Below are 56,805 nucleotides of genomic sequence, written 5' to 3' on the forward strand. Positions count from 1 at the left end.
ACATTCATGGCCGCGATTTTGCCCATCGCCTCTGACAAAGGCCCTCGTGGCCGCCTCACGAAGAGTTCCGGCACGGGCGCCGGCCGGGAGAGCCCCACCGCCGGCCCGTTGCCGGCAGATGGCCCGCGAGCAGGTCCACGAACGCCGCGTGGATGTCCGCCCACGCGTTCGGTTCGTCGCCACGACCACCTGGACAGGGACGACCTTGACGCGTTCATTCCGTCCGGACCGCTTTCCCTCCAGTTGCGTATGGATGAACGGCCCCAACTGTCAGGCCGCAGCGTTCTTTTGCTCGATGGCCTTGAGGCGGTTCGTGAGCCGGTAGCCGGGGCCGTTGAAGGGGAGCACTTCGCAGTGGCGGAGGAGCCGGGCGAGGATGGCGGTGGCGAGAACCTGGGCGTCGAAGACCTGGTTCCATTCGCTTGTGTGGTCGCCCGAGCGGTGGGCGTGGGCGTGGGTGTGGAGGTGGGGGCGGGGTTACGGCCTGCCGTAGAGGCCGGCGGCCTTGCCGAGGACCTGGATGGCGACCTGAAGTTCTTCGGCCGGGACGTCGGCCATCGCCTGACGCCACCGCTGACGCCATCGCTCTCGGGCTTCTTCGGTACGCTCGCGTCCGCGGTCGGTCAGGACGACCTGGATCGCCCGGCAGTCGACGGCACTGCGTTCGCACCGGATAATCCCTCTTGCTTCCAGAGGGTTCAGGAGGCCGGCCATGGTGGCCGGGGTCGCGTCCGCGTACTCGGAGAGTTGGCGGGCGGCGACCTGCCCCTCTTCGGCCGGCCGGTCCTGGGCCCGCAGCTGGGTGCCGGACAGGCTGTCGCCTGCTCGCCTGCTCGCCTGCTCGCCTGCTCATGGCCGCGCTTGCGCCGGAAGACGGCGAAGAGATCGGCACCGCCCGCTCCGGCTGTTCCACCTCGCGCGTCATATCGGCCGCACGTTCCCGCGCGGCCGCCACGGCGATGGGCGAGGAAGGGGCCGCGGACCCGGCCCCGCCCGGACACCTGTCCCAGTACGTCCTTCTGTCCCGGGAGGGGGCCGGCCTGCTCTTCTACGCTCAGCGGACCGGGAACGAAGCCCATCAGGCCTGAGCGCGGCCCACCGCGACGACTCGGTCAGCCGTGTGGACACCCTCGTCCCCGGCATCGAACGCCCCGGACCCCACCGCACCCGCCTCGAAAGCGGCCTCGTCCATGATCCGGACCACCCCCCGAAGTGTGCACCGTGACCCCAACGGCTACACAGGCCACGGGCGCCGCGCTCGCTCCGCCCCGGGCTCCTCCCCGCCCACGTCCAGCTGACGCCCGACCGGCAGCACGCGCATCTCGTCCACGAATGGACCGACGCCACTTCCGCCGGCCACCGCACCGGACGTCTCCGGCCTCCGGCCCGCGCACCGGGCCGAGAACATCGCCCTCACCGTCGTCGCCGAGCACTTCGGTGACTGGCCGGAGGCGATCTCCTGCACCGAACGCGGCACACGCCGCGACGACTACCTCTCAGACGCCAACCGGAACCGGCTCACCGGGGCCCGACCGTTCCGGGTCACGGCCTTCGACCTCGGTGCGGGAAACCGGTGACGAGTTCAGCGAGTTCAGCAAGCTGGAGACGGCCCTGGGGCAGCGGTGCGGACCGCCCTTCTTGAAGGCCCGCGGCTGGTAACGACCGTGAGGGCGCGGTGGCCTGCGGTGACGGACATGGACCGCCAGGTGCGTGACGACGGCGGCCGGGAAAAGGAAACCGGCGATCCATGACGTGCGCAGTGTGATGTCGGCCAAGGACGTGGCCGTCTTCCGGACGTGACACCCAGAACCTCACGGCAGGAGGTCTGTGGGGGATGTCCCGGTTCCTGGTCGCTTGGGCCACTGGGTCGCTGGATCGCTGGATCGCTGTTTCGTCAGGCGTCGAGGGGCGGCACCGACACTCTTGCTCCGCCTTGCTCCGCCTTGCTCCGCGGCACATCTGCGCGGTTCCCGGCTCGTCGTCGTCTTCCCGGTTTCGGTCGCCGCTTCCGCATCCTGAACCATCAGTTCCGGAGTGGGCCGGCCACTTTGGAGATCATGCCGTGGGAGTTCTTGGAGACCATTTCCTTCGGCAGGTCCGGGGGAGCGGATGAGGGCGAGGCGGCGGCGGGGACGGTCGCGCTCGTGCGGCCGGTGGGAGCGTTCCGGATCGCCTCACCTGCCTGGGCGAGGGCTTGCTGTCTGATGTCGCCGAACAGTTGCATCGTGGTGGCGGCCAGGACGTCGTCCCTGCCGATGGTCCGCCTGTCCCCACCGCGGACGGACAGGGCGCGGAGGGAATCGTCGAGGGGCGGGGGCGTGACCGGTTCGCCCGGCATCACCAGGGTGACCGAGCCGAAGCGTTTCACCCCGCCCTCGCGGACGACCATGGCCGCGTCCCGGGCGAGGTCCGTCATGAACGCGCTCGCGATGCCGTCCAGGTCACGGACCATCGCGGGGACGGCCGTCACCCCCTGGCTCACCAGCAGCTTCTTGATTCCGGCCTCGAACCTGTGGGCGCCGACCACGGCACTCGGTCTGCGCGACCTGCTGCGCCGAGGAGGAACCACCACGGCGCCGTCGGCGTCGCGTACGACACCGGTCAGGCCCTTGAACGTCGGGCTGTGCTGGTACCACGTGGCGCCCACCTCCACCTCGACGTTCCGGTCGATCGCCGAGATGAGGTCCCCGGGTATCAGCTTCTTACGGGCCTCCTCCGCCGCCGCTCTCCTCGCGCCGTCGATGATCTCCGCCAGCACTGTCCGCGTCACCGACGCGGCGGCCCACGCGGCCGACCGCGAGACGTGCATCGGGGTCACGTCCCTGAACACCGCTTTGACGAGAGAAGGCTTGAACGGCGATGCATCCCCGCGCGAAACGGTCTCGGGACTGCTGCGCTCAGGGCGTGCGGGCTGTGCGGTCATCAGAAGGAACGCTCCCTGCTGTCGGAGTATCAGACACCTCCACTTCACCACGCGGATCCGCCCTCCTCCCACCCTCCGCCGAAGTTTCGACTTCACCGGATGGCTGTGCCGGGGGAGGGGGCGGGCGTTTTGTCTGTTGTGGTGAAAGTGGTTCAGGCGAGGGCCGGCGCACGGATGCGGAATGCCCCGGCCCGTGGCACCGGCAGCGCCCGCCGACCGGCAATGTCCGCCGACCGGCAGCGCCCGCCGACCGGCAGCTGTTCCGCGTGCTGGGGAGCACGAGGCCCGGGGGGTACCGCGGACATATCGATAAACGCGTACGCCGCCGCAACAGCCGTCCGTCTTGGATAGAGGCACGGTCGGTTCGTCGATCAGGAAAGGACCGTGATCGTGGATTCGGATTCCGTAGGTGGTATCGACCGGCGGAGGCTGCTGGGGTGGGGCGGGCTGACGGCCGCGGGGATGGCGGCGGCGGGCGCGTCGCCGGCGGGCGCGCAGCCCGCCCGCGCCGGTGCGGCTCCGGCCGGCTCCGGCATCCCGCCGGACACCCGGCCCGGCGGAGCTTACGACCGGTACGTGGCGAAGCTGGCCGCCCAGGGCAGGTTCTCCGGCGTGGTGTTGCTGTCGCACCGGGGCCGGACGGTGCTGTCGCGCAGCTACGGCATGGCCGACAAGGAGAACGGCATCCCCAACGGCGAGCACACCGCGTTCAGCCTCAGCTCGGCGGGCAAGCCGTTCCACGCGGTGGCCATCCTGCAGCTGGCGCAGCGGGGCCGGCTGCGGCTGTCGGACACGGTGGGCACCCACCTGACGGGTTACGCCGAGGAGATCGCCGAGCAGGTCACCATCCACCATCTGCTCACCGGCACCTCCGGGATGAGAACCCCGGACGAGGACGTGCAGCGCGTCTTCCAGAGCCGTGACGAGGTGCACGAGTTCTACGAGCGGTGGGCCCGGCAGGCGACGTCGGAGACCCCTCCCGGCACACCCAGCGGCCATTCCGGTGCCGAGGTCGCCATTCCCGCGCAGATCATCGAGGCCGTGACCGGCCAGACCTACTGGGACTACGTCCAGGAGAACATCTTCGATCTCTGCGGCATGACCGGTTCGGGGTTCTACACCAGGCCGCAGTGGCTCACCGACCAGCACATCGCGCACCCGTACATGGCGCTGGCCGATGGCAGCCACGTGGACGCGGTCCGCCACCTGGACGTGGGCAGCCCGGACCCGTATGTACGGGGCAAGAACCCGGGCCGCGCCTACATCGACGCCCCTGGGGACGGCGGCTTCGTCACCGCGCCGGATCTGGTCCGGTTCGCGCGTGCGCTGGGCGACGGCACGGTGCTGGACCGGCACTACGCCGAACTGTTCACCGGACCCAAGATCCCCCTCGTCCCAGAGGGGGGCGGCCTGACCCGCCGGGCAGTCCCCGCCGACGCGTCGTTCGGGGCCTACCAGATGCCGGTCAGCCTCGTCAGCGGCCAGTGGGTGTGGAGCCGCGCCGGTGCCAACCCCGGCGTCGGCGCCAGCTGGACCGTCTATCCCGACACCGGCTGGGCAGGCGTCATCCTCACCAACCGCGACGGCGCGCCGCTGTGGGAGATCATCGAGCAGGAGACCCGGGCCGTCACCGGCTCGGGCTGATGCGGGGCCACCGCACCGCAAGGCCTTCGCTAGCATGACGGCCCCAGCCGACGAGGCCGGCTGCGGCCGGTGCTGCGAGGAGGACGCGGGCGAGGGGACGAGTCCGACGGCCTTCCGTAGCGACTCTGCCGCACGCACCGGCCCGCCTCGATGTGGTCGGACAAGCCGCTCGGCGGCAGTGATGCGAGGACGGCCAGGGTTTCGTCGACGTAGCGCCAGGCCGTCGTGGGCGAGACGCCGTACGCGACCGCGAGCCCGCCGCGCGGCTCCTTTCGGAGGCCCGCCTTTCTTCTTCACCGTCCCAGCACAGCGCGGCGCGCTGGTGGACCAGGCAGACCGTGGAGTCGACGTTCACGTCCCCGGTGAACAGGCCTTTGGCGTTCGCTTCGGCCTGGAGCTGAGTGAGGGGGCGGCGGGGGCCCAGGCCACGGCCCGCTGCCGACGCCGGAGAAGGCCGTACGCCCGGCCCCAAGGCCCATGGAGTTCCGGCACGTCCCGCCAGGGAGCACCGGTCCGGGCCCGCCACCGTATGCCGTCTATGAACTGCCGCCGCAGCCAAACCCGCGGACCGCCCGGCTTGGGGCCCTGCGGCGGCAACGGCGCCAGCCTGGCTCGCTGGCCGTTCGACAGATCCTCACGTGCCACACCCACAGGACGTGATCACCGACGGACGAGATCCACTTTCACGACAGACCCTGGGCGGCGGCGGAAGGCCCGGTGCGGGGGGGCCTTCACCGACCCGAGTCCGCCGGCTGCCGCGATGTCGGGCAGGGTGAGAGCGGACTCCTCCGACAGCCGGCGGGCCGCCTCCGCAAGGTGTTCACCATGGCGCTTACCAAGGGTTGCCCCCCCCCGGGCCGGATCCAGCCTCATGAGAGGGATTCGACGTAGCCCCAGCCGCCGCTGCCCACCTGGACGGGAGCAGCCCAGCCGGAGGTGGTGGCGGCGCGGAAGAAGAGGTCGCCGCCCTGCTGGGTCTGGGGGTCGTACGAGGTGGTGACCCACAGGTCGGCGAGGCCGTCCCTGTTGCCGTCGCCGAGCGAGACGGCCAGTGGGCGCTGCGCCGCGGGCCAGGTGTCGCCGGCGAGTTCGGTGCCCGTGGCCGACAGCGCCGAGGCGCCGTTGCTGCGGTACTGCAGCACCTTGCCCGTGGTCCGTTCCCGGGCCCATAGGTCGGCACGGTTCAGTCCGTCCAGCTCGCCGCCTGCCTTGCCCGTGTCGCCGGGAACGAGGACGTCGAGGTCACCGCCGTACGCCCATTCCGCGCCCCCGATCGCCAGCGCCGCGTGCGGCAGGGACGGGCCGGTGGCCGGGTCCGCTCCGCGGTGCAGCCACAGGCCGGTGCCGCCCTGGACGACGAGGTCGGGGCGGCCGTCCCCGCTGACGTCACCCACGGCACGGGGCGCGGTGCCGGTCCAGCGGCCCTCACGGTTGGGGAAGGTGACCGGGGCGCCGAGGCTGCCGCCTCCGAGGTTCGGGTACACGTACAGCTCGGGACCGATCCGGGCCAGGACGTCCTCGCGGCCGTCACCGGTCCAGTCACCGCGATGGCTGACCACCGCTCCCGCGAAGCCCGTGGTGGCGAGCACCTGGGCGGAGCCGAACCCGCCGTCGTCCCTGCCCGGGTAGAGCCGGAGCGCACCGTCCTTGCGGACGGCCAGCAGGTCGGGGCGGCCGTCACCCGTGAGGTCACCGGGAACGGGCTTGCGGGGGAAGGCCAGAGCACGCAGCAGCGCGTGGTCCTTCACCCTGGCGAGCTGGGGGTCCTCCACGGTCGCGGACAGCGTGTGGAAGTCCTCGGTGCTGAAGAAGGCGTGGTCGAGTTTGGCCGTGTAGCCGTCCGGCGCCACCCACGCGGCGGTCGGCTCGTCGTCGATCGCGTCCGCCTCGGCCAGCGGGCCGGTGACGGGTGTGCCGGCCGGGAGCGCCGGGCTGAGGTCGGTCGGCTCGCGGTTGAAGTCCCCGGCCACGATCACCGACGCCCCGCCGGCGTTCGCCGAGATGTGGTCGCGCAGCTCGTGCATGTCGCCCGCGGCCGTGCTCTTGGACAGGTGCACGCTGCAGGCGAACGTATGACGGCCGCGAACCGGCCCCTTCGCGCAGACCGCGAGCCGCTCATCGTCGACCGTCACCTTGACGGAGCTGCCCTGGATCTGCTCCGGGGTGGCCGAGCGGAAGAAGACCGCCTGGCCGATGGCGGTATCCGTGCCCCAGGCGCCACACCCACCGTATGTCTGGCGGCTGGCGAAGTACCCCGCGTAGCCCGCGAGCTTCGGCAGCAACGCGTCGTACTGGCCCTTGCACAGTTCCTGAAGCATGATCACATCGGTGCCGGTCAGCCCGGCCCTGCCGACGGCGTCCGCCGCCCATTCGGCGGCCCGCAGGTCCGGGGCCTGGGGCGTGTCGGCCAGTGGACTCCGGCAAGGGTTCTCCGTCCCGTTCCATCCCCCGCACACGTTGTACGAGACCAGGCTGACGGGCGTATCCGCACCATCAGCCGCAGCCGCCGGACCGGCCGTCCCACCGAACAACGACAGTGCCAGGCCCGCCCCAGCCGCCAAAGCGGCCCATCGTGGTCGTCTCATGCGTCCCCACCCTTCGAAAGGAAGATCGAATGCTCGGTCACCTTAGTCAACTCGTGCATGACGGAGAGTGGAACGTCGGACTCCGGGTGGCTCATCGCGAGCGGACGGCGGGAAGGGCGACTCCCGCAACGATCACCAGCGATCATCGGTGACCATCGGCAATCACCGAATCACGGACCTGCCGACCGGCGTGATCAACGAACTCATCGCCGGGGAGGACCCGTTCCTCGCCTGGGTCATCGGCCAGGCACGGATGAACTGCTTCGAACACCGGGGTGCCGTGACCGGACGATTTCGCTGGGGGCGGGCTCCGGAAAGGCGGTCCGCCGAACGTGCCGCCGCCGTCCTCGTGTCTCCGGTGTCTCCAGTGTCGGCGATGGCGATGAGGGTGGCGATGGCCGTGGCTCCGTCAGACCAGCCCGTACACACGGGGGCCTGGAGGACTACGTCTTAGGTGTGGGGCCGGACGGGACCATGGCCTGATCCGGCGGGGACGCGGGCGGGGATAGCTTCGCCGTATGCGTATCGGACTGCTTGGTACTGGAAACGTCGCCCGTGCACTGGCCCACGGCTGGAAGGAGGCGGGGCACGACGTCCTTCTCGGGTCGCGGCGGCCGAAGGAGCGGACGGACCTCGGTCTTCCCGTGGCCGGCTTGGAGGAGACGGTCGCTCACGCGGAGGTGCTCGTCAACGCGACCCCTGGCAACGTCTCCGTGGAGCTGCTGCGTTCCATCGGCGCGGAGGCCCTGGCCGACACTCTTCTCGTCGACGTCGGGGTCGGTCTCTCCGAGGACTACACCCAGCTCTCCCATCCCAACAGCAGCCTGGGCGAAAAGATCCAGGCGGCCTTCCCCCGGACCCCCGTCGTCAAGACGCTGTGCACCATGGACGCCACCGCGATGATCGCGCCGGACGAACTCGACGGCCCGAGCACCGTCTTCCTCTCCGGCGACGACCCCGAAGCCAAGCGGACCACCGGGCGGCTGCTCGCCGACCTCGGCTGGCCGGCCTCGTCCCAGCTGGACATCGGCGACATCACCACCGCCCGGGGCCAGGAACACTTCGCCTTCCTCTTCATGGGCATCGCGGGCGGCCTGGGCGCCCACACCTTCAACATCAAGGTGGTGCCCCGGAAGACCTCGGCGGATTGATCGACGGGATCAGGCAGATATCTGCCCCCCCCGCACCCGCAGGACGGCCCCTTGACCGGCTGACCCGGCACTTCCCGGGTCGGCCGCTTCCCGCGCTTGGGGGACTACGCCGAGGAGACCTCGTCGACCGACTACCATCCCGCTCTCTCCACCCACCGCACGGTGCCCCCGCCCCCCACCAGGAGGGTCCGGCCCTTGCTCCCGCCACTTCCGCCTTACGCCAGCCGGCTAAGCGCTCGCCGGTGCGTACGGCGGCGGCGGGAGCCACGCGCGCCGTCAAGGTTGGGCGGGAGCCTTCAGGGGAGCCTGCGTCCTGCGGACCGTCGACTGATGCGGGTCCCCTGTGGTGCAAGCGGCCGTTGTCCGCGAGCCGGAGAAACTTCAGGGACGGAGTCGATGCACGGTCGAACGACGAGTGACGAGTGACAAGTGCCGGTGGCGACGCACTGGGGCCGCTCCGTCGCCGTGGTCGATTCGGGTCGGCTGGTGGGCATTGAGCCCCGAGGCGATGACCACACGCCGTCGCCTATCGGCCCCGGCATGGTGACGGCCGTTGAAGACAGCACGTGCGTGTTGCGTCCCGTGCTGCGCAAGGGGTGGCTGAACGGTTTGCCGCACGCCGATGACACGGCCAGGGGCATGGACGCTTGCGTGGAGGTGAGTCGGGACGACGTGCTCACGCTGGTGAGCGGGGACCTGCGCCGGGCGCGTTCACAGCACGGGGACCGTGCGGTGTTCGGTGGCTCCTGCGGTCGGGCGAGTGCGGGTGGATTCCACAACGCGCAGGGCCGGCTCCAGCGGTTCCTGGTGCTGGGAGGGGGCCACACCGACTCTCGCGGCACGTACAGCACTGCGGCGTTGGAGGTCATTCTTCCGCATGTGATCGGCGGGGCTCCGTGGAGCTACCAGTCCGGATGCCGATGTGGGACGAGATCGCCGAGAGCTGGTGGCGGCGTTTGGAGGGCCGCCCCCGAAGAACAGCCGGGTCAACCCTGGCGGACGGGCCAGGCATCAGACGCGGGACCTGCAGCGAAAGTGCCGGGAGGCCGGGGTGCGGTTCGTGAACGTCAGCCCTCTCCGCAGTGACACCGCCGGCTTCCCCGACGCCGAATGGCTGCCCGTCGTCCCCAACACCGACACCGCCGCGATGCTCGACACCACCGCGATGCTCGGCATCGCACACACGATGCTGGTCAACGGTTGGCACGACGAGGATTTCCTCACCCGCCGCTGCGTGGAGTTCGACCGTTTCGCCCCTACCCGACCCCCTCCCCGACCGTCTATCTGACCGGAGACCTGGGCGGCCCCGTCATCGGAACGCGCTCGGCGGGAGCCGGCTGGCTCGCCGTTGGAGAGGTCAGCTACCAGCCGCTGGAACGAGCCGCGGAGAACTTCATGTTCCAGACGCTCCAGATGTTCCAGATGATCTCGAAGCGCCGCGGAAAAGGGTTCGATCACCCTGGCCTCGAACGAGACCTTCAGTGAAGGGGGGCGGGCGCGTTCGGCGGCGATGTCCTCGCCACGGCAGCCCTCGACAGCCTCCCGCACCACTGTGACGTCGTCTCGGTCGACGGTCCGGTCTGCCGGCTGGAGAACCGGCTCGCCTCGCCGCCGTCGAACGAGGCACGAGCGCCGCTTGATCGGCCACGACGCGGACGTCAGACCGCTGCCCACGGCTCGGCACGCCAGCCGGTCAGTTCCTTGTCCAGCCATTCCTCGACGGTCCGCCGCCAGGGATCGGCGGGATCGCTCTCGTTGGCGTCGGCCCAGGTGTCGGCCGCCAGGTCCGGGTCGACGACGAGCATGTCGAGGTAGCCGTCGAAGTCGTCAGCGACTGGGGTGAAGACCCCCGTCGACAAGTATCCGGGGTGGGGGATGCCATGGACGAAGGCGTGGAGTTGTCCATGGGTGGCCGGGTTCAGGTCCAGGAACAGAGTGTCGCTGCCGCCGTTGCGGGCGATCGGGAGGAGGCCGGCCGGCGAGACGCCGTCGGCGAGCTGCCCGTCACGGCTTCGGCGGTATTCGCCGAGCAAGGTGCCCCAGCCGTATTCGCCGTCGTCGTCAGGGCCGAGCCGATAGAGGTCGTCGAAACTCTGGAACGGCTCCGGTTCACAAGCCGGCAGGCGGACGGAGTACGGGAAGCCCGCCCCGCCCGCCGCCTCCAGGAACGAACGGTAGGAGGCCGGCAGGGGCAGTCCGGCCTCCCGTTCGAGACGTTCGAGCTCACTGGTCTCGAACGGGCTGAACGGCCCCACGACCAGGCGGCCTCGGTACCAGCGCGACAACTCCTCGGACACGACCGGATCGTCGCACCCCGCGGCGACCCGGGACCCTCCAGGCCCTCCATGCTGCTGAACGTCGGGCCGAGCACGCTCATCCGTGCGGGTCGTGGACTCCCTCGCCCGTGGCAATCCGCTCACCCTCTTGCTCCTCGCCCTGGGCGGCTACCCGCTCGGGTCACCGCTGATGACACCGTCGGCACCCTCTGAGCGGGTGGCCGTCACCCTTTGTAGGAGTTGATGAGCCGGGCCAGGTGTTCGCCCGCGACCGTCAGCGGCGTCTCGCTCTTGGAAACCTGCGCGGTGAGCTCGGCGCCTTCGAGGGTGCTGATGACGGTGATGGCCAGGTCGTGCGCGTCGTTCTGCGGGAAGCTGGCTTCGCGAAGCGTGGTCGCCACCAGGTCCCGCCAGTGCTGGAAGGCTTGGGCGACGGCCTGCTCGATATCGGGGACCCGGCCGGTGGTTTCCAGCGCGGTCGCGCTGATCGGGCAGCCGTCCGTCCAGCCGGATTCGCGCAGGTGGCGGGCGAGCTCGCGGGCGCAGGCGGCGATGGCCTTCGCGGGGTCGGCCTCTGTGGACAGGGACGCCGACAGCAGGTCGGCGAACTCCTGGTCGGCGTGCTGGACCGCGGCCACGCCCACCGCCTGCTTGCCGCCGGGGAAGAAGTGGTAGACCGAGCCGAGTGTGGCCTTGGCCTCCTGGGCGACCTGCTTGATGCCGGTCCCCTCGTACCCCTGCCGCTGCATCAGCAGCGAGGCCGCGCGGACGATGCGCTCCCGGGTGCCCGCCTGTGGTGTGTTCGCCATACGGCAGACCTTACTGGATAGACCGTTCGTTCTAGCTTGTCGACCAGGCGGGCACCGTGCTAGCTTCCGACTAGTTAGAACGTTCTTTTTAGAGCCTCCCCAGTGGCAAGGAGTGGAAAATGGAACACAAGCGGATCACCGTCAACGGCCTGGACCTGGCCTACGTCGAAGCGGGAGAAGGGCCGCTCGCGCTGATGCTGCACGGCTTCGACACGCCTCACCTGTACCGGTACCTCCTGCCCGCGCTGGCCGAGGCGGGGTACCACGCCGTGGTCCCCACCATGCGGGGGTTCGCCCCGTCCCAGGTGCCGCCGGACGGCAGCATGCGCCTCCCCGACCTGATCGCCGACGCCAACGGCCTGCACGAGGCGCTCGGCGGCGGCTCCGACGCGGTCCTGATCGGACACGACTGGGGCGGCTTCACTGCCTGGGGCGCCGCCGCGGCCGCACCCGAGCGGTGGGCCAAGGTGGTCGTCAACGACGTCCCGCCGCTGCAGTTCTACGACCGCAACGGCGAGGATCCCGACAGGATCGAGCGTTACGTCCACTTCTACTTCTTCCAGATGGCCATGGCCGACCGCATCGTCGCGGCCAATGACCTCGCCTACCTCGACTGGCTCTGGAACCACTGGACGGGGGTCGTCCCCGGCTACGACTCCACCGAGGACCGCAAGGCGATGAAGGAGGGACTCAACACGCCGGAGAGGCTCCACCTCGGCCTGGAGCTCTACCGGCAGAACTTCCCGGCCGCGACCTTCGGCACCCCGCAGTGGGAGATGGCCCGGGTGCTGGACAAGCTGCCTTCCCAGCCCACCCTGTACCTCCACGGAACCGAGGACCCCGTGGTCGACGAAGCGACGCTCGCCGACGTCATCGCCATGCTGCCGCCGGGATCGGACGGCGCGATGATCGAAGGCGCCGGCCACTTCCTCCTCTCCGAGAAGCCGGAAGAGGTCAACCGGCGCGTCCTCGCCTTCCTCGCCCGCTGATCGCCCCCGCGCGTCGCAGGCCGACCCTCAACCGATGGCCGGCCTGCGACGCACCCCCGGTCGAGTCCCGCACAGAACGCGGGCCTTCACCCCGGCGTGAGACCAAGCGCCGGCTCCCTCCCCGGTGGATGCGGGGGCCACAGCGCACGCGGTACGCGATCTGCTGGAGCGGGGGAGCGGGGGAGCGGGGGAGCGGGGGAGCGGGCAGGCGGGCCGGTCATGACGATCGTGCCGAAGGCGTACGACTGCCTGGGCGTGCCGGTCGCCGGCCTCAACCGCCGAAACCGAGCCCAGCGCAACACACAAGGGACGCGACCCGCTGACAACGGTGCCACCGCCAGGCACGTCTGCTGCTGCCCCCGCACGCGGGGAAGCGCCCAGTACTCACCAGGCGGCGGCGGAGGCCGACACTCCTGCTCCTCGCTTGCACGGGCACGGACCCGCCGAACCGTCCGGCATGGCTGCTCCTTGCCTGCCAGGCGATCCTGTAGGCCCTTCGGCGTGGCGTCGGACTGCGCGCCACCCGGCGCCCCGGCCCTCGCAGGGGGTGGTGATCGTGGGGGAGGCGCTGTCATGCGGTTCGAGCGGGAAGGGCGCAATCTGATGGCATGAGTGGAAACGGGCCGGCGGGTCCGCCTCCGGGGCCGCAGCGGCAGTCCTTTCCCGCGCAGGTGGCCCCGGGGCCGCGCAGGAAGGTTCTCACCCACGGTGCGGCGGCACTGGGCGGACTGCTGGTCGGCGTACTCATCGGCATCGTGGGATCGGGCGGAGGCTCCGCGGATCCTCCTGCCGCGGCCCAGCCCACGACCACCATGCCCCAGGCCCCTGAGAACACCGCCACGCCTCAGGCTTCTGAGAGTGCCGAGGTTTCACAGCCCGCCGCCAGCAGCCCGCCGAAGGCGAGCACCGGACCCGCCACGGAGGTCCCCGGAGACGGTGTCTTCCTCGTGGGTGAGGACGTCCAGCCCGGCACGTACCGCAGCGACGGCAAGGACACCGCCCTCTGCTACTGGGCGCGGCTGAGCGACACCACCGGCGAGTTCGAGGACATCATCGCCAGCGGGAACGCCGAAGGGCAGGCCATCATCAAGATCGACAAGGGCGACAAGGCGTTTCAGACCTCCGACTGCAAGCCCTGGAGGAAGATCGGGTGACCGGCGGGGGAGGGCTCGCGGAGAAGCTCAGGCCGGTTTCCGCGTGGACAGCGAGCCGGCGCCGAAGGCTCCGGCGCAGCCAGGGCGTCCCGTGAAGCTGTACGCCCCACACGCAGGGCGGTGAGGGGCTTGTGCCCGGATTCGGGAGCCTAGATTCCCCGCATACGGTCCGCCTTCATGGAGGCGGGGGCGGCGATCGTCCGCGTCACCTGGCCCGGCCCGTTGCTCCGGGGGCCATCTTCAGCCGGTACAGCGCCTCGCGGAGCCTCGCGGGCAGGGTCAGGCCGTGGCTGAAGGAGCGCACGGCCTCCAGGAGCTCGACGACGGTCCTGCGGTTCGGTGACCGGGGCCGGTGGTCGGGGCCGGTGGCCGGCGGCCGTGACTCAATCAAGTCCCCTGCTCAGGGATTTGTTGTTCCCGTCGATGCCGGCAGCTGAGGTCATCCGTGCCGAGAGGCCGCGCTCGGCGGTCGCCGCACCGGGATCGGCACTCGCGGGCCGCTCCGGCGAAGGGATGGCCCGGTCGCCGGGCATCCGCGAAAGCTGCAGCACGCTGCTGCGAAGCGTGATGGAACTGTCCGGCGATCCCATCCGCGTCCCGCCGGCGATCGGCGGCGACGACTTCGCCCTGCGCAAGGGCCACGTCTACGGCACTGTGATCACCGAACAGTCATCCACCGGGACCTCGACCTGCTCCCGGACCGCGACGCCGCCACCCGCACCCCCTGGCTGGCCGCCGACCCCGCAGACCGAGATGATCCGAGGGGACCGCGCCGACGCCTGCGCGGAGGCCGCCGATACCGCAGCCCCCGGGCCCGGCAAGCGACTGATGGTTCTCACCTGGGGCAGAACCACAGCCGCGCCGTCGAGCGCACCGTCATGGACCACCGCCCGTGCCCGAACAGCCTCCTCAAGATCGAGCCGGAACCCGAACCACGGTGGGAGACGCCGCTGACCACCGACAGCGGTACTGGAACGGAGGTGGCGGACGGAGAGCCGACCGGCCCCAGCGCTGGGGGAGGCCGGCTGCAGGACCACCGGGCGCGCCCTCCTCTCAGAGATCACCGAACGCGGCTACCGGGGCGGCCACACGAGGGTCGCCCAGTGGAAGCGCCAGAGCCTCCCGGCAGCGGACAGCGTGCCGCCACCGCCACCGCCACCTCCGCCCGCCGTCCGGAAGTCACCGGCCGACTGCCCCGCCCCCCGCCACCCCACCGGGCTCACCGAGGCATGCCCTCGGGCCCGCCCGGGACCACACCTTCACCGTGGTCCTGAACAACGATTACGACGCTGTCCAAGCCGAACCGGCCACCCATCAGAGGTCCGGCTCGGGGACGGGGCGTGTCAGCCGGGCTTCGTATCTTGCTCCCATGACTCGAAACGAGATCGGACAGAGGGTCTTCGAAGCGGCGATGGCAGACGCGAGATCGGCAGTTGTGGAGCTCGACGGGGCCTCCCGATGGCTGGCAACTGCCGGGGCCGAGCTGACGGGTCCGCTCGCGGCCGAGGTATGGGTGTTCGACGAGGCATTCTCCCGGGTCTTGCTGGTGGAGCACCGTTGGCGGGGCCTGGTCCCGCCCGGTGGGCGGGTGGAACCGGGCGAGACTCCCCGGGACGCCGCCGACCGCGAGCTTTTCGAAGAAACCGGCCTTCGCACGGAACTGCTCCAGGAGCCTGCTCTGGCGACCGTCCGTTCCTACCGGCCGGGCGCTCCGGTGACCTTCGGGCTGTCGTACGCCGCGATCGTCGATGCGGGAGTGCCGCTCGTGGCAGAGGAGGGGCAGCCGTTGACGTGGATGAGCCTGGACGAGGAGTGGGACAGCTGCTTCCCCGGCGACCCGGCCCGGATGCGCCGGCATGCGGCATGGATCGCATCGCACCCCTCCGGGCCGTACGGAGCATGACCGGGTCACGGAACCGGACCGGACCCGTGAGGTAGGGCCAGGGCTTCGGCGTGAACGGGAACCGGGAGTCTTCGGTGAGTTCGGAAGCCGGTGGATGCGACGGCGTGGAACCTGTCGCTTTCGGGGCGATCGCGATGGATGGCCCTGGTCGGCCGTCACGCTGTGCCTGTTGATCGCGGTCCAGGTCAGGAAGCCGCTGGTGCACAGGCCACGGTCTGGGAGCACGTGTCCAAGCGGCGGCCACAGATCCGCCCAGAAGCTCTGGAGGGACGCCGGCACCCGACGGGATTCCGCTACGACACCCTGAAGCCGACGGTCAAGCAGGTGCTGCTCGGTAACTCCCGGCTGGAATCGGCCAGGGGGCGTCGTTCAAGTCCTGTTAGTAGTCTCGGCGTTCTGCTGCGCTCCGGGTGAAGGCGGCGCCCATGGGAAGGGCGGGGCGGAGCACGAGGGCGGTCGGTTCTGCCGCCAGCACTTGGTTCCGCCGCTTGAGGTGGACTCCTTGACGGAGCTGTACGAACGCCTTGCCGCGATCGACGTCGCCGGGGACGCCCGGCACATCCACGGCCGGCCCACCTCGATCGGGTTCGGCTTCGAGGCCGAGCGGGACCGGTTGCGGTCGCTGCCGGCAGACGGCTACGGCTGCGGGATCGACCTGACGCCGACGGTCGCGCGGAACTCCCGGGCCGGGGTGAGGCACTGGCCACGGCGATGGAAGGCACCACCGCGGACGACGCCGAGCCGCTGGCCGACACCGACAAGGAGCCCGAAGGCTTCGTGCCGTCGCCTGGCGCGCACAAGCCACCTACAAGTAATTCCTGCTGGACGTGCTCCAGACCGAGCAGGCCGAGCAGACAGACCAGGGCCTTCGCCCCCGCCGGCAGCGGCTGGCCCGTTTCCTCAGGCCCGAGCGGCTGGAGGACTTCGACTTCCCGAAGAACCCGAACGCCCCACCTGAGGCCGTTGCCGGCCTGGGTCCGTGGGAGCCGACCGCTGGTGCTGATCGGCGATCCGGAACCGGCAACTCCCACCCGCTGATTGGCACCGGCACCGGCACCGCGATCGCCGAGACCGGTCTGTCGGTCTGCTCCACCACGACCGCGCCTCTGGTGAACGAACTCGCCAGAGCCGTCGTCGAGCGGCTGCCGGCGGGCGAGGAGTCCGAGGCGCATGGCAGGTACGGCGCTGACGCGAAGGGTGTGCCCGGTGCCGCGTACGAGGCGGAACATCTCGGAGATGTCCGTGGTGTCACCCGGCCGCGCGTAGTCGGGGAGCGCACGGAACTTCGGCCGCTGGAGCGGGTGGGGGCGATGGGAGGTTCCCGGGTTCTCCCCGAAGACGACCGGGTCCCCGATCCCGGCCTCGTGAAGGACGAGGCTCTGGCGGATGGTCGACTGCTGGTCAACGGAGACCCGTTTGTCGACCAGGTTCGCCACGTGAGACCCCTTCCGTGCGGAGGACCGGGCCTATCTGTCGCCGAACCCTGCCGGCACTCGCCATCTGGTCTGATCTGGCTGGATTCGCTTCGTTCGGTGAACTCCCGGACTGCTCGGGTTCGTTGGACGACGTGTCCGGGTGATGCAGGCGGAGTAGGTTGCTGTCTGCCATCGGTGAACACCGCCCCGAGCGGACGCAACGGTCATTACCCTCCGGTCACATGACGACGGTCACCACTCGCACGGTCGAATACCCCGCCGACAACCTGACGATGATCGGACACCTCGCGCTCCCGGCCGGTGCCGAGCCTCGGCCCGCGGTACTGATCGGACCCGAGGGGGTGGGGCTCAGTGACGTCGAGCGCCGCCGGGCCGAGGCCCTGGCCGAGCTGGGGTACGTGGCGCTGGCTTTCGACCTCCACGGTGGACGCTATTTGGGAGACCCGGAGGAAATGCTGGCCCGCTGCATGCCGTTGCTCGCCGACCCCGACCGGATGCGAGGAATCGGTCACGCCGCGCTCGACGTGTTGCGTGCCGAACCGCGGGCAGATCCCGACCGGATCGCCGCCGTCGGCTACGGCACCGGGGGCGCAGTCGCACTGGAACTCGGTCGTGATGGCGTCGATCTGCGCGCGATCGGGACGGTCAACGCACTGACCACGGGCCGGCCGGGCGAGGCGGCACGCATTCGCTGCCCGGTGTGGGCCGGGGTCGGGTCGGAAGACCCGATCATGCCGCCCGCCCAACGGGACGCGTTCACCGCGGAGATGGAGGCCGCGGGCGTCGACTGGCGCCTCGTGGTCTACGGCGGGGCCCTGCACGCCTTCCACCACCCACCGGTCGACCACACCGTGCGTCCTGGTGTCGGCTACCACCCACGGCACGCGCAGCGAGCCTGGCGTGACATCGTCGCTCTGCTCGCCGAGTGCCTGCCCGTCACGGATTGATCCGTTCGGCTCCTGATACCTGCTCCTGCCCGCCGCCGTCGCCGCCGTCGTCTTCGTCCAGCTCCGGTGAGGCCACTTCGGGTCCTCGTACTCGTGGCACTCGTAGCCGGCCCTGCCACCCGCCCGGCGATCCTTCCGCGAACCCGCCGCCCATTGGGGACCGTCGTACGCGGCACCCCCGGGCAGGCACACCGGCAGGACGGGAACCGGATCGGTCTTCATCGAGTCATGAAGAGCACGGCGCGAGGAAGGGAACACGATGACCGATGAGCCGACGTGGGGGGAGCTCCTCCTGGGCTGCGTTCTCATGATGGGCGTCCCCCTGGTCATCATCGGAGGGATGATCTACTTCCTCGTGGGCCTGACGCTGTGGGCGACAGCACCCGAGCGTCGGTGGAGACGCTGATACGACGGCGCCGACCACGGGCGGGCCCCGCCTCCCGTCACGCGGAATCGTCCACGAGAACGCACTCTCAGTTCATGGACAGCCAGGACGAACCGCCTCCCGCGGCGCCTGTCCCGAGGAAACCGGTGCGCGGACGCTGGTCACCAGCACCGCCTCCTCCTATGGGTCTTCCTCGCGGTCCAGGTGCTCTTCCTGCGCAGGGTGATCGTCGGGGTCGGCTCCGGGTCCGGTACTTCCGATGGAAGCCGCTGGAAGCGCTCTGTTGCTCTGATGCAGGGCGGGACCCATGGTCAGGAAGGCTGCTCCTTGTACGCGCTGGGATGGCCCTCCGGCCGTCTGCGTGCCGGCCGCCGCTGGCTGCTTCCCGCCTCCGCGGTGGCGGGTGGAGACGGCCGTCAGCGGTTGGCCCTGGCGCGGGTACGGGCGTCGTGCTGCGCGGTCTGGAACTCGCGTTCGGCCTGACGCGGTAGTGATGACCTTCAGCGGCATGCCGCGTCCGTCGCGGATCACGTGGTGCTTGCTGCCGGTCTTCCGCAGGTCTACCGGCGGCGGCCCGGTCTCGGCTCCCCTCCTTCGCGCGGACGCGCGAGCCGCCGACGCAGGTTCTGGACGGACCAGTCCTGATCGTCCACGATGCCGCCTTCCGCCGGCCGAGGCGGGCGAGCGCTCACGCCGCGGACGGTGACGCGCCACGGAGTTCAGGAGGTGCCGGACCGCCTGGTGCGGGCTGCCTCGACGAAGTACGCCACCACGTCGTCCCGATACTGCGGGTCGGCCCGGTCGGTCTCCGTGAGGTGCTGCGGGGCGTCCTCGACCTGTTCCCGCGAGAGGGCCAGGCGGATCGTCCGCTCCTCAGGCTCGCAGCGGACGACCGCGCTCGCGGGGATCAGCAGTTTTCCGAAGATCCACGCCCCCGCGTCCAGGACCAGGTGGGCGTCCCCCGTCTCTTCGGAGTGCTCGGCCACCCGGCCCACGAATCCGTCGGTGGCCATCACGCTCCAGCCGGCCAGGTCCATGCCCGACCGGTGTCCGCAGGTCGGGCTGTAGTTCCACAGGTCGTCCGTCATGGGACGCTCCTTCGTTCTCGGGCCCGGAAGGCGGGCGCGCGGTCCGTTCCCGCCCGGGCGGTCGACTGTCCGCGTGCCCGCTTCCCCGGAGCCGACACCCTTGGCCGCCGGTCAGTCCGGCAGGTGCGGAAGGAGGCGGTCCGGGGTGAGGGGGAGGTCCCGCAGGCGGACGCCGGCCGCGTGGTGCACGGCGTTGGCGAGGGCGGCGGCGGTGCCGACGATGCCGATCTCCCCGATGCCCTTGCTGCCCATGGGGTTGAGGTGGGGGTCCTCCTCGTCCAGCCAGTGCGCTTCCAGGGACGGTACGTCGGCGCTGACCGGCACGTGGTAGGAAGCGAGGTCCCGCTCCACGAAGCCGCCGAACTCCCGGTCGAGCGTGCTGCCTTCGGTGAGCGCCATGCCGATGCCCATGGTCATGCCGCCGATGAACTGGGAGCGGGCGGTGCGGGGGTTGAGGATCCGGCCGGCCGCGAAGACGCCGAGCAGCCTGCTCACCCGTACCTCCCCGGTCACCGTGTCCACCTCGACCTCGGCGAAGTGCGCGCCGAACGCGTGCCGGGCGTAGGGAGACTCCTTCTTCGCCTCCTCCGAAGTGTCGCCCCGCGCGGTGACGCCCTCGGGCGGCGGCGGGCCGGTGAGGGCGCCCAGTCGTTCGACGAGGGCGGTGCAGGCGCGGTGCACGGCCCAGCCCCACGAGGAGGTGCCCGAGGAGCCGCCGGCGAGCGGCGCGTCGGGCAGGGCGCTGCTGCCGAGCTCCACGCGGACCGCGTCCAGGGGTGCGTGGAGGGCGTCGGCGGCGATCTGCGCGAGGACGGTGCGCGCCCCGGTGCCGATGTCGGTGGCGTTGAGGCGGATGACGTAGGTGCCGTCCGGTGCGGCGTGCGCGGTGGCCGTCGAGGGGCTGAGGAGGTAGGGGTAGGTGGCGGCGGCCACTCCGGTGCCGGTGAGCCGGCCGCCGGAGCGCCGCACGCCCGGTCGCGGGTCGCGGTCCTCCCAGCCGAAGCGCCGGGCCCCCTCCCGGAGGCAGGCGGCGAGGTTCCTGCTGCTGAACGGCCGGCCGCTGTCGGGTTCGGTCTCGGGTTCGTTGCGCAGGCGGAGTTCGACGGGGTCGAGACCGGTGGCGACGGCGAGTTCGTCCATGGCGGATTCGAGGGCGTACATGCCGGAGGCCTCGCCCGGGGCGCGCATCCACGAGGGGGTGGGGACGTCCAGGGCGACCACCCGGTGGCTGGTGCGGCTGTGCGGCGAGGTGTACATGGTCCGGGCGGGCACGGCGGCCTGCTCGACGAACTCCTTGACCGTGGAGGTCTGGGTGGTGACCTCGTGGGCGAGGGCCTGGATGACGCCGTGCGCGTCGGCGCCGATGCGGACGCGCTGGACGGTGGGGGCGCGGTGGCCGACGACGGCGGCGAGGTGCGGGCGGGGCAGGGCGAGCTTGACGGGCCGGCCGGTGTGCAGGGCGGCCATGGCGGCGAGGACGACCTGGGGACGGGGGGTGCCCTTGGATCCGAAGCCGCCGCCGACGTGGACGGAGTCGACGGTGATCCGCCGCTCGGACAGGTCGAACAGCCGGGCGAGGACGCCGCGTACGGTCGTGGAGCCCTGGCTGGAGTCGTGGACGGTCAGGTCGCCGTCGGTCCACCAGGCCGTGGAGGCGTGCGGTTCCATGGGGTGGTTGTGCAGGGCGGTCATGGTGTACGTCGCGTCGACGCGGACCGCGGAGGTGGCGAAGGCGGCGTCGAAGTCGCCCCGTTCGCGTACGGCGGGGTGGCCGCCGTTGGCCTCTTCCGGCGTGTAGAGGCGGGGATGGTCCTCGGCAGGTCCGGCGTCGTGCTCCTCGGGCGCGTAGTCGACGCGGAGGTCGTCGGCGGCGGCGCGGGCGTCCTCCGGGGTGTCGGCGACGACGAGGGCGACGTACCAGCCCCGGTGCGGGACGAGGCCGTCCTGGAGCAGGGACAGCGTCGGGTCGTCGGCGTCTTTGAGGCGGGGCGCGTTCTCGTGGCTGAGGACGGCGTGGACGCCGGGCCTGGCCAGGATCTCACCGGCGTGGACGGCGGTGACCCGGCCCCGGGCGACGGTCGCGGGCACGGGCGCGGCGTGGAGGCAGCCCGGCGGGGTGTGCTCGGCGGCGTAGCGGGCCTGTCCGGTCACCTTCTGCCGGGCTTCGCGGCGTACGGCGTCGGTGCCGGCGGCCGGTCCGGGGGGTGTCGACGGAGGACACATGGGGTGGCTCCTCAGCTGGAGGCGGTGAGGTCGGTGAGCACGCGGACGGCGAGGCGGCGGGCGAGCGGCACCTTGAAGCCGTTGTCGCGCAGCGGCTCGGCGGCCGCCAGTTCGGCGTCGGCGGCGCGGGCGAACGTCTCCTCCACGGCGGGCGCGCCACGCAGGACCTCCTCCGCCGCGCGGGCGCGCCACGGCCGGTGGGCGAGGCCCCCGAAGGCGAGGGCGGCCTCCTCCACCCTGCCGTCCCTGACGGTGAGGACGGCCGCCACGGAGACGAGCGCGAAGGCGTACGACGCGCGGTCGCGGGCCTTGCGGTAGGCGCTGCGGGCACCGGTGGGCGGCGGGAGGAGCACGTCGGTGATGAGCTCTCCGGCGCGGATGACGGTGTCCTGCTCGGGCCGGTCGCCGGGCAGGCGGTGGAAGTCGGTGAGGGGGACGACCCGTTCGCCGTCGGGGCCGCGCAGGCGCACGCGGGCGTCGAGGGCGGCGAGGGCGACCGCCATGTCCGAAGGGTGGGTCGCGACGCACAGAGCCGAGTGGCCGAGCACGGCGAGATCGCGGTGGACGCCGTCGCGGGCGGGGCAGCCGGTGCCGGGTTCCCGCTTGTTGCAGGGCTTGGAGACGTCCTGGAAGTACGGGCAGCGGGTGCGCTGGAGGAGGTTGCCGCCGGTGGTGGCGGCGTTGCGGAGCTGCGGGGACGCGCCGGCGAGGAGCGCCTGCGACAGCACGGGGTAGCGGGCGCGCACGAGCGGATGGGCGGCCAGGTCGCTGTTGCGGACGGTGGCGCCGATGCCGAGGCCGCCGTCGGGCGTCTCGGCGACGGTGTCCAGCGGCAGCCGGCGGATGTCCACGAGGAGCGACGGGGTCGCGACGCCGAGCTTCATCAGGTCGACGAGATTGGTGCCGCCCGCCAGGTAGTGGGCGCCGGGGCGGCCGGCGTGGGCGTCGAGGGCCTGCTCGGTGCGCTCGGCGCGGACGTGGTCGAAGGGCTTCACCGGGCGGCCTCCTCGTGGACGTCGGCGACGGCGTCGACGATGTGGGGGTAGGCGCCGCAGCGGCAGATGTTGCCGCTCATCCGCTCGCGGATCTCCTCGCGGGTCAGTGCCACCGGACCGGTGCCGTCCGGAGCGCGCGGGGGCGTCACGTACGAGGGGTGGCCGGCGGCCGCCTCGTCGAGGAGGGCGACGGCGGAGCAGATCTGGCCGGGGGTGCAGTAGCCGCACTGGAGGGCGTCGCGGGCGACGAACGCCTCCTGGAGCGGATGGAGCCGGCCGTCGTCGGCGAGGCCCTCGACGGTGGTGACGGGCTCGTCGCAGGCGACCGCGAGGAGCAGGCAGCTGTTGACGCGCCGCCCGCCGACGAGCACCGTGCAGGCGCCGCACTGCCCGTGGTCGCAGCCCTTCTTGGCGCCGGTGAGATCCAGGTGCTCCCGCAGGGCGTCCAGGAGGGTGGTGCGGTTGTCCAGCCGGAGGGGGTGGACGGTCCCGTTGACCTGGAGCGCGACGGTCGACATGGGCCCCGCCGGCCCGTTCCGCCCGTCGTCGCGCTCGGACGGGCTCGCGCCGGTCGTTCCGTCACGGTCCACGGTGTTCGCTCCTCCGTCGGTGGGCGGCCCGGCCGACGCGCCCTCTCCTGGTTGCCTTCCCCACCGGGCGGGGCGCCTGACCGGACGTCAGCCGGACGGGGGACGGCCGTCCGGCCCCTGGGCCCCGCGCGTGAGAAGGGGGGCGGTGGCCGCCGGCAGGCCCGTGACCTCGCCGCAGGCGGCCCCCTTCCCGGAATCCGTCAGAACAGCGTCCTGAAGCGGGTGGCGTCGGTGCGCAGCGGCAGGGTGTACGCCGGTGCGAAGGGGCGGCTCGTGCTGTCGGCACTGCTGTAGTGCGCGGAGCCGGTGGGGCCGAAGGCGTGGACGCCCACCGCGCTGCCGCCGTAGGAGCTCGGCCCGGCGGAGATAATGGGGGTGTACTTCTGCCAGCCGCCACCGGCCTTCGTGCGGGGCAGCAGCTTCTGCTTCTCACCCTGGTGCGGCCACAGGACCCCGTCGCGGTCGAGGCCCACGATCTCGTCCCCCGCGCCGCCGGCCGCGTTCCCGGGGGAGGCCATCAGGGTGTACGTGTTCCCTCCGGTGCCGGTGGTGTCCGGGCCGAGCTCGCGGACGACGGGCCGGCAGGCCTCCTCGCCGCACCCGGTGCCCCGCATGAAGATCAACTGGTTCACCTCGTAGACGGAGAGCCGGCCCTCGCCGTCGCGGACGAGCACGTCCGGGCCGCCGTCGACCAGGACGAGCCGGTAGCCGGAGCCCTCGGGCGAGGTCCGTACGGCGACCGTGCCGGCCGTGGGCCCGTAGAAGGTCCGCGGGGCCCCGGCGGGCAGCCCGGTCACCTCGCGGTCGACGAGGTCGGCCCCGGGGCGCGGCTCACGAGGTGGAGCTTCTTGGCCGTCGGGGTTACCGGGAGCTCGCTGGTCGCGCCGTCGGCGTACCGCGTCCAGACCGTCTTGTCGCCCCGCGGGGCGAGGAAGCCGGTGACACCGGCGCTCGTGACGCTCGAACCCTGGGGGAAGGGGTACCTCTCGCTCCCGGCCACCGCATGGGCGGTCGCGACGGGCCCGGGGGCCGCCATGGCGGCGGGGACGGACAGGGCTCCGCCGCCGCGGGTGACGGTGGCGACGGCCGCCGCGGTGCGGCGGCGGCGCGTGACGCGTACGGGAAGTAGGACCCCTCCTGGTGCGTACGGGCAGGTCCGCACGGTCGTGCGGACCTGCCCGTGTGACACGCGATCAGCCGAAAGGCGGTGAGGCATCGGCCCCGCCCCGGCCCCGCTTTGCCCCGCCCACGCCCCCGCCCCGCCCCGGACCCAAGCCCCGCGGCAGCGGCGTCACCCGTTCCGCGAGTACCACGCCAGACACCGCCGCCACACCGCGAGGCCGGACAGGACGGCCAGCAGGGCGACCAGGGGCGACAGGTGGACCAGGACGGGGGAGAAGGGCACCGCATCGGCGTGGCCGGTCAGCCAGGCCGCCGGGTAGTAGCCCGCGAACGCGATCGGGACGCCGAAGGTGAAGGCACCCTGGAGGAACACCGGGAACACGCTCAGCGGGTAGTTGCCGAAGTTGCCCGCCGTGTTGTCGAGCCAGAAGAACAAGGACTCGCTGCCCCGGAACCGCAGCACCAGACCGGCGATGTGCAGATTGAGCCCCAGCTCGATCACGGTGGCGGCGGCGACCGCGACCACCAGGAAGACCAGCGCGGCCGGTGTCCAGGTGATGTCCAGCAGCGACAGGCACACGGTGAGCGAGGCCCCGGCCACCACCAGGTCGCCCAGGGCGTTGATCGGTGCCTCGTACGTGAACACCTGGAGCAGCACGGGTGCCGGACGGGTGCGGAAGGCCTCGAAGCGGCCCTCCCGCAGCAGGTGCGGGATCAGCCCGAGGTTGCCGAAGAACAGCATGTACAGCCCGTGCCCGAGCATCCGGATGCTGCTGATCAGCAGGATCTCCCCGAGACCCCAGCCGCCGAGCGAGGGGAACCGGCTGAAGATGACCGTCGCGAAGAGCAGCACCGTGATCTGGTAGGTCACGCCGTTGGCGACGGCCATCGCGAAGTCCGCCCGGTTGGCGAGCTGACTGCGCAGACCCGCCCGCATGATCACGGCGGCCAGCCGCAGCCTGCCCACGCGACGGGCGGGCGTGGCGGGGACGGGAGTCGTCGTCATCCGCCTCACCCTCCCAGCACGAGCAGACGCCGGGCCGCGCGCCGCCACATCACGCGGCTCAGCAGGGCCAGGACGACGCACCACAGGGCCTGCTCGGCGACGTAGGGCCAGGACTCCGCGGCGGGGACGCGCCCGGTGTACAGCGAGACCGGCACGTTGACGGTCGCGGCGAACGGCAGGTGGACGGCGACGGCCCGCAGCCACTCCGGGAAGAACCACAGCGGGACCAGCCCGCCGGACAGCAGCAGCTGCGCGAAGGCCGCCAGCCGGTTCACCCCGAAGGAGGTGATGGTCCAGAAGCTGGTCAGGTCCACGAGCAGGCCGATCTGGTAGAAGACGACCTGACCGAGGGCGTAGGCCAGCACGATCACCGCCGCCGCGGCGGGCGACGGCGGCAGCGCGACCAGTCCGCAGGCCACGCCCACCGCCAGGCCGACCAGCAGCCAGGCGGTGGCGTACAGGCTCTCGCCCAGGCCGCGCCAGGCGCAGTAGCGGCGGGCGGAGAGCGGGCGGACGAACCAGAACACCACCGAGCCGTCACGGATCTTGCTCTGCGCCGTCTCCTGGGACGCCCCCTCCATGATGACCCGGCCGGTCCCCATGAGGGTGGCGAGCACCGAGTAGGTGATGGCCTGGGAGACGTCGAGGCCGCCGACCGTCCCGCCGCTCCCGCCGTACAGGGCCCGCCACAGCAGCACGTACAGGAAGACCTGGGTGACGATGACGAAGGCCGTGGCGGCGATGCGCGGCCGGTAGGCCCACTCGGTGCGCGGCACCAGGGTCACGAGGCGGTGGGCGCGGGGCGACGGCCAGGACGCCGCGCCGGGCGGATCGGCCGGCCGTGGAGCGGGGCCGGGCCCGCTGACGAGGCTCACGCACCCGCCTCCGTCGCCCCGGCCTCCGTCACCAGGAGCCCCGTCGCCCCGGTCCCTCCCGCCTCCGGCCGCCCCGGCCGCGTGCGCTGGTGCAGGGCGCGCAGGACGTCCTCGGCCGTCGCCCCCTCGTAGCGCACCGAGCGGACCGGGTGCGCGCCGAGCAGTTCGGCGGTGGCCTCCGCCCGGTCCACTCCCGGGTGGGGCCTGATCCGGGCGGTCGCCCCCTTGACCTCCAGGACCGTGGCACGGACCAGGTCCAGCGGCGGTGGCGGCGTCTCGAACTCGACGAGGAACGACTGCTCGGCGCCGGCGGCGACGGCCAGCCGGTCGCGCTGCCCGTCGTGCTCGACCCGCCCGCGGTCGATGACGACGATGCGGCGGCACAGCGCCTCGACCTCCGCCATGTCGTGGGTCGTCAGCACCACCGAGTGGTCGCCGGTGGCGGCCAGCCGCGACAGCAGCTCGCGCACCTGGTCCTTGACCATGACGTCCAGGCCGATGGTGGGTTCGTCGAGGAAGAGGACCCGGGGCCGGTGCAGCAGGGCGGCGGCCAGATCGCACCGCACCCGCTGCCCCAGGGACAGGAAGCGCACGGGGGTGTCCCAGAACGCGGAGAGGGTGAGCACGTCGTCGAGTTCGGCCAGCGTCTTCCGCCAGACCCCGTCGGGCAGTCCGTACACGTCGCGCAGGATGGAGAAGGAGTCGCGCGCGGGCAGGTCCCACCACATCTGCGTGCGCTGCCCGAAGGTGACGCCCATGTTGCGGGCGTTTCCCTCCCGGTCGGCGTACGGGTCGAGCCCGCACACCCGGACCGTGCCGGCGTCCGGCAGCAGCAGGCCCGTCATCAGCTTGATCAGGGTGGACTTGCCGGCCCCGTTCTGGCCGAGCAGGCCGACGAACTCGCCCCGGGCGATCCGCAGGTCGACGGCGTCCAGCGCGACCGAGCGCTCCGTCCGCCGCCGGAAGGGGCGGCGGACGCTCCAGGACCCGGCGGCACCCCAGGTGCGGAACGTCTTGGTGACGCCGGCCACCTCGATCACCGGCTCGGCACCGCTCACGAAGCGCTCCCGGCCACCGTGACGTCCTGGGCGCCCCGCAGCACCGCGGCCTCCACCAGCGGGTACAGCAGCTCGCCCACGGCCGTCAGCCAGCGGACCGGGACGACCCGGCGCAGCGCGCCCGGGGCCAGCGTGGCCAGGGCCGTGCGGGCGGCGGGCCGCGACGGGTCGGGGAACGCGCCGTCGGGCGCGCCGAGCTCCCGGGTCACCACACCGAGGGCGTAGGCGGTGGTCCACACCTCGGCGAGCAGGACGTCGCTGACCCGGTCGTGCACGAACGCGCGGTGCGGGAGGGCCTCCAGCGCCTGCCGCAGCGCTTCCACGACCCGCTCCCGCCCGATGCCCCGCTCCGCCAGGACTTCCTCCGCCGGCACCCGGCGCCAGCCGTGGGCGGCGGCCGGATCGCGCAGGTAGACCACGGCGAGCTGTTCCCACCAGCAGAAGTACGGCACGGCGGTCATCGCGGGAAGGACGGAGCCGTCCGGGTCGGCGGCCGCGGACAGGCAGGCGGCGCTGCGCGGGCCCATGACGTCGTTGCCCACGAGGCTGGGCGGATTGGCGTGGTCGACCGGTCCGGCCACGGGGACGAGCTTGTCCACGTCGCGCAGGTGGTCGAGCAGGGTGACGTCGTCGGTGGCCTCGGGCGTGGCCTTCGCGGCCGCGTACTCCTCGAAGCCGAGGGCGAGCGGGGCGGGCAGCACCAGGGCCACCGACGGCAGGTAGTCGTCCACCACGGGCGCCCACGCGTGCCCGAGGAGCGCGGCGGCGCGGACCGCGTTCGCGGTGCGCGAGCCCCACTCCGTGAACAGGCTCAGGGACGCCTCCGGGCGCGCCGCGGCCAGCGCGGCGACCGTGTCCGCGAACCCGGGGACCGGCAGGGCGTCGTCCTGGACGACCAGGTGGTGCGTGGCACCCGGCGCCACCGCCTGCCAGGCGCGGCGCGCGGTGCGCAGCGCCGACGGCGGCCCCCCGGGCTCCGGGTCGGTCACGATCCGGGCGGCCAGCGCGGGATGCGCCTCGGCCAGGGCCCGTGCCTCGGCCAGGCGCCGGGGGTGAGCCATGATCACGGTGGACAGGAGCGGGTCTGAGAGGTGCGGTGTCATTCTCGGGTCATTTCTCGTCGACGGCGGTGCGGGAGGGGGAGGAAGGGGGAGGCGAGGAGGGCCGTACGCCGCTCACCGCTCGGTCTTGCCGAGCGCCGGAGGCCCGCCGCCCAGCACCCGGCGCAGGTGTCCGAGCGGACCCGACCAGTGCAGCAGCGGCTGGAGCAGGAAGGCCGGCAGCAGCGCGGGGGCCGACCGCCAGGAGGGAGTCTCGGCCCGTGCGGCCGCCCCGCGGTGCGCGGCGAGCCACCGACGGGCCCTCGTCACGCACCACACGGCGTGCAGCACCGTGTACGCGCAAGCAGCGGCGGCCCACACCAGCAGCGCACCGGCCGAGCCGTCGAGCACGAGGGCCACGGCCGCGGCCGCCACCACGGCGGGACCGCCGAACCACCACACCGTGTCGAGGCCCTCCTTGACGAACACCACGGTGTTGCGCGGCCGGAAGGCACGCAGCACGGGATCGGTCAGCAGCCGCCGGCAGCCGGCGAGCGAGCCGTGGGCCACCAGCGCGTACGCCTTCCCGAGCGCCCGGGGGCCGGAGTAGCGGTCCACCAGGTTGAACACCGGCAGGACGTCCATGACCGCGCCGGCGGAGGACAGCTTGTAGCCGACGAGCAGATCGTCCACCGGCTCCTCGTACATGCCGATGGACACCAGGGTGTCGTGCCGGACGAACAGCCCGGCACCGACCCCGTACACCACCGGCTCCGCGAGGGCGGAGAGCCGTGCGGGCAGTCGTGCGGACCGGATGCGGCGCCGGGCCAGGACGCGGTACGCCTCGACCCCCGCGCGGCGGCGCAGATCGGCCAGGGCGTGGGCGCGCGTCACCACGTCCGCGGCGCCGGACCGGGCCGCGTGCGGACGGCGCAGCTGGAGCGGGAGCTGCTGGACCAGGTCGGGCGGCGGTCCGTCGCCCCGGGACACGGTGGCCGCCAGGTGCTCCAGGCTGGTCAGGTCCGGCTGCGAGTCGGCGTCGTACAGCCCCACGTAGGTGTACGCCGGATCGGCGTCCGGCGGGAGCAGGTCCGGCAGCCGTTCGACGGCGTGCACGAGCTGACCGCTCTTGGCGCCCTCGTCGGTGTAGTGCAGGTGGTGCAGGCCGACGCCGGGGTGGTCGGCCGCGATCCCCGGCAGCAGGGCCGCGGCCACCTCGCGCGTGGTCGGTACGGCGCTGATCTCGGCGCGCAGGGTGCCGGCCGGGTCGCCGGAGGCGCGGGTGCGCCGCACGGTCTCCGCCGCCCGGCCCGACGGCACGATCCCGGTGAGCCGGGCGGCCGCGTCCTCGACGCCGCCGCCGGCCAGGTCGGTCGCCAGAGCGGGCACGCGCGCCAGCGCGGTGTCCCGCTCCCGCTCCTCCCGACGCGTGGTCACCACGATCACGTGCAGCCGCCCCGGCGGGTACGACAGCCCCGCCGCCGCGCGCAGCACCTCGCCCAGCAGCGCCTGTTCACGCAGGGCCGGCACCAGCAGGACGACATGGGGCGCCGTGTCGTGGGCCGGGGCCACGTGCTGCCGGCGACGCCGGTCGAGGACCCGGGCGGCGAGCGCGGCCCGGACGCTGAGCAGGACGCCCCACGACAGGACGCCCCACAGCACGACGAGCGCGACCGCCGTCATGACGGCCCCACCCGTCCGGGCGGGCCGTCGGGCGCCGACAGGTGCCGGTGCCCGCCCCGGGCGCGGGCCGCCTCGCGGAGCGCGGCCACCGGCGGATACAGGCCGGCGGCCCAGCTCACCACCTCGCCGGGCGTCAGGTCCTCCGGCTCGCCGACCGCGATGCCGGTCAGCAGTACGGGCAGCCGGGCCCCCAGATCGAGCGGCACCGAGAACACGGCCTCGCCGGGCCCGTCGACGGCGGTGAGCCCCACCCGCAGAACGCCGTCCGCGACCGCGGGCACCACACGGACGAGGTCCAGCTCCGCGGACCGGGCCAGCACGGGCCCGCCCGGCAGGGCGAGCACGCCGGGCGCACCGGGCGAGCGGTACCGGCGTCCCACCGTCACCTCCACGATCGTGTCGAAGAAACGGTTGGGGAACCGGCGGTACTGGCCGCGCAGCAGATGGCGCCGCCTCGGCAGCGCGGGATCGGCGTGCCGGGCCACCCGGTCGACCCGGGGCGCGCCGTCGTCGTCCGGCACCCGCACCCGCAGCTCCAGCGAGGTGTCCAGGGAGAACGAGTAGTCGTCGCCCTCGCGGTGCACGCTGCGCGCGTCCTTGCCGATCTTGACCACGATCTCGTCGGGGAAGACCTGCACCTCGTCGTTGTGACGGCGGTCCCCGTACTTGTACTCGACGGACCGCAGCGCCCCGTCGGCACGGAAGTTGGCGAGGACCACGGGACGGCCGGCGTCCCGCGGCTCGGGGCCGAAGACGGCGAAGTGGGCGGCACCGACCAGGGACAGCTTCTGCTGGTTGCGGTCGAGCACCTCCAGCGCGTACCGCCCGGAATCGGTGACCCCGAACAGCTCGTTGGCGAACGGGGCGTCCAGGTCGGGCGCGTAGACGTGCAGGCCCTCGTGCGCCCCGTCGCCGTCCCACGGGCGCGCGGTCAGCTCCTCGTGGAGGCCGGCCCGGTCCTGGAAGGTGTGGAAGGAGTAGGCGTGCGGATAGCCGTCCGGGTCGCGGCGCTCCGGGGGGTGGACCACGAGGTGGCGCAGGCACACGCTGCTGCGCCGCAACTCCCGCAGCTCGCCCGGCGGACCGGACGGCGCGTCCCGTGCGGTACGGCGGGGCCGTACCGGGTCGGGCGCGCCGATCGCGGCGGTGAGGGCGGTGGCGAAGCCGTCGAGGTGGGCCGGGGTCAGATGGGGCATGGCGTAGAAGTGGTGGAAGAGCCGGTCCTCGACCGTGCCGTCCGGCGCGGTCCACGGCAGGGTGTTGCCCACCAGGCGGTAGCGGTCGGTGAGCGCGGCGGGCAGCCGGCCGCCCTCGTGGGAGAAGCCGGCGACGAGGACGGTGTTGCCGGGCGAGGGCAGCACCACCGCGTCGGGATCGGCGGTACGGACCGCGTCGGCCAGCCGGTCACGGACGGCGAGGCAGTGGCGGAAAACCTGCCGGTAGCCGTCCGCGGCCACCCCGAAGACCAGGGACCACAGGGCGGCGGCCATCGCGCCGGAGCGCGACCCGGTGATCGTCTCGTCGAGGAAGCCGGACATCGGGGCGGGCACCGCGCCGTGGCCCATCAGGCCCTTGCGGCACAGGAAGACCCCGCAGCTGTACGGCATCAGGCCGGACTTGTGCGGGTCGAGGACGATCGAGTGCACCTGGGGACTGCGGAAGTCGAAGGGGACCTCCGGCGCGGTGAAGGGCAGGATCATGCCGCCGTGCGCGGCGTCCACGTGGTGGAAGACGCTCAGGTTCCCGCCGCTGGCGGCCCGTCGCGCGAGCACGCCGGCGATCTCGTCCACCGGGTCGACCAGACCGGTGTTGTAGTAGCCGGCGGTGGACACGACGACGACCCCGGTGCGCTCGCCCGCGCCGGTCTCCGCCGCGAGGCCGTCCAGCGCGGCCTCCACCGCCCCGGCCTCCAGCCGCCAGGACGGGCCCGCCGGGCAGAGCCGCAGCTCCAGGTCGAGGATCTCCGCGGCCTTCGCCACGGAGTGGTGGGTGAGCGTCGACGCGAGGACGACGACCCGTCGGGCTCCCGCGGCGCGCAGCGCGTTGCGTCCGATGCGCAGCCCGGCGAGGGTGCCCTCGTTGGCGCCGCTGGTGACGTACCCGTCGGCGGCGTCGGCGTGCAGGAGCCCGGCGAGCGCGAGGACCGCCTCCCGCTCCAGCCGCCGGGTGCCGCGGACGCCGTCGCCGAAGCGGGTGTGGAGGCCCACGTTGTTGGGGTTGCGCGCGGCGAAGCGGTCGAAGGTCTCCAGCGCCAGGTCGTGCGGCGCGGTCATGGCGAAGCCGAGCCGCACCGGGTCCTCGGCGGAGTGCCAGCCGGGGACCTCCGCGAGACGCGCGGCGAGCACCGCGTCCAGCTCGTCCCGCGGAAGGGCGGACCGCGGGAAGGGATCGGTCTCGGTCGAGCCGTCGTCCAGGTCGGCCATCTCAGTCCCCCTCCCGCCGCAGCACACCGCGCAGGACGGCGCGCGGTCCGACCTCCAGGTCACGGACGTAGGTGCGCACCTCACCCCGTGCGCGGAGCCCGGCCGAGGCGAAGGACGCGAGCACCTCGCCGGGAGGCAGCAGGACCATGGGGACGCCGTCGGGAAGCAGGTACTGGCCGTCCTCCGTGCCCGCCCGCAGCGCGGGGTCCAGGGTCTCGGAGGTGAAGGTGTTCAGCGCCAGCAGCCCGCCGGGCCGCAGCACCCGGGCCAGCTCGGTGACCACCGCCGCCCATCGCTCCCGGTCGACCGCGTTGTGGAGGACGCCGTAGCACACCGCGAGGGCGAACGTCCCGTCCTCGGCCGGGATCCGGTCCGCGGGGCCCTGCCGGACCGTGACGCGGCCGTGCGGGTACGCGGCCGTGCGGGCGCGGGTCGCCTCGACCATCCCGTCGTGCAGGTCGACGGCGAGGACGTCGAAGCCCCGGTCCAGCAGGGCCAGGGTGTTGCGGCCGCCGCCGCAGCCGACGTCGAGGGCGGGGCCGTCCACCGGCGTGCCGTCGAGCAGTTCGCGCAGATAGGGCTGCGCGTCGAGGGAACGGAACTCCGCGACGGTGCCGGGAGCGTTCCAGTAGGCGGCGGCGCGGTGGGCGGCCGTGGTCGCGTCGGTCATGGGACGAGCCCCGTTTCCTCGTAGGTGCCGTTGTGCGGCCGGGCGTGGATGACGTCCATGTCCAGCTCGGCGAAGCGGTCGCCGCACCGGCCGGGATCGTCGGTGAGGGCGAAGAAGGCCGGGCCGACGGAGGACAGGGCGAGCAAGGTCGCCGCCTTGTCGTGCCACAGGGACTCCACCTGCCCCGCCAGGTCGACGAGGCCGGGATGGGAGAAGGAGCAGTTCTCGATGCTGCCCATCCGGAACCGGTAGTCGAAGACGAGGGATCCCAGCGGGCCGAGGTCGCCGCGCAGCGCGGCCGGCATGGCCTCGTGCAGCATCCGGAACGCGATCGTGGGCGCCCACCGTTCACCGGTCGCGCGGAACCGGTCGAACTGCTCCGCCTCGGCGGCCATCAACTCGTCCGTGGGGCGCTCCTCCAGGGACCGGGGCACGCCGATCACCAGCGACAGGCGATCCGGCACCGGCACCGACAGCACCACCGTGCTGCGGCCCGCCACGACCTGCACGCCCCCCGGGTACAGGCCGGAGGCCGCGGAGCCGCCGATGCACTGCACCGGTGTCAGCAGACCGGGCCGACTGCCGTGCTCCTCCCCGTGGTTGGCGGTCAGATAGGGCAGCAGGTCGGCGCGGTCCATCGGACGGCCGTACAGGTGGTTGACCGCCGTGGCGACCGCCGCGATGAGGCTGCTGCTGGAGCCGAACCCGGCGTGCACGGGCAGCCGGTCGCTCTCGACGCCGATCGCCAGGTCGCACTCCGTGCCGAGGGCCGCGCACATGATCCGGGCGGCGTGCTCGACCAGTTCGGGCCGTCGTACCCCCGGGTCCAGGACGAGACCGCTGCCCGGCGAGAGCCGTCGCACGTGGACGTGGTGGAACCGGGCGACGGAGAGGACGACCTCGCCCGCGTCGTAGATCAGGTTGTTGTCGGACGCGATGGCCGCCGGCTGCAGGGCCATCGCGTTGAGGCGGGTGGGGTAGCGGACGCGCACCTCGGCGGCGGGCTCCGGCACGGGACCGGGCGGCGTGGCCGGCGGGTGGTGGACGGTGCCGGGGAGGAAGGGCTCGAAGCCGGGGGGCGCGGCGGACGCCGTCGGCGGTGGCGTGGATGTCATGGCGGGCTCCGGGGACGCGGGGATCACGGCTGTGCCAGGTCGGGGGTCGGCTCCTCGGACAGCGACTGGTGCCGGTCGAGGGTGAGTTCCGCCAGTCGGTCGAGGGAGTCGGTGGTGTAGCCGCCACTGCCCAGAGAGCCGTCCGGACGCACGTTCATGTTCGCCTTGGCCAGTTGCAGGTGGGGCAGTCGGAACCGCAGCAACTCCCGCATCAGTGAGCGCAGTTCGGCCAGGGTGCGTCGCACCTCGGGGCCGGGGGAGCGGTGCCGGGCGGCCTCGTCCACGAGGCGGGGCAGCAGCGGCCGGTGCCGCCTGGCCCGGTCGCTCGCCGCCCGGTAGGCGGCCGGGAGGTAGAGGAGGTTCTCGTCCAGGTACCCCTCGTACCACTCCTCCCGGGAGTCGCCCGGCTCCGGTCTGATCAGCAGGATGTCCACGAGCAGCGGGGTCATCTGCGCCCCGCCCGGCGCGTACAGCACCTGCCCGCCGACGGTCATCGGCGGGAAGTACGGCCGCATCTCGAAGGAGAACGTCTCCGGGGTGACGGTCCGCTTCACCGACAGCAGCGACTGCGCGAAGACGGTGAAGCCGCGCGTGGCCTCGGCCAGCAGCTCGGCGAGCGCCGGGTCGTCGACGGGGAGGGCGAGCGCTTCCAGGAGCGCGTCGACGGCGGGGCGCAGGGCGTTGCCGGCGGTACGGACCTCCCGGATGAAGAGGGCCTCCTCGGGCAGCTCGGTGAAGGAGCGCTCGGCGTCCCGAGGGTTGCGCAGCGCGTAGGTGTAGACGCTGTCCCGGGGCACCTCCTCGGCGAGGGCGCCCAGCTTGAGCAGGGTCTCCTCCGCGGACGGCACGGTCCGGTAGTCGACCCCGTGGCGCTCCAGGGAGGCGAGGACGAAGCCGAGGTCCCGCAGGGCCGCGCTGGCGGTCACGGCGTCGTGTACACGGCCGGGAACCCGGCCGGTCCAAAGCCGGGCGAGTGCGTCGAGACCGGAGGTGTCCCCGGCTCGGTTGAGGGCCGGTAACCGCGGGGCGTCGCGGGCGGCGTCGAGTGGATCGGACCCGGACACGAGGAGGTCCAGCTCACGCATGGGTGAAGCGAGCAGCACGGAAATGACGGTCTCCAAGGTGGGGCGCGGACGAGGGGGGGGCAGCGGCTTCGCCGCCCCGGAGTTCGTCCCGGGCCGGAAGAGGGTCGTGCGGTGCGCAGGGGGTGTTCCGACGGCCGCCGGGTCGTGCGGTGTGTCGGGCCGTGCGGTGTGTACGGGGTGTCGGGTCGTGCGGTGTGTCGGGGTGTACGGCGTGTCGGGTCGTGCGGTGCCGTGCCCGCTCGTCAGAAGGCCCCGATCAGTTCGTCGAGTGTGCGGACGCGGTGCGCGACGGGGGTGGGGGGTGCGATGGAGTCCGGGGCGTCGGTGACCCAGGCGGCGGCCAGTCCCGCCGTGTGCGCGGCGGCCAGCCCCGTGTGGGAGTCCTCGACCGCGAGCGCCTCGCGCGGGTCCGCGAGAGCGGCGCGCAGCGCCCCCAGATAGGTGTCGGGAGCGGGCTTGGTCCGCACTCCGGGTCCCGCGCAGTGCACCGAACCGAAGACGGACCGGATGCCGAGCCGTTCCAGATGGCCCTCCACCCAGTCGCGGCCGTTCCCCGAGGCCACGGCGAGGCGGTGCCCCCGTTCCAGGCAGTGGGCCAGGAACGGCCGGACACCGGTTCTGGCGTCGAGGAGGTCGGCCTCGGCCCGGTTGAGGCGTTCGAACTCCTCCCACAGGGCCCGCGTCCGCCGCCGGCCGACCGCGTCGACCAGGTCGCGGCGCAGCCCGTCCCGGTCGAGGGTGAGGTCGGGACGCACGTTTATCCCGTGGGGAGGTTCCAGCGCCTCGCCCTCCAGCAGCCGACGCCACACCACGATGCCGGTGTGTTCCGTGTCGAGCAGTACCCCGTCGAAGTCCAGGACGACCAGTCGCCCCGTCCCGCCTAAATGCCCGGCCACCGCTCTCACTCCGTTCCCCGTCCCCCGCGCACTGCGAAGCGGACGGCACGCACTGTCGTGCGACCGCCCACCCGGCCCTTTGGTCTGGACCATTTCACTCTAGGTGGCCCACCCCGGTATTTCAACAAGCACAGGAGAGACCTGAGTTGACCCTGGCCACGGCGCCGACGCCCGCGCCGCGCCATGGGGTCCGCCCGCAGGGCCTTCGACGACAGAGACGCCCCTTCTTCCGTCATGCCGACGTACAGAAGTGCCCGCCCGGCAGGCCGGTCCATTCTCCGCCGGCACCCGGCCCCGGCGGGGGCGGAGCGGAGCGGCCCTCCCACGGCCGGGCCATCATGGCGGGGACCGGCCCCAGGGAAGGAGCCGCCATGCCCGGCGGGCCGAAGCAGGTAGGGGACCGGGCTCTCGCCGTGCCCGCGGCGGCGTGGGGGCGCGAAGGACTGTGGCTCGCCCGTCAGGCGCCCGACGGAACGCTGATGCTCCGGTCGGCGGACGTGCTCGGCGATCCGTCGTTCCCGGCCCGGTCCACCACGGGGCCGCCCTGCGGTGGAGCGGCCTGCCTCGCGGCGGACGGCGAGCGCCCGTACGCCGTCTTCGGCACGCCCGGCGAGAGCCGCACGTACACCTCGACGCCCGACGGCAGCACCTTCACCGCTCCGGCCCCTCTCCCGATCGACCAGGGAACCGTCGGCACGTCCGCGTTCACCACGTACGCGGGAGGGCCCGCCCTGCTGTGGGCCGAGAACGCCGGAGGCCGCGCCCACCTGCTGACCAGCGACGACGGCGGATCCACCTGGAACGACGCCGAACCCCCGATCAAAGCCCTGCCGGAACCCGGGAGGCGCGCCGCCCCCGACCCGAAGCGCCTCCTCGTCGCCTCCGGTGAGCGGGCGGGCGGACCCGGCTCGTTCTCCGCGCGTCCGCAGCACGCACGACGGACGCGAAGCCCCCCGCTCCGTCTGCGGCGTCCTCGGGTCCGCGGACGACGCCGCCCGCTCACCGCCCGCGCGGTGGGGGACCGCCCGGTTCCGGGATCAGGCGCGCCACACCTCGGCCGCGGCGAGGAACGCCGACGACGACGGGCGGTCCGGCGTTCCTCCCCGACTGATCTCGCCGGGCTGGACACGGCCGTCGACGCGTGCCCGGGCCCGTCCGCACGGGCCGAACACCAGGCTCAGACTGTGTTCCACGCCGGCCAGCGGGAACCGGTCGGTGGCGAAGGCGCGCCGGTCGAGCACCTCGGTCATGCGCACGTCGACGCCCCCGCCCCAGGCCCGCAACCCGGACGCGAGGTCGAGCCGGACCTGGACCGCGGACCGGTGGAACCGGGGGGCGGACCAGGGCAGGCCGTCGAGTTCGGGGAAATGGCGGACGAAGTGATCGGCCAGCCAGAGCGTGAGGTGCGGGTCCTCCCCGACGGCCCTCACTCCGTCCGGCCGCCAGAGCACCATGGCGTTCCCCGCGCCATGGGTGGACCACTCCACCTGCCAGGTGGAGACGTAGGCCGTGCACGAGCCCGACCCGTCGAAGAGCTGGAGGCCGGGGTTGGCGCCGACCAGAATCGGCTTGCGCGGCGCGGGATCGCCGTCCGCGGCGTCACCGGCCGCCGAGGCCGGGGCGGCGGTGGCCAGGAGCCCCATCGTGCCGAGGGCGGTGCCCATGCGCATGAGGCCGCGCCGGCTGACGGCGGCGGAAGGACGGCTGTGGTCGGGATCCGTAGGCGTTCGGTCGGAGCTCAAGGCGCCTCCTCGGTCGTGGTGACACGGTCACGGATCACCATCGCCGGGGACGACGGCGGCTTCCACGCATTCGAGGCCCTTCGAATCCATCGGCCCGCCCCGGCGGCGATGGGACACTCTCGGGATGGCGATGAGGGTGCGGCTGGACGCACGGGCTTGGAGCAGGTCGCGGTTTGCCACGTCGGCGGCCATGGAGGTCCTCGGTGTGCTGCGGCACCGCGGCCGACACCCGGCCGCTCACGCACGGAAGTGGCATGCCCGTGCCCGGCGGGCGCTCTCGCCGGAGCAGCTGGCGCTGCTGGAGGCCCTGGTGCCCGCCGATCACAGCTACGCCCCGGACTTCCTGACCCCTGTGCCGCGCCCCGGCGAGTCGATGCCGGAGGTCGCCGCCCGCATCGCGGCGACCCCGGGCGAGGAGGTCGACTACCACCTCGACATCGCGATCCGCGGCCGGCGCGTGTGGCCCCACGTCCTCGCGCTGCACCCGAGCGAGGCGGCCTACGAGCGGTGGCGGCGGCCGATGCCCGCGGCGCTTGCGGCGGTGGCACGCGACGGGGGCACCGCCGTGGCGGCTGCCGCCGCGACGGCGATGGCGACCCTGTTCGAGTCCGTACTGGCGCCGGACTGGCCACGGGTCCGCACGGTGCTGGACGCCGACATCAGCAACCGTGCCGACCGGATGGCCGCGCACGGCGCGGCGGCGGTGTTCGACGACCTCGGCGAGCGGATGCGGTGGACGGGCACCGAACTCGTACTGGAGCGCGCCTACTCAGGGATCATCGACTGGGCCGACGAAGGAGTGCTCTTCGTGCCCGCCACGACGCACGTCGGCCCGGTGCTGTTCGCTGCCGAACGTCCGCACACGCCGGTGCTGTTCTACCGGGCGCGCGGCATCGGCGCTCTCGGGGAGCGCCCGGCGGGCGCGGCGGAATCGGCCCTGACCGGACTCGTGGGCGTGACCAGGGCCGCGTTGCTGACCACGCTCGACGTGCCCGCGTCCACGGCCGAGTTGAGCCGGAGGACCGGCTGGAGCAGCGCGACCGTGTCGTACCACCTCGGCATTCTGCTGCGGGCGGGGCTGGTCGACCGGCACCGCCGAGGCCGCGTCGTCCGGTACGCGAGGACCGGGCTCGGGACGGCGCTCGCGACATCGACGGCGGAAGAACAGACGCCCCGTGCCGGCGTGCTCCTGTGAGCGCTCCACCGAGGACCGGCCCCGGAACGGTTCATCCGGCGGAGCACCGGGACCGTCGCGGGGGTCAGAAGGAAGCGGTGGCGGAGGGGGTGCTCCCGTTCTGTGCCTGCTGGGCCCGGTTCGCCATCATCCGCCCGAGCGCGGCGAGGGACGGCTCCAGATCGCCGGCCGCGGTCGTGTAGCGGACGAAGACGACGACCGTCCCGACAAGGGCCCCCGCTTCGGCCTCCTCGATGGATTCGTCGTCCTCGTTGACGACGTTCTTGCCGGGGGTGAACCGGAAGGCCGTACTGGTGTCGCCCATGGCGGGGAACGACATGAGGGTCCTCTCCGAGGAGTCCGCCAGATCCCTGCGTACCTCCTCGAACGCCTGGGCGGCGTGCGGGGCGCTGTCGAAGGCCGAAACGTGGAGCGAGGCCGTCTTCTGCGGCCTCTCGCGCCCCACCCTCGTACGGGCGGTGAACAGATGGCCCTCGCACGCGGGCCGGCAGCCCTGTTCCCCCGTGGACACCACGGGATCGCCGTCGCTCTCGAACCCGGCCGGCAGGCTGCCACCGTCGGGAAGGACGCTTCTGACGGTTTCCGACTCGGTGAGGGGAACCACCCTGCGCCCGCCCCCGTCGTCGCCCGACATCCGCACCACACTGTGGAAACCCAGTGCGACCAGCAGGGCCAGCACCGCACCGATGACGACGAGGGCGACCACCGTCCCCGCGGTCTTCTTCAGGTGCAGCGGTCCGACGTTGATGGCGGCGTGGTGGGCATCGCCTCCGATGTGGACACGCTGAATGATCGTCGGAGGATGCGTCGGAGCGGGTGGAGGGCCGGACCGCAACGCGGCCCGCAGCTGCTCGGCCAGCCCGGGGTCCCCCTCCAGCTCCACGGTCAGGCGGGCCCGCACCGCCTCCGACGCCTGCGCCGATCCGGGTTCCGCGTCCCACAGCGCCAGTGCCCCGCGCCCCTCGTCCGAGCGGCCGACGCGGCTGCGCACGAGCTCCGAGAGACGGGTGAAAGCAGCGGTGCCGGCGCCGGACGCCGCGCCCGAGGCGAGGGCGGCGATGACGGCCCCCGCTAAATCCGTAGGAGACATGCGCACATCTTCTCGGAACGGAGGGTGTTCCCGAAGGGGAGCCGGCCAAGTGGGAGGACGGCGTCCGCAAAGGCCCACGTGTGTTTCCGCGATGCGTTCGGTCTCGCTCGGCGCGTGGGGAGCGACCACGGTCAAGGAGTCCCACGCCGACCGCCAGCCAGGCCAGGGCGATCTGCTGGGGGCTGACGCCGCGCCCGGCGGCGACGCGGTGGAAGGCCGTGCCGACGGAGACGGGGCCGGAGGGACCGTCGAGGGAACTGCGGGAGGTGCCGCCCAGCGGGCTCCAGGGCAGGAAGGCCGGCCCCGGTCGCTCGCTCGGCCGCAGCTCGGGCTCGCTGTCGCGGACGGCGGGCGAGTACTGGTTCTGCACGCAGACCAGTCCGTCACCGAGGATCTGATGTGCCTGGCGTATCTGGGCGGTGGTGACGTCGGAGACGCCGGCGGCACGGATCGTGCCGGCGTCGAGAAGTTCGCGCAGCGCGCCGACGGATTCCGCCCAGGGCACGGCCGGGTCCGGCTCGTGCAGCTGGTACAGGCCGGTCGCGTCGACGCCCAGGCGCCTGACGGAGGCCTCGGCGGCCTTCCTGAGGCGGGCGGGGGAAGCGCTGACGGTCCAGCCGCCGTCGCCGGGACGGCCCCGGCCGCCCTCGGTGGCCACCAGGACGTGGGAGGTGTCACCGCCGTAACCGGCCAGGGCACGGGCGACGAGCAGCTCGTTGTGGCCCGCCTCGCCGGGATGCCAGTGGTAGCTGTCGGCGGTGTCGATGAGGGTGACACCGGCGTCGAGGGCGGTGTGGACGGTGGCGACGGCCCGCTTCCCGCCGGGACGGTGCTCGATGGACAGGGCATGGCGCCCAGACCGACGGCGCCGACGGCGGTGCGGTCGAGAATGCGGTACCGCATGCGGCCCCGTTCCCCAACCGGTGGCAGCGGCGGGCAGGGCGAGGACTTCGGCGACGGCGCCGGGCAGCCAGCCGGTGGTGCGGGAGAAGGAGAAACCCAGCGCCTTCGCGCGGGCGTTGCTCATGGCGTGGTGGCGGTCGAAGGAGAACGGAGAAGCCTCCTCGCCCGCCGGGACGGTCCGGTAGACGGCTTCCCGGCCGGCCTGCGCGGCGACGGTCCCGACCAGGTCATGGACATCGAGCGGACCGTCGGAGCAGGCATTGACCGGGCCCGTGAAATCGGCCGCGACCGCCCAGGACGACAGGTCCGCCAACTCCTCGTGGTGGATGAGAACCGTGGGGAGCGCCTTCGCGTGCACAGTGATCCCCCTCGCCCCGGGCGACGCGTCCGGCGTAGTGCGCCGACCGGTGAACTCCCGGGCCCCGCCCCCGAGCACATGGGCGCTGCGCACCGCGGCGAAGGCGAAACCGCCGGCACGGGTGAGGACGGCCTCGGCCTGCCGCTTCCCCTCGGCGTAGTGCGCCTCGAGGTGGGCCTCTTCGTGCCAGGGAAGATCCATGGCCACCTGCCAGGCGGCCGGGTCCACGCCCTCCTCCGGCACCGGCGCCCCCGGGGGGCACGGCGGGCAGGGCGGCGGTCGCGGGATCGTGGACCTCGATCGTGGAGGTCATGACGTAGCGCCGGGTGCGGCTGGCGAAGACGCGGGCGGCGATGGCGGCCTGCACCGGGGTGTAGCAGACCTGGTCCACCACGACGACGAAGGCACGGGCCCCGAGCACGGCCGGCAGTCACCGGCGACGTCCTGGTGCACGCGGTGCAGCTTGCCGACCCGTCGGTGGCCCACCGCTTCGAACGGGACAAGCCCACCGCCCGGGCCACCCGCACCACCTTGCTGTCCCGCCCCCGTGACGAGCACGCGCTCCTGGCCACGGCACACCTCAACGAGCCCTTCACCCAGGCCTGATCGGACCCACACCTGATCGGACACGCAGACGAGGTCGCGCCGCGCGCGGGAGCCACGCGCGGCGCGGGCCGCCGGAGCCCCGGGCGTCGGAGACACCCGATCCCACTCGGGGAGCAGGGGCGCCGGCGAAGGCCGAGTCGCGCCGCGCGTCGTACCAGGTCACGTACGGGGCCCTGGACCGGCTGATCGCTTTTGGCCCCGTGCGCCGGGGCCGTGGCAGACTCAAGGGCCGTCGGCCCCGGCCGCCGGCACGCCGGCGGACCGAACCGGTCCGCGCGCACGCCACCGGCGAGTACGCGATCGCCGAACCGATGGAGGTGTTCTCCGTGGAACGCGCCACCGCATGCCGGGTCCTCGCACGTGCCGGTCACGGACGTACCGCCGGAGGAGCGGCATGAGACGCCGCGAGTCCGAGCTCGACCGGGCCGTGGCAGCACTCCTGGCGGCCAGGGCTTTCATCGAGATACGTCATCTGGCCGGGAGCGCACGGCTCGGGTCGGGAGACCGTCCCGAAGAGACGCTGGAACGCATCAGGTTCCTGGCCGACCTGGCCCACAACCTGCCTGGTGTCACAGGCCCGCGTCGCTCCACGCCGTCCCGCCCGGGCGCGAGCCGGGGGAGCCGGAAGCGGGCGACGGCCGCACGGCCGATGACCTGGGTCTGGCACACCGCCGGCCCGGAGGGGCGGGCGTGGATACTGCGGCACATCGAACAGGCGGGACGAACCTGGGCGCCGCCCCCGCCGCTGCCGGAGCGCCGCAAGGGCCCGGCGCCGATGACACCGCGCCAGTGGGCCGGATTCCTGCTCGGCCGCTGGCCCGTCAGGACCCCCGTCGGGCTCCGGCCGTTGCCCGTCGCGGCGAACGTGCTCAAGCCCCTCGACACCGAAACGGTCTGCGCGTTGCACGACGAGGCCCGACGGCTCCGGCTCGGCCTGGGCGGAGGGGGGTCGTGGCTCCGGGCCCACCTGGATCCCGAAGGCGTCCACTACCTGCTGCCGGACCCGGCGTCGTACTACTGGCCCGGCACTCCGGTCAGCGAGGGCGAGATCGGCTGGTGGCAGTGCGTCGCGCTGCTGCGGATGCGCGACGGAGAACAGGTCAGGGGCATGGTCGCCGTTCTCCCGGAGACCTTCACGGCGCTGCCTTCGACGCTGCCCCGGCGGCGACAACTCCGCCTCGCCCACCGCGCCCGGTCCACCGAGCGCGACACCCATCTCTGGGGCCGGGACCACGAGGCCGAGTGCGCCCCGGAACTCTGCGGGTACGTCCCCGAAGCAGCGGACAGCGCACGGCCGACGACATGACGGCAGCGGTGCGACGGCCGGCCGCGGCACGACCCGTGTCGCGGCCGGCGCGCTTCCGTCCTCGTCCGGCCGGGACATCCGCTCGGCCCGGAGCGTCGGCGTCGGCCCGTACCCGGTGGGCTACGCTGTGGGATGTGAATACCGGGACGGCCTCGCGCCACACACGGATCGGTGACCCGGGGCTCTTCTGAGCGCCGTACGGGCCGGTTCGGGTCCGCTGTTCGACCGAGGCCCTCGCGCCGCCGCGCGGGCTCCCCCTCCGTCGTGTTGATCGCAAGTTCTGCACATCAACCACGACAGGAGTGTTCATGCCCACCAAGACGCTGCGGATTCCCACCGCGGACGGCCAGGCCGACGCCTTCGCCGCCTTCCCCGATCACGGCGAGCGGCACCCAGGGGTGCTGATGTACGCGGACGGCTTCGGCATCCGGCCCGCGCTGCGGGAGATGGCCCGCGAACTGGCCGGGCACGGCTACTACGTGCTCGTCCCCAACCCCTTCTACCGGCACGGCCCGGCACCGCTGGTCGAGCTTCCCGAGCACATCGGCGAAGAGAACAGGGACGCGGTCTTCGCCCGGCTGATGCCCCTCATCGAGGCGCACACCGCCGAACGTGTCCTGAGCGACGCCGACGCCTACCTCGGGTTCCTCGCCACCCAGCCCGAGACCGCCGCCGGACCGGTCGCGGTGACCGGCTACTGCGTGGGCGGCCTCTACGCGATGCGCACCGCCGCGGCCCACCCCGGCCGGGTGGCGGCCGTCGCCGCGTTCCACGGCCCCGTCGGCGCCGACGGGACCGCCCTCTTCTCCAGGATCACCGCCCAGGTCCACCTCGGCCACGCCGAAGGCGACATGACGCCCGAGGCCCTCGGCGAGCTCAACCAGGCCCTGGACACGGCAGGTGTCGACTACACCTCCGAGATCTACCCCGGCACCACCCACGGCTTCACCATGCCCGACACCGACGCTTTCAGCGCCTCCGGGCTGAAGCGCCACTGGAACCGTCTGCTCCCCCTTCTGGACCGCGCCCTGACCGGCGTGTGAGGCTCCGGCCCGGAAACCGACAGGGCACCCGTGGGCTCGGACGAAGCGAGGGCCTTCAACGGGAACCCGGGGCGGGATGCCGTGCCGCGCGGAGGCGACGCCGTGAGTCCGCTCGGACTCACGGCGACGCAGCCGGTGCCGTGTGCGCCGTGACCTCGCGGAGACGCTCCTCGGCCGGAGAGGACCCGCCCGCCGACGGACGGACTCGTCGTCGACCGTAGGGGCCGGGTGTTCACCGCGGCTGCCGCTCGGCGATCACCGCCCAGTCGTCCGCCGCGCGGCCATCGGCGATCGCCTGGTCGAACACGCCTCTGAGCAGTTCGCCGAACGGCAGGGGGACCGCCAGGCCGGCCGCCGCGTCGAGGGCGAGGTGGAGGTCCTTGCGTCCGAGTGCCGTGGTGAACCCGGCCGGCCGGTACCTCCGCCGCGCGATCATCGACCCGTATCCGGAGTAGACGGGTCCGGGAAAGAGCGTCGAGGCCAGCAGTTCGACGAACCGGCCCGGGTCGGCGCCGGCCGCGTCGGCGACGCTGACCGCCTCCCCGAGCGACTGGATCGCGCAGGCGATCAGGTAGTTGCCCAGGACCTTGGCCGTGTTGGCCTGCTCGGGCAGTTCGCCCAGACGCCACGTGCGGGATCCGATCACGTCGAAGAACGGCTGTGCCCGGTCGACGAGTTCGGGCTCTCCTGCGGCGAGGACGTTCAGCGCACCGGCCTCCGCGACACCGACCCGGCCGAACACCGGGGCCGCGACGTAGCCGATCCCGTGCGCGGCGTGTGCCTCCGCGGCACGGCGGGCCAGCCCGACGCTCACCGTGGCCACGTTGACGTGGACCGTCCCGGGCCGCGCCTCGCCCAGGACCCCGGAGTCGAGAAAGACCTCCGCCACGGACGGGTCGTCGGACAGGACCGAGAACACCACCGGGCACTGAAGCGCCTCCGCGACGGAGGCGGCGCGGAGGGCGCCGGCGTCCGCGAGCTCTTCCGCGGGGCCCGCCGAACGGTTCCACACCACGGTCTCGTGGCCCGCCCGCACCAGATTGCGCGCGATCGCCCGCCCCATTCCGCCCAGACCGACGACTGCGACCTCACCCATCACGCGACCTCTCCCTGTGAACCGTCCGAGACGGTTCCATGGTGGCGCAGGTCGACGCCCCTGTCGAACCGGCTAAGCTGGTTCACGCAGCGGCCCTTGACGGTACGGAAGGTGGTGGCCGTGGAGGCCCGTCAGCTGTTCCGGCTGGACAACGAGGTACTGGCGTTCCGCTTCACCGCCACGATGAGCGACCGCGCCGGCGGGGCGCCCCGCGAGCGGCTCTCCAGCCACGGCCGGCTGAAGCTCTGGTTGTACGCCGTGGGGCTCGGCGTCCCCGACGTCACACCCGCCCAGCTTCAGGACGCGCTCGACCTGAGGGAGGCGATCTACCGCGCCGGGCTGGCCGTCGCCGTCACCCGGCGACCCGATCCGGGTGACGCGGCGATCCTGAACAGGGCCGCGACCGCCGGGCGGCCCAGACCGGCGCTCGACGAGAACGGGCTGGCGGTCTGGAACCTCGGCGAGGAAGCACCGGTGCCGGACGCGCTCGGCGTGCTCGCCGCCGACGCCATCCACGTGCTCGGAGGCCCCGACCGCGACCGGATCAAGGCGTGCGAAGGCCCCGGCTGCGCCGGCCTGTTCCTCGACACCAGCCGCGGCGCGAACCGCCGCTGGTGCTCGATGAACACCTGCGGCAACAGGGCCAAGAAGGCCCGGCTCACCGGCAGGTGACCGGCCGCCGCCACCGACGGCACGCCCCGCCCCCGACGGCCACCCCGCCCCCGACCTCACGACCCGCAACGGCCACGGCCCGTGTTGTTGCCGAAGGCGCCGTCGACCCTTCCGGGGGCGGGCGGGCGGGCGGGGGCCTGGGGCCGCACCAGAAGGCCGTCGTCCCCGACGTCCTCGTCGACCGCGACCCCCGTGCGCCGGGACACCCGTCCGCCGGGACGCCGACGTGGGGGAGGCGGCCCCGGTCCGGCTTCGCCGACCGGTGGGCGCGGCCGGGCCCGGTAGGTCACGGGCGAGCGCCCGAACGGGAAAACAGCGAGGTCAGGGGCCTGCTCCGAATGGCCGAGGAGCGGTCGCCCATGCGGAGGCGAGTGAACGTTTCCGTCCTTCCGCGCCTGTCGCCGGCCCGGGGATGATTCCGCGGTCCCGGCCCTTGCCGGGGAACCCGCGTTCTCCTCGGAGGTAGTTCCTCATCGTCGTCGCCGTGCTCGCGCTGCTCGCCGGCCTCGCCGCGAACCGCTGGCTGCGGCCCCGGCTCGTCAACGCCGACGACGACGAGGGCATGGCGGTCAAGGACCTGGTCGGTCCCCTGCTGACGATGACCGTCCTGCTGCTCTCCTTCGTCCTGGTCGCCGCCCGCGGCGAGGCCCGCGCCCTGGACCAGCTCGTCGAGACCGCCGAGTACGCCCCCGCCCTCCAGCGGGGGAAGATCCAGGCCGACGCGGTCTGCTACGCCCGGGCGGTGCGTGTCCAGGAGTGGCCCGCGATGTCGGACGGCAACGGCTCGCCGGCCCCGAGCGTGTGGTCGACCTCGTTCCGGGAGACCTTCGAGACGCTGGAGGGCAAGCCGGCCTTCGGGATGCTGGTGGCCGCCGACAACAAGCGGTCCGACGAACGCGAGGAACGCCTGACCCAGGCGACCTCCAGCATCCCCAGCACCATCTTCTGGTTCCTGCTCGCCACCCTGGTCATCACGGTGGCGGCCCTGGGAGTCTGCCTGCCCCGCAGGAACAACCGGGGTCAGATCATCACGCTCGTCGTCATCACCGCTCTGCTGACCACGGCCCTGGTCATCATCCGGGACGTCGACCGTCCCTTCGGCGGCATCATCAACATCGAACCCACCGCCATCGCCGAAGTCGAGAGCCAGGCCCGACGTGACTTCACCGCCAACCACCCCGTCGCCGAACTTCCCTGCGACGACGACGGAAACCGTCGAAACGCCTGACCTCCCGGACCCCGGTGCACCGAAGCCTCGAAACCCGTACCGCGACCACGCCGACCGCACCATCACCGGGGCCACCGGGGCCACCGGGGCCACCGGGGCCACCGGGGCCACCGGGAACGCAGCGAACCCAGGGAGCGGGCCGCCCCTTCCCCCTCCCGTCGCCCCCTGACGCTTCGAGCGGAGGCGCGCGGTACGCCCTGGTGGACACGCCGGCCCCCGCGTATCCGTCAGCTCATCGTGATCATGACCTTGACCTGCGGATTTCGTATGAGTCCCTGGTGTGAACAGTGGGCGAATCCCTGGCGTGACGGGTTCTGGAGGTGCCGCGCCACGTCCTAGCCTCCCCGGCATGCCCGACTTCTCACGCCGTAAGGTCCTCGGCACCCTCGCCGCTGGGTCCGCGCTCTCCGTCCTGCCTCCCTCCCTCCTGACGGCCATGGCCGCCCCCTTGCCGCGCGGTGGCCTCCGGGCCGTCGAGCACGTCATCGTGCTGATGCAGGAGAACCGCTCCTTCGACAACTACTTCGGTGCCCTCAGGGGCGTCCGCGGCTTCGGCGACACCAGAGCGCTGCGACTGCCCGACGGCGCGAGCGTGTTCGAGCAGCCCCGCTCCGGCGGGCCCGCCGTCCTGCCGTTCTCCGCACGGCAGGCGGCCGTCGACGCCGGACGGCCCGAGAGCGACATCCAGTACCTCGGCTCGCTGCCGCACGGCTTCACCGACGGGGTACAGGCCCGGGCGAACGGATGGTGGAACGACTGGATCGCGGCCAAGGGCCAGAGCACCATGGCCCACTACGACCGGCGCGACATCCCCCTCCAGTACGAACTCGCCGACCGCTTCACCATCTGCGACGCCTACCACTGCTCCGTCTTCGGCTCCACGAACCCCAACCGCAACTACCTGTGGACCGGCACCACCGGGTTCGAACCCGGTGGCGGCGGCCGGGCCGTCACCAACGCCGCGTACTCCTACGGCCACGCCGGCTACGACTGGACCACCTACCCGGAACGCCTGGAGGCCGCCGGGGTCTCCTGGCAGATCTACCAGGAATGGGACAACTTCACCGACAACGCGGTGGAGTACTTCAAGCCGTGGAAGCGGATCGGCCGGAAGATCCTCACCGCCGCGGGATTCCCCTACGCCACCACCGAGGAGTTCTACGACAAGCTGTGGGCGAAGAGCGACAGCGAGCGGCAGGCCGATCTGGCCCGGTTCCGTACCGCGGTCGACGCCCTTCCCGAGGACGAGCGCCGGCTGTTCCTCCGCGGCGCCCACCGCTCCGAACCGGGTTCCCTGCTCACCCGGATCAAGGCCGACATCAAGGCCGGGACCCTCCCCCGGGTCAGCTGGGTGGTGCCCACGGCCGCACTGTCCGAACACCCCGGCTCCTCCACGCCCGCCGGCAGCGCCGGCCTCGTCTACGACCTGCTGGACGCCATCGCCTCCGACCCCGGGACCTGGTCGAAGACCGCGCTGTTCATCAACTTCGACGAGAACGACGGCTACTTCGACCACGTCCCCGCCCCCACCGCGCCCAGGCCGGAGAGCGGCGACGGCGACGACTGGGTGGGCGGCCGCCCCGTCGGCCCCGGACCGCGCGTCCCGATGACCGTCGTGTCCCCCTGGACGGTCGGCGGGTTCGTGAACTCCGAGCTCTTCGACCACACCTCGGTGATCAGGTTCCTGGAGAAGTGGACCGGGGTCCAGGAACCCAACATCAGCGCCTGGCGGCGCAGCGTCTTCGGCGACCTGACCTCCGTGTTCGACTTCGACCGCGCCTACCGGCAGCCCGAGGTGGAGCAGCCCGGCGCGGTCCCGGCACCGATCGGCCGCTGGAATCCGGTGCCGCCGGCGACGCAGGCGCGGCCCGTCCAGGAGCCCGGCGTCCGCCCCACCCGGCCGTCCCCGTACCGGCTCTCGCTGCGCGCCACCGTCACCGGCACCGAGGTGCGGCTGGCGCTCGGCAACGAGGGGCGGCGGACCGCCGCGATCACCGCGTACCCGGGGGACGGGACCGCGCCGCGGACCTGGACCGTCGCCGGCCGGGACAGCACCACCGGCAGCCTGCCGTACGGCCCCGAGGGCTACGACCTCCAGGTGCACGGCCCCGGCTGGGCACGGTGGGAACTGCGCGGCGCGGGCACCGGCGCCGAGGCGCACGTCGTGGAACGCGCCCACGTCCGCAGCGTGGACGTGGAGTGCGGCAACCCGTCGGAGCGGACCCGCACGCTCCTGGTGGGGGAGTCCACCCATCCGGGGCGCGGCGAGGGCCGTGCGCAGAGGATCCGGCTGGCACCCGGCCGGAAGCGGACCGTGTCCGTACCGCTCGCCCGGCACGGCTGGTACGACATCGTGGTGCTCGACGAGGACGACCCCCGCTTCCTGCGGCGGATGTCCGGCCGGCCCGCGGACGGCGGACCGGGCACCACCGACCCGTCGATCGGGACCGGTCCGGCGCTGAGCGCGGCGCTCACCCTGCCGGAGCCGCTGCCTCCGCTGACCGCCCCGCTCGTGCAGGGCAGCCCCGCCGAGGTGCGGGTGCGCATACGCAACGAGGAGCCGGGCCGGCTGCGGGACCTCGCGGTATCGCTGCGGGCACCGGCCGGCTGGACGGTCGAGCCCGCCGGGCCGGTCCCGCGCAGCCTGCCCGGCGGCGGCTCGGCGGACCTGCGCTTCACGGTCACCCCCGCCGTCGACGCCACCGCCGCCACCCTCACCGTCACCGCCCGCGCCGAAGGCGACGGCCTGCTGCGCGTCGCGGACGCCCGGGTCCGTGCCGAGGTCGCCCGCGCGGTGACCCTGACCCTGACCGCACCGGCGAGCTCCCCCGGCACCGACGGCTGCGCGCTGTACCCGGAACAGCCGCTGGCCGTGACCGCCACCGTCACCAACGCGGGCAACGCCCCGCTCACCGGCCTGTCGGCGGCGCTGGCGCTACCGGACGGGTGGCGTGCCGAGGCGGCCGCCGGCACCCCGGCCTCGGTTCCGGCCCGTACGTCGGTGAAGGCGGTCTGGGAGGTCACGGCCCCCGCGTCGGCGGCCCGCACCTCGACGACGCTGAAGGCGACCGTCGGCGCGCGCACCGCGAGCGGCGCGGCGGTGGAGCGGACGGCGGCGCTGGCCGCCCGCGTGGGACCGGTGATGACCGGCTACCTGCTCGCCGAGAACTTCGAGTCCCTCGCCGGCCGGCTGGCCCCGGCCACCGACCTGAGCCGTCCGGGGCTGCGGGGCTGGACGCGGACCGCGCCCGACGGGTGGACGGTCACCAACGCGGCCGGGATGCCGCGGGGCACGGAGGAACTCAACGGCTGGTCGTTCCTGTCCCGGCAGTTCTGGTTCCCCGCCGGCCAGGAACGCGCCGCGTTCGGCCGGTCCCTGGGCGTCGTCGCCGTCGCCGACCCGGACGACTGGGACGACACGGGCAGCCCGTCCAGCCGTGGCACCTTCGACTCGACGCTGATGACGCCCGCGGTCGCGATCCCGGAGGGGACCCCGACGCTGTACCTGGGCTTCGACTCCCACTACCGGCAGGAGAGCCCGCAGGAGGCCGAGGTGACCGTGGTCTTCGACACGGGCGTCACCTCCCGGGTGCTGCACTACTCCAGCGCGCCGTCGGGGAACACCAACAGCGGCCGCGACCAGCAGAACCGCCTCGTGACCTGTTCCTTCCCGGTGCCGGCCGACGCGCGCTCGGCGAAGGTGGGCTTCCGGGTCCACCGCGCGGGCAACAACTGGTTCTGGGCCGTGGACAACATCAGGCTGGGAGCGACCCCGGTCGCCGACAGCTGACCGGCTCCGCCCTCCCCGCCCCCCGCCCCCGCCATTCCCGGCCACGGCGTCCGCGAGCCGGTGCGGGGGGTACGGGGGAGCGGGACGGGTGCCGCGGGAACGTCAGGGACTCTTGGCCACCGCGCGCACCCCCCGTACGCGAGAGCGGAGGGCCGCAGGCGGTACGGGATTCAGGCGGGGCCGGCGCCCGTCTCCGGAGTCCTGCGGGCGTTGCTCCCGGGATCGGCGAACGGCAGGGCTCCTCCGTGGAGTTCTTCGAACTCGTCGATCAGGTCCCGCCCGGCCTCGCCCGTGTCCTCGTCCTGGACGAACTCCCGCAGCGCGCCCGCCGTGTCCCGGTAGGGGCGGAACCGGGCTCCCGGACGTGCGGCACGAGGAAGTGTGCGCAATCGGCCGCCCGCCTCCCCGGCGTAAGGTCCCGGCATGAACTTCGCCGTCACCGCGGACGAGGTGCGCACCGCCTTCGGACTCACCAATGTCGTCCACTTCCCGCGCTGCACCGCCCCCCGCCGTCGCCTCGACGCCCGCACCGCACACCTGCTGAGCACGGTCGGCCTCCCCGACACCGAATGGTTCATGTCGAAGGCGAGCCTGCGCGCGGACGACCACGTCGACGTCCCCCGGTGGTACAGCAAGTGGGGGACCGCTCCCGAGGAGTGCCACAGGTGGCTCGTGCTCGGCATGTTCGCCGACACCACCCTCGGACTCGACCCGGACTCCGGAACCGTCTACGCCCTCGGTGACGGCCCGGCCCGCATGACCTACCGCCCCCTCCACCGGGACGTCGAATCCCTCGTTCACGCCCTCACCGCGTTCGAGAACCTGCGGCAGGCCCTGGAAGAGCCGGAAGAGGACGACGGGGACCGCGAGGAGCGCGTCGACGCCCTGCGCGCCAGGATCACCGCCTTCGACCCCCTCCCGTTCGCCGAAGAGGAGTCCCCGTGGCACCTCGTCTTCGAAGAAGTCATCGACGGAATCTGGTGACCGGCCCGTCCGCCCGCCCGCGCACCCGTCGGCGCGGCTGAAGGACGAGGCCGGCGGCGACCCGGACCGCCGCCGGCCTCCGCTCGCGCGGGACCGCCGGGAGCCGGTCCGCGGTGCCGAATCCGGCCGCGGCACCCCGCGCGGGCGGGGACGACCGTCCGGTGCCGCGCTAGTAGGCGCCGCCGCGGAAGAACAGGCTGCCCGGATAACGCGGACGGTCGTGCCGGGGATGGGCCGCGTCCGAGCGGTGCGCCGCGGTGGAGTGTTCGGCGTCCGCCAGGGTGCGCAGCACGTTCAGGGCCGCCAGTACCGCCGACCGGTTGCCGGCCCGTTTCATCCACGCGGGCAGCCGCGGGATCATCGCCAGGGTCGGGCTGAGGCTGCCGCGCTCACGCAGCCGGGCCCCCACGTAGCCGGACAGCTCCTCGACATGGGCCCCGTTGTACGCCCCGAGCACCCGCCCGGCACATCGGGCCTGCAGCCACAGCGGGAACCGGAAGAAGGGGTCCTCGGTGCCGCCGATCGCCGCCCCGGCCAGTCCTTCGCCGCGGGGTTCGGCAGTCCACTCCCGTACCGCCCCGCACCCCGTACACGCCATCCGGCGCGGCAGGACCAGCAGCTCGCTGGACCAGCGGGGCGGGGCGAGGTCCGGCCGCGGCACCACATGGGCGCGGCCGCCGCATCGCGGGCAGACCACGAGGACGCGGTCGGTGAAGCGCACCAGCCAGACGTGCCGGTCGCGGTGGCGGACCGGGGCCCCGGAATCCTCGCTCATGCCCCCACCCTTTCATCAGCCCCGCCGTAACCGCATCCGTCCGCGGCCGCCCTCGGCCCGGTCCGCCGAGTCGGGAATGCCTCGGGGCCATTTGCCAGTGCCTCGCCGTACCGTCACGGCGTGACCGGACGAGCACCGGCAGAGGCCCCGTGGCGAGCACCGAACCGATGCCGGCTGGCCGTTCACCGCCACGCCGGGCGACGCCCGGCGAAGTGGAGATCCGCCGGCCCCGTGCCTCCCCCGTCAGGCGGGGCCGGTGCCGTGGCCGCGAACCTTCACCGGGTCGCCGGCCGGGTGGTCGACAGGAGGGGGCTCCTTCCGGTCGCGGTACGGTTCCGTCATGTTCCGATCAGCCGATGTCACCCCCTCCCGGCCCCCCGTCAGCGCGGATGACCTCGATCTCGCCGTGCGGCTTGCCGTGGCGGTCCTCCGCGAGGCGCCTCCGGCCGCTTGGGAGGGCAAGGCCGGTTCGCTGGAATGGGACTGCTGGGAAACGGTCGAGCACCTCAGCGACGACCTCTTCGCCTACGCCGCGCAACTGGGCCCCAGCACACCGCCCCTGGACGGCGACGTGCCCTTCGTATGGGAAAGCCGACGCCCCGGCGGCCCGGCGAACGCCATTCACGCGAACCGCGAAGCGGGGCCCGCGGGCCTGCTCCAGGTCCTGGAGGCGAGCGGCGCGCTGCTGGTCGCCATGGTGCGCACGGCATCTCCGCGGACCCGCGCTCACCACGTCTTCGGCGTCTCGGACCCCGAGGGTTTCGCCGCGATGGGGATCGTGGAGACCCTGGTGCACACGCACGACCTGGCAGAAGGGCTCGATCTCGCGTGGAGCCCGCCCGCCGGTCTGTGCGCGCGGGTGCTCGCCAGGCTGTTCCCGGACGCACCGTCGTCCACGGACAGCTGGACCACCCTCCTGTGGGCCACCGGACGCGCCGAACTCCCCGGACACCCCCGCCTCACCACATGGCGCTGGGACGGCACGCCCCGCGCATAGGCCCATGTGACGCGATCCGGGCGCTGCTGACCCCGGCGGGGGCCGGGGCCGTCAGGAACAGGGCGCCGGTGACTTCCGCGCCGGCCCGGTCAGCCGTACATCGCCACGCGGTACAGAGCCGCGAGCGCGTCGTCGATGGGATGGGGCCGCGGCTTGCCGGAGGAGTCGAACCCGTTCCACCTCTGCAGGTTCACCGCGACCGCCATCCGCCGCTTGCCGTCGGCACGGATCATGGCCAGCGTTCCACCGCCCCAGACCGTGCCGCCGTGGCCCCAGAAGACGCCCTGCCCGGGTCCCTCCATCGGGTACAGGCCGAGTCCGTAGTCGATTATCTTCCCCTCCTGGGAGACGATCGGGACGGTGCGCTGCATCTGCTCCAGCGACGACGGACTGACGATCTCTCCGGCCAGCAGCATGCCGAAGAAGCGGTTGAGGTCGCCGACGGTCGATGTCAGCGAGGCCGACGGTCCCGCGTACGACATGTCGAAGACGCTGTAGTCGCGCGGCGGGTCGATCATGCCGAACCACGCCTCGTAGAGCCGCGAGTGCGGTCCGTCGACGTACGGTCCTGCGGGGAATCCGGTGTCCCGGAGCCCGGCGCGCTCGATGACGTTCCGGGTGATGCACAGCTCGGCCGTCGTGCCGCTCACCTCTTCCAGGAGTTGGGAGAGGAGCAGGTAGTTGGTGTTGGAGTACACCCCCGGAGTGCCGCCCGGGGTGCCGACGGCCGGTGCGGTGACCCCCATCTCGATCAGTTCGACGGGGTCGAACCGCGTATGCCGGTGGTCGTCCAGGCTCTGCGGCCCGGTCTCCGCGGCGACGGGCAACGCCTTGAGGGAGGGGTAGGCGTACGGGAGGTACTCGGCGAGGCCGCTGGTGTGGTTGATCAGCATCCGGACCGTGATCGCGTCACCGCGTTCCCCGGGGACCAGACGCGGAAGGTACCGGCCGATCGGTGTGTCGAGCCCGAGGCGCCCGCTCTCGACCTGCTGCAGGACGGCGGCGGCGGTGAAGGTCTTGGTGACGCTGCCGACGCGGTGGCGCAGGTCGGCGGTGACGGGTCGGCCGGTGGCGAGGTCGGCGATCCCGGCGGCGCCGCGCCAGACCTGGTCGCCGTCGCGCACTTCGGCGAACAGGCCCGGCATCCCGGCGCCGTGGACGTTCTCCAGGGCGGCGTCCAGCGCCGCGCCGTCCAGTAAGTTCCTCACGCTGTGCGTCCTTTCGGAGTGTTCCGGGCGAACTCCAGGCCGGGTGGTCCGGCCTGGGCGACAGGGCGTGCGCGATGCACCGGCCGGCTGCCGTCGTGCGGCCCGGCACACCCATGTCCTCGTTATGCACGCGGTGCGTGCAACGCCAAGTGCATAGGTTAGAGTCGGGGCTCGGCGAGAGGAGAGACATGGCAGGTCGCAGGCGCTGGTCGACCGAGGAGATCCTGGACGCGGCAGCGGAGTTGCTCGTCACGAGCGACACGGAGTCGTTCAGCGTGCGCAAGCTCGCCGCGACGCTCGGGACCGACTCCTCCAGCCTCTACCGGCACTTCCGCAGCAAGACGGAACTGCTGCGGGCGGTCGCCGACCGGATCCTCCTGGCCTCCATGGATGGCCATCGCCCCGAGGGCGACTGGAAGCAGCGCCTCACCGCTCTGGCCCTGCGCCTGCGGGAGGCCTTCGGCCGGCAGCCCCAACTCGCCGCGGTCTGGGGGCGGTACGCGTCCGGCGGCGCCGGCTCCCGGCTGGTCATGGAAGAGGTGCTGCAGGCCCTGCGCGCGTCAGGACTGCCCGACGAGGAGATCCCGGCGCGCTACCACCGGCTCGCGGTCCTCATCTCCGCGCTGATCGCCTCCGAGGCGGGGGTCAGCACCATGTCCTCGGAGGAGTGCGAACAGGGCATGGAGCTGTTCCGCGTCGCGGTGCTGGGCGCCGATCCCGAACGCTTCCCCGCCCTGGCCCACTTCGCCCGCGACGTCCGCCCCCTGGGGGTGGATCGCCGCGCCGCGTTCGAGGAGATCCTCGCCGCCCACCTCGCCCACATCGAGGCCGAGATCCGCCCGGGCTAGAGGGGTCGGCGCGCGGCGGGACGCCCAGCACGGCGCCGGTGGTACCGGTGGCGGCTGCCTTCTGGACGAGCGACCAGGCGACCGAACCGTCCGCGCCGTTCAGCCCGGCCCCGCCCACGGGGACGCCGGCGCTCGCCGGGGCCATGCCGCGCGGGACCGGTATGGGGCGCGGACCTCCCCCTCGGAGGCCGACAGGCCGACGAAGACAGGGGTGCCGATCTCCGCCGGGACGGCCCACTCCCGCTTCACGCTCCGTTGTCGCCGGTGAAGACCGCGAGGCGGGCATAGTGGGCCCCGCCGCAGTCGGCGGCGACGGTGGAATCCCGGTCGTCCAGGTAGGAGACGACGATCCCGCCGTCGACGGCCCGCAGGCCCCGAGCTGGAGAGCGTGGCCTCGGCGACGGTGTACTCCGGCTCGGCGTCGCCCTGGACGTCGCCGATCTCCAGCGCCGTGGCCACGGCGCTGACGCGGGCGCTGCGACCGGTGTGGCCGCCGCCGGCGGGGGCGTAGGCGGTGATCCCGTACGTCATGCCCTCGTCGTGGGCCGACTGCTCCAGGGCGACGATCCTGCCCCGGGCGGGGTCGAGGCGGAGCTGGCGGACGCAGTTCCGGCCGGGGGCGTAACGCAGGGCCTGGTCAAGGTGGCGACGGAAGTGTGCCTGACCAGTAACCTCCTTTCATGCGCGACTGGTTGAGAAGAACCCCGGCGCCTCTTCTATGGGGTGCACTGTGGCTGGCCCTGACCACGTTCTGGTGGATCGGTGGTCAGTTCACAGAGAAGTCGAGGTCTCTGATCTCGTGTGCTGTCTGGGCCGGGTTTCAGACAGGGGTTCCGATGGCCATCGTGAAGCTGCGCGAGTACTTCGGGTCGTTCGCCGTGGGCGCAGATTCG

General features: G+C 72.9%; 52 protein-coding genes and 3 pseudogenes (2 of these 55 cut by a window edge). 21 read left to right on the forward strand and 34 right to left on the reverse strand.

Annotation, left to right across the window (positions count from 1 at the left end; translation table 11 throughout):
- The 4 genes and pseudogenes from ACF1ED_RS15695 to ACF1ED_RS15710 all read right to left on the reverse strand — a co-directional run.
- Positions 1-8, reverse strand: partial view of a hypothetical protein gene (locus tag ACF1ED_RS15695; RefSeq protein WP_391760597.1) — the start only. The gene continues 1,018 nt to the left of window position 1, outside the view; the window shows 8 of its 1,026 coding nt (coding positions 1-8); the start codon lies at positions 6-8; the stop codon falls past the left edge of the window.
- Positions 9-270: 262 nt separating this feature from the next.
- Positions 271-411 (reverse strand): annotated as a pseudogene (locus tag ACF1ED_RS15700) (ATP-binding protein); the annotation flags it as partial.
- Between the two features lie 66 nt (positions 412-477).
- Entirely contained in the window at positions 478-714 is a 237-nt protein-coding gene (locus ACF1ED_RS15705) for a hypothetical protein (protein WP_391760599.1), read from the reverse strand.
- Positions 715-2,149: 1,435 nt separating this feature from the next.
- A pseudogene (locus tag ACF1ED_RS15710) lies at positions 2,150-2,923 on the reverse strand (hypothetical protein); the annotation flags it as partial.
- Positions 2,924-3,313: 390 nt separating this feature from the next.
- On the opposite strand from ACF1ED_RS15710, the gene ACF1ED_RS15715 reads away from it, so the two are divergent.
- Entirely contained in the window at positions 3,314-4,567 is a 1,254-nt protein-coding gene (locus tag ACF1ED_RS15715) for a serine hydrolase domain-containing protein (protein ID WP_391760601.1), read from the forward strand.
- Positions 4,568-4,918: 351 nt separating this feature from the next.
- Here the strand turns inward: ACF1ED_RS15715 and ACF1ED_RS15720 are convergent, their stop codons facing one another.
- Positions 4,919-5,218: a transposase gene (locus ACF1ED_RS15720; protein ID WP_391760603.1), complete on the reverse strand. Its 300-nt coding sequence runs from the start codon at positions 5,216-5,218 to the stop codon at positions 4,919-4,921.
- Between the two features lie 218 nt (positions 5,219-5,436).
- Entirely contained in the window at positions 5,437-7,152 is a 1,716-nt protein-coding gene (locus tag ACF1ED_RS15725; RefSeq protein ID WP_391760605.1) for an FG-GAP-like repeat-containing protein, read from the reverse strand.
- A 518-nt stretch (positions 7,153-7,670) separates the two neighbouring features.
- On the opposite strand from ACF1ED_RS15725, the gene ACF1ED_RS15730 reads away from it, so the two are divergent.
- From ACF1ED_RS15730 to ACF1ED_RS15740, 3 genes are all read left to right on the forward strand, one after another.
- Positions 7,671-8,303 carry an NADPH-dependent F420 reductase gene (locus tag ACF1ED_RS15730; RefSeq protein WP_391760607.1) on the forward strand — a complete coding sequence of 211 codons (633 nt, stop codon included), beginning with the start codon at positions 7,671-7,673 and terminating at the stop codon, positions 8,301-8,303.
- Positions 8,304-8,789: 486 nt separating this feature from the next.
- On the forward strand, positions 8,790-9,389 hold the full coding sequence (locus tag ACF1ED_RS15735) for a hypothetical protein (protein ID WP_391760744.1): 600 nt from the start codon (positions 8,790-8,792) through the stop codon (positions 9,387-9,389).
- Positions 9,364-9,591 (forward strand): hypothetical protein, encoded by a 228-nt coding sequence (locus ACF1ED_RS15740; RefSeq protein WP_391760608.1) that lies wholly within the window; start codon positions 9,364-9,366, stop codon positions 9,589-9,591. The genes ACF1ED_RS15735 and ACF1ED_RS15740 overlap by 26 nt, the downstream gene beginning before the upstream one ends.
- A gap of 370 nt (positions 9,592-9,961) precedes the next feature.
- Here ACF1ED_RS15740 and ACF1ED_RS15745 read toward each other — a convergent pair whose 3' ends face one another.
- Both ACF1ED_RS15745 and ACF1ED_RS15750 read right to left on the reverse strand, forming a co-directional pair.
- Complete coding sequence (locus tag ACF1ED_RS15745; RefSeq protein WP_391760610.1) at positions 9,962-10,600, reverse strand: SMI1/KNR4 family protein; 639 nt, start codon at positions 10,598-10,600, stop codon at positions 9,962-9,964.
- 203 nt (positions 10,601-10,803) lie between these two features.
- Positions 10,804-11,388 (reverse strand): TetR/AcrR family transcriptional regulator, encoded by a 585-nt coding sequence (locus ACF1ED_RS15750; RefSeq protein WP_391760612.1) that lies wholly within the window; start codon positions 11,386-11,388, stop codon positions 10,804-10,806.
- A gap of 119 nt (positions 11,389-11,507) precedes the next feature.
- Here ACF1ED_RS15750 and ACF1ED_RS15755 point away from each other — a divergent pair, with 119 nt between their 5' ends.
- Both ACF1ED_RS15755 and ACF1ED_RS15760 read left to right on the forward strand, forming a co-directional pair.
- The gene (locus ACF1ED_RS15755; protein WP_391760614.1) at positions 11,508-12,377 is read left to right on the forward strand and encodes an alpha/beta fold hydrolase; all 870 of its coding nucleotides are present in this window, start codon (positions 11,508-11,510) and stop codon (positions 12,375-12,377) included.
- A gap of 947 nt (positions 12,378-13,324) precedes the next feature.
- Positions 13,325-13,531, forward strand: a complete 207-nt coding sequence (locus tag ACF1ED_RS15760; RefSeq protein WP_391760616.1) for a hypothetical protein — start codon at positions 13,325-13,327, stop codon at positions 13,529-13,531.
- A gap of 205 nt (positions 13,532-13,736) precedes the next feature.
- Here ACF1ED_RS15760 and ACF1ED_RS15765 read toward each other — a convergent pair whose 3' ends face one another.
- Complete coding sequence (locus tag ACF1ED_RS15765) at positions 13,737-13,922, reverse strand: hypothetical protein (RefSeq protein ID WP_391760618.1); 186 nt, start codon at positions 13,920-13,922, stop codon at positions 13,737-13,739.
- Complete coding sequence (locus tag ACF1ED_RS15770; protein ID WP_391760620.1) at positions 13,915-14,166, reverse strand: hypothetical protein; 252 nt, start codon at positions 14,164-14,166, stop codon at positions 13,915-13,917. The genes ACF1ED_RS15765 and ACF1ED_RS15770 overlap by 8 nt, the downstream gene beginning before the upstream one ends.
- A gap of 734 nt (positions 14,167-14,900) precedes the next feature.
- Here ACF1ED_RS15770 and ACF1ED_RS15775 point away from each other — a divergent pair.
- The 4 genes from ACF1ED_RS15775 (at position 14,901) to ACF1ED_RS15790 (ending at position 18,223) form a co-directional block, all read left to right on the forward strand.
- Positions 14,901-15,434, forward strand: a complete 534-nt coding sequence (locus ACF1ED_RS15775; protein WP_391760622.1) for an NUDIX domain-containing protein — start codon at positions 14,901-14,903, stop codon at positions 15,432-15,434.
- A gap of 827 nt (positions 15,435-16,261) precedes the next feature.
- Positions 16,262-17,095, forward strand: coding sequence for a hypothetical protein (locus ACF1ED_RS15780; protein ID WP_391760623.1), 834 nt, complete (start codon positions 16,262-16,264; stop codon positions 17,093-17,095).
- The gene (locus ACF1ED_RS15785; RefSeq protein WP_391760625.1) at positions 17,092-17,817 is read left to right on the forward strand and encodes a dienelactone hydrolase family protein; all 726 of its coding nucleotides are present in this window, start codon (positions 17,092-17,094) and stop codon (positions 17,815-17,817) included. Before ACF1ED_RS15780 ends, ACF1ED_RS15785 begins: the two co-directional genes overlap by 4 nt.
- A 259-nt stretch (positions 17,818-18,076) precedes the next feature.
- Positions 18,077-18,223, forward strand: coding sequence for a hypothetical protein (locus tag ACF1ED_RS15790; RefSeq protein ID WP_391760627.1), 147 nt, complete (start codon positions 18,077-18,079; stop codon positions 18,221-18,223).
- 698 nt (positions 18,224-18,921) lie between these two features.
- On the opposite strand, the gene ACF1ED_RS15795 is transcribed toward ACF1ED_RS15790, so the two are convergent.
- The 18 genes from ACF1ED_RS15795 to ACF1ED_RS15880 all read right to left on the reverse strand — a co-directional run bounded on the left by ACF1ED_RS15795 (position 18,922) and on the right by ACF1ED_RS15880 (position 37,813).
- Entirely contained in the window at positions 18,922-19,290 is a 369-nt protein-coding gene (locus tag ACF1ED_RS15795) for a PRC-barrel domain containing protein (protein ID WP_391760629.1), read from the reverse strand.
- Between the two features lie 111 nt (positions 19,291-19,401).
- Positions 19,402-21,513 (reverse strand): xanthine dehydrogenase family protein molybdopterin-binding subunit, encoded by a 2,112-nt coding sequence (locus ACF1ED_RS15800; protein WP_391760631.1) that lies wholly within the window; start codon positions 21,511-21,513, stop codon positions 19,402-19,404.
- Positions 21,514-21,524: 11 nt separating this feature from the next.
- On the reverse strand, positions 21,525-22,508 hold the full coding sequence (locus tag ACF1ED_RS15805; RefSeq protein ID WP_391760633.1) for an FAD binding domain-containing protein: 984 nt from the start codon (positions 22,506-22,508) through the stop codon (positions 21,525-21,527).
- Complete coding sequence (locus tag ACF1ED_RS15810; RefSeq protein ID WP_391760746.1) at positions 22,505-23,026, reverse strand: 2Fe-2S iron-sulfur cluster-binding protein; 522 nt, start codon at positions 23,024-23,026, stop codon at positions 22,505-22,507. The genes ACF1ED_RS15805 and ACF1ED_RS15810 overlap by 4 nt, the downstream gene beginning before the upstream one ends.
- 272 nt (positions 23,027-23,298) lie before the next feature.
- Complete coding sequence (locus ACF1ED_RS15815; RefSeq protein WP_391760635.1) at positions 23,299-23,895, reverse strand: hypothetical protein; 597 nt, start codon at positions 23,893-23,895, stop codon at positions 23,299-23,301.
- The gene (locus tag ACF1ED_RS15820) at positions 23,892-24,287 is read right to left on the reverse strand and encodes a hypothetical protein (protein WP_391760637.1); all 396 of its coding nucleotides are present in this window, start codon (positions 24,285-24,287) and stop codon (positions 23,892-23,894) included. Before ACF1ED_RS15820 ends, ACF1ED_RS15815 begins: the two co-directional genes overlap by 4 nt.
- Before the next feature lie 102 nt (positions 24,288-24,389).
- Positions 24,390-25,226: an ABC transporter permease gene (locus ACF1ED_RS15825; RefSeq protein WP_391760639.1), complete on the reverse strand. Its 837-nt coding sequence runs from the start codon at positions 25,224-25,226 to the stop codon at positions 24,390-24,392.
- A gap of 5 nt (positions 25,227-25,231) precedes the next feature.
- Positions 25,232-26,101: an ABC transporter permease gene (locus tag ACF1ED_RS15830; protein WP_391760641.1), complete on the reverse strand. Its 870-nt coding sequence runs from the start codon at positions 26,099-26,101 to the stop codon at positions 25,232-25,234.
- Positions 26,098-27,159 (reverse strand): ATP-binding cassette domain-containing protein, encoded by a 1,062-nt coding sequence (locus tag ACF1ED_RS15835; RefSeq protein ID WP_391760643.1) that lies wholly within the window; start codon positions 27,157-27,159, stop codon positions 26,098-26,100. Before ACF1ED_RS15835 ends, ACF1ED_RS15830 begins: the two co-directional genes overlap by 4 nt.
- Positions 27,156-28,220 (reverse strand): hypothetical protein, encoded by a 1,065-nt coding sequence (locus tag ACF1ED_RS15840; RefSeq protein ID WP_391760645.1) that lies wholly within the window; start codon positions 28,218-28,220, stop codon positions 27,156-27,158. Before ACF1ED_RS15840 ends, ACF1ED_RS15835 begins: the two co-directional genes overlap by 4 nt.
- 114 nt (positions 28,221-28,334) lie before the next feature.
- On the reverse strand, positions 28,335-29,882 hold the full coding sequence (locus tag ACF1ED_RS15845) for a hypothetical protein (RefSeq protein ID WP_391760647.1): 1,548 nt from the start codon (positions 29,880-29,882) through the stop codon (positions 28,335-28,337).
- A complete protein-coding gene (locus ACF1ED_RS15850) occupies positions 29,879-32,305 on the reverse strand; it encodes a pyridoxal phosphate-dependent decarboxylase family protein (protein WP_391760649.1) in 2,427 nt (808 codons plus the stop codon). Before ACF1ED_RS15850 ends, ACF1ED_RS15845 begins: the two co-directional genes overlap by 4 nt.
- 1 nt (position 32,306) lies before the next feature.
- Positions 32,307-32,975, reverse strand: coding sequence for a class I SAM-dependent methyltransferase (locus tag ACF1ED_RS15855; protein ID WP_391760651.1), 669 nt, complete (start codon positions 32,973-32,975; stop codon positions 32,307-32,309).
- The gene (locus ACF1ED_RS15860) at positions 32,972-34,090 is read right to left on the reverse strand and encodes a hypothetical protein (protein ID WP_391760653.1); all 1,119 of its coding nucleotides are present in this window, start codon (positions 34,088-34,090) and stop codon (positions 32,972-32,974) included. Before ACF1ED_RS15860 ends, ACF1ED_RS15855 begins: the two co-directional genes overlap by 4 nt.
- Positions 34,091-34,113: 23 nt before the next feature.
- Positions 34,114-35,016: a monodechloroaminopyrrolnitrin synthase PrnB family protein gene (locus tag ACF1ED_RS15865; RefSeq protein WP_391760655.1), complete on the reverse strand. Its 903-nt coding sequence runs from the start codon at positions 35,014-35,016 to the stop codon at positions 34,114-34,116.
- Positions 35,017-35,417: 401 nt separating this feature from the next.
- On the reverse strand, positions 35,418-36,071 hold the full coding sequence (locus ACF1ED_RS15870) for an HAD family hydrolase (RefSeq protein ID WP_391760657.1): 654 nt from the start codon (positions 36,069-36,071) through the stop codon (positions 35,418-35,420).
- Between the two features lie 457 nt (positions 36,072-36,528).
- Complete coding sequence (locus tag ACF1ED_RS15875) at positions 36,529-36,726, reverse strand: hypothetical protein (RefSeq protein ID WP_391760659.1); 198 nt, start codon at positions 36,724-36,726, stop codon at positions 36,529-36,531.
- A gap of 382 nt (positions 36,727-37,108) precedes the next feature.
- Positions 37,109-37,813, reverse strand: coding sequence for a hypothetical protein (locus ACF1ED_RS15880; protein ID WP_391760661.1), 705 nt, complete (start codon positions 37,811-37,813; stop codon positions 37,109-37,111).
- Between the two features lie 190 nt (positions 37,814-38,003).
- On the opposite strand from ACF1ED_RS15880, the gene ACF1ED_RS15885 reads away from it, so the two are divergent.
- Positions 38,004-39,008, forward strand: a complete 1,005-nt coding sequence (locus tag ACF1ED_RS15885; RefSeq protein ID WP_391760663.1) for a helix-turn-helix domain-containing protein — start codon at positions 38,004-38,006, stop codon at positions 39,006-39,008.
- 64 nt (positions 39,009-39,072) lie between these two features.
- On the opposite strand, the gene ACF1ED_RS15890 is transcribed toward ACF1ED_RS15885, so the two are convergent.
- Both ACF1ED_RS15890 and ACF1ED_RS15895 read right to left on the reverse strand, forming a co-directional pair.
- Positions 39,073-40,098, reverse strand: a complete 1,026-nt coding sequence (locus ACF1ED_RS15890) for a hypothetical protein (protein WP_391760665.1) — start codon at positions 40,096-40,098, stop codon at positions 39,073-39,075.
- A 154-nt stretch (positions 40,099-40,252) separates the two neighbouring features.
- A pseudogene (locus ACF1ED_RS15895) lies at positions 40,253-41,001 on the reverse strand (aldo/keto reductase); the annotation flags it as partial.
- An 814-nt stretch (positions 41,002-41,815) separates the two neighbouring features.
- Here ACF1ED_RS15895 and ACF1ED_RS15900 point away from each other — a divergent pair.
- The 3 genes from ACF1ED_RS15900 (at position 41,816) to ACF1ED_RS15910 (ending at position 44,314) form a co-directional block, all read left to right on the forward strand.
- Positions 41,816-41,965, forward strand: a complete 150-nt coding sequence (locus ACF1ED_RS15900; protein ID WP_391760667.1) for a hypothetical protein — start codon at positions 41,816-41,818, stop codon at positions 41,963-41,965.
- Between the two features lie 394 nt (positions 41,966-42,359).
- Positions 42,360-43,271, forward strand: coding sequence for a hypothetical protein (locus ACF1ED_RS15905; protein WP_391760668.1), 912 nt, complete (start codon positions 42,360-42,362; stop codon positions 43,269-43,271).
- Between the two features lie 308 nt (positions 43,272-43,579).
- A complete protein-coding gene (locus tag ACF1ED_RS15910; RefSeq protein WP_391760670.1) occupies positions 43,580-44,314 on the forward strand; it encodes a dienelactone hydrolase family protein in 735 nt (244 codons plus the stop codon).
- 232 nt (positions 44,315-44,546) lie between these two features.
- Here the strand turns inward: ACF1ED_RS15910 and ACF1ED_RS15915 are convergent, their stop codons facing one another.
- Positions 44,547-45,410, reverse strand: a complete 864-nt coding sequence (locus tag ACF1ED_RS15915; RefSeq protein ID WP_391760672.1) for an NAD(P)-dependent oxidoreductase — start codon at positions 45,408-45,410, stop codon at positions 44,547-44,549.
- A 96-nt stretch (positions 45,411-45,506) separates the two neighbouring features.
- On the opposite strand from ACF1ED_RS15915, the gene ACF1ED_RS15920 reads away from it, so the two are divergent.
- The 3 genes from ACF1ED_RS15920 (at position 45,507) to ACF1ED_RS15930 (ending at position 51,100) form a co-directional block, all read left to right on the forward strand.
- Positions 45,507-46,082, forward strand: a complete 576-nt coding sequence (locus tag ACF1ED_RS15920; protein ID WP_391760674.1) for a CGNR zinc finger domain-containing protein — start codon at positions 45,507-45,509, stop codon at positions 46,080-46,082.
- A gap of 484 nt (positions 46,083-46,566) precedes the next feature.
- Positions 46,567-47,310, forward strand: a complete 744-nt coding sequence (locus ACF1ED_RS15925) for a hypothetical protein (RefSeq protein WP_391760676.1) — start codon at positions 46,567-46,569, stop codon at positions 47,308-47,310.
- 349 nt (positions 47,311-47,659) lie between these two features.
- A complete protein-coding gene (locus tag ACF1ED_RS15930; protein ID WP_391760678.1) occupies positions 47,660-51,100 on the forward strand; it encodes a phosphocholine-specific phospholipase C in 3,441 nt (1,146 codons plus the stop codon).
- Between the two features lie 170 nt (positions 51,101-51,270).
- Here ACF1ED_RS15930 and ACF1ED_RS15935 read toward each other — a convergent pair whose 3' ends face one another.
- Positions 51,271-51,489 carry a hypothetical protein gene (locus tag ACF1ED_RS15935; protein ID WP_391760680.1) on the reverse strand — a complete coding sequence of 73 codons (219 nt, stop codon included), beginning with the start codon at positions 51,487-51,489 and terminating at the stop codon, positions 51,271-51,273.
- 34 nt (positions 51,490-51,523) lie between these two features.
- Here ACF1ED_RS15935 and ACF1ED_RS15940 point away from each other — a divergent pair, with 34 nt between their 5' ends.
- Positions 51,524-52,084, forward strand: coding sequence for an SUKH-4 family immunity protein (locus tag ACF1ED_RS15940; RefSeq protein ID WP_391760682.1), 561 nt, complete (start codon positions 51,524-51,526; stop codon positions 52,082-52,084).
- A 169-nt stretch (positions 52,085-52,253) separates the two neighbouring features.
- On the opposite strand, the gene ACF1ED_RS15945 is transcribed toward ACF1ED_RS15940, so the two are convergent.
- Positions 52,254-52,859 carry a hypothetical protein gene (locus tag ACF1ED_RS15945; protein WP_391760684.1) on the reverse strand — a complete coding sequence of 202 codons (606 nt, stop codon included), beginning with the start codon at positions 52,857-52,859 and terminating at the stop codon, positions 52,254-52,256.
- A 340-nt stretch (positions 52,860-53,199) separates the two neighbouring features.
- Between ACF1ED_RS15945 and ACF1ED_RS15950 the strand changes: the two genes are divergently transcribed.
- A complete protein-coding gene (locus tag ACF1ED_RS15950) occupies positions 53,200-53,856 on the forward strand; it encodes a hypothetical protein (protein ID WP_391760686.1) in 657 nt (218 codons plus the stop codon).
- A gap of 89 nt (positions 53,857-53,945) precedes the next feature.
- Here ACF1ED_RS15950 and ACF1ED_RS15955 read toward each other — a convergent pair whose 3' ends face one another.
- The gene (locus tag ACF1ED_RS15955; protein WP_391760688.1) at positions 53,946-55,064 is read right to left on the reverse strand and encodes a serine hydrolase domain-containing protein; all 1,119 of its coding nucleotides are present in this window, start codon (positions 55,062-55,064) and stop codon (positions 53,946-53,948) included.
- A 188-nt stretch (positions 55,065-55,252) separates the two neighbouring features.
- Between ACF1ED_RS15955 and ACF1ED_RS15960 the strand changes: the two genes are divergently transcribed.
- Together ACF1ED_RS15960 and ACF1ED_RS15965 are read left to right on the forward strand one after the other, a co-directional pair.
- On the forward strand, positions 55,253-55,912 hold the full coding sequence (locus tag ACF1ED_RS15960; RefSeq protein ID WP_391760690.1) for a TetR/AcrR family transcriptional regulator: 660 nt from the start codon (positions 55,253-55,255) through the stop codon (positions 55,910-55,912).
- Positions 55,913-56,592: 680 nt separating this feature from the next.
- On the forward strand, positions 56,593-56,805 hold the 5' portion of the coding sequence (locus ACF1ED_RS15965) for a hypothetical protein (RefSeq protein WP_391760692.1). 57 nt of this gene lie beyond the right edge of the window; the window shows 213 of its 270 coding nt (coding positions 1-213); its start codon is at positions 56,593-56,595; its stop codon lies off the right edge, out of view.

The organism is Streptomyces sp. NPDC014656 (assembly GCF_043084305.1).
Classification (GTDB): domain Bacteria; phylum Actinomycetota; class Actinomycetes; order Streptomycetales; family Streptomycetaceae; genus Streptomyces.

Coding starts and splice junctions, on each gene's coding strand:
- ACF1ED_RS15945 (WP_391760684.1), bottom strand. CDS start 52,859: ATGAGCGAGGATTCCGGGGCCCCGGTCCGCCACCGCGACCGGCACGTC.
- ACF1ED_RS15795 (WP_391760629.1), bottom strand. CDS start 19,290: ATGACGGACGACCTGTGGAACTACAGCCCGACCTGCGGACACCGGTCG.
- ACF1ED_RS15855 (WP_391760651.1), bottom strand. CDS start 32,975: ATGACCGACGCGACCACGGCCGCCCACCGCGCCGCCGCCTACTGGAAC.
- ACF1ED_RS15825 (WP_391760639.1), bottom strand. CDS start 25,226: ATGACGACGACTCCCGTCCCCGCCACGCCCGCCCGTCGCGTGGGCAGG.
- ACF1ED_RS15850 (WP_391760649.1), bottom strand. CDS start 32,305: ATGGCCGACCTGGACGACGGCTCGACCGAGACCGATCCCTTCCCGCGG.
- ACF1ED_RS15940 (WP_391760682.1), top strand. CDS start 51,524: ATGAACTTCGCCGTCACCGCGGACGAGGTGCGCACCGCCTTCGGACTC.
- ACF1ED_RS15725 (WP_391760605.1), bottom strand. CDS start 7,152: ATGAGACGACCACGATGGGCCGCTTTGGCGGCTGGGGCGGGCCTGGCA.
- ACF1ED_RS15905 (WP_391760668.1), top strand. CDS start 42,360: ATGAGACGCCGCGAGTCCGAGCTCGACCGGGCCGTGGCAGCACTCCTG.
- ACF1ED_RS15950 (WP_391760686.1), top strand. CDS start 53,200: ATGTTCCGATCAGCCGATGTCACCCCCTCCCGGCCCCCCGTCAGCGCG.
- ACF1ED_RS15790 (WP_391760627.1), top strand. CDS start 18,077: ATGACCGATGAGCCGACGTGGGGGGAGCTCCTCCTGGGCTGCGTTCTC.
- ACF1ED_RS15915 (WP_391760672.1), bottom strand. CDS start 45,410: ATGGGTGAGGTCGCAGTCGTCGGTCTGGGCGGAATGGGGCGGGCGATC.
- ACF1ED_RS15800 (WP_391760631.1), bottom strand. CDS start 21,513: ATGTGTCCTCCGTCGACACCCCCCGGACCGGCCGCCGGCACCGACGCC.
- ACF1ED_RS15890 (WP_391760665.1), bottom strand. CDS start 40,098: ATGTCTCCTACGGATTTAGCGGGGGCCGTCATCGCCGCCCTCGCCTCG.
- ACF1ED_RS15810 (WP_391760746.1), bottom strand. CDS start 23,026: ATGTCGACCGTCGCGCTCCAGGTCAACGGGACCGTCCACCCCCTCCGG.
- ACF1ED_RS15910 (WP_391760670.1), top strand. CDS start 43,580: ATGCCCACCAAGACGCTGCGGATTCCCACCGCGGACGGCCAGGCCGAC.
- ACF1ED_RS15960 (WP_391760690.1), top strand. CDS start 55,253: ATGGCAGGTCGCAGGCGCTGGTCGACCGAGGAGATCCTGGACGCGGCA.
- ACF1ED_RS15730 (WP_391760607.1), top strand. CDS start 7,671: ATGCGTATCGGACTGCTTGGTACTGGAAACGTCGCCCGTGCACTGGCC.
- ACF1ED_RS15755 (WP_391760614.1), top strand. CDS start 11,508: ATGGAACACAAGCGGATCACCGTCAACGGCCTGGACCTGGCCTACGTC.
- ACF1ED_RS15885 (WP_391760663.1), top strand. CDS start 38,004: ATGGAGGTCCTCGGTGTGCTGCGGCACCGCGGCCGACACCCGGCCGCT.
- ACF1ED_RS15705 (WP_391760599.1), bottom strand. CDS start 714: ATGGCCGGCCTCCTGAACCCTCTGGAAGCAAGAGGGATTATCCGGTGC.
- ACF1ED_RS15775 (WP_391760622.1), top strand. CDS start 14,901: ATGACTCGAAACGAGATCGGACAGAGGGTCTTCGAAGCGGCGATGGCA.
- ACF1ED_RS15840 (WP_391760645.1), bottom strand. CDS start 28,220: ATGGCTCACCCCCGGCGCCTGGCCGAGGCACGGGCCCTGGCCGAGGCG.
- ACF1ED_RS15860 (WP_391760653.1), bottom strand. CDS start 34,090: ATGACATCCACGCCACCGCCGACGGCGTCCGCCGCGCCCCCCGGCTTC.
- ACF1ED_RS15785 (WP_391760625.1), top strand. CDS start 17,092: ATGACGACGGTCACCACTCGCACGGTCGAATACCCCGCCGACAACCTG.
- ACF1ED_RS15750 (WP_391760612.1), bottom strand. CDS start 11,388: ATGGCGAACACACCACAGGCGGGCACCCGGGAGCGCATCGTCCGCGCG.
- ACF1ED_RS15845 (WP_391760647.1), bottom strand. CDS start 29,882: ATGACGGCGGTCGCGCTCGTCGTGCTGTGGGGCGTCCTGTCGTGGGGC.
- ACF1ED_RS15930 (WP_391760678.1), top strand. CDS start 47,660: ATGCCCGACTTCTCACGCCGTAAGGTCCTCGGCACCCTCGCCGCTGGG.